We start from the raw sequence: 57,671 nt of genomic DNA, 5'->3' as shown, positions 1-57,671 counted from the left end.
CCTGTAATCACTGCTGATATTTCAGCCTTGAAAGAAACTGACTTTACCGTTCAACTGCTGAGTTCAGCTGCTGTTCTTACCCAAGAATCATATATTCTATTTTACGACGGAAACGAAATTAATTCCGAAGAAGCTATCGATAGTATTTCTCAGAAAGTCTATGCACCTAACAGCTCTATCGAACTTAATCTGACCCTTAGCGCAACAGATGATGCCTTATTTCATGTGATCGTAGATCCAGTAACAGGTGATAGACTAGACATCCGAGGGAATACCAACTTAATCGTTACCATTCCTGCATACGGAGACATAAGAATCGTCGGAGATTATATCGTTACTGAAGGAAATTATCGTGTCTCGTATGAGAATACGATTAGGAGAACATTCGCATTAGATGCAGGAAGTAAAATTGTATTTCAGGGCGACCCGTATGATGCCATCCTTGATATGCGTGCATTGTATTCTGCTGATGTTAATACGTATGCACTTCTAGAAAGTTCGGGAGGAAGTCTAGATGATGATAGTGGTTCATTAAGAACAAAAGTGAATGTCGTTTTAAATGTAGATGGAACATTGACAAAACCTGAATTATCCTTTGATATTCAGATTCCAGAATCGTCGTCTAACCCTGTTGGAAATTCAATCACTTCTGCCCTTTCTCAGCTTAGAGAAAACGAAACCCAGTTGCTGGAGCAAGTGGGAAGTATTATCCTTTTCAATAGTTTCGTAGGAGGAAGTAGTGGTGGAAACATCAGTAATGTCGGAACGTCTACCGCAGTTAGTAGTGTAGGAAACTTAATCAATGGTCAACTGAACAAGCTAGCGTCTCGTGCGCAAGGTTTCGAAATAGACTTCAACATTGACCAATATCAAGATATCACCAAAGAGGGCAATGCGAACGTTACCGAATTCGGAATTGGCTTAAAACAGAAGCTTTTTAATGATCGATTGATCATCTCTGCTGGAGGAAATGCCAACTTGGAAACGGGCAACTCAACTAGCAATAACTTTTCTAGTTTTGCAGGTGACTTTGTCATCCAGTACATTCTTACAGCTTCCGGAAAACTGAGGGTTAAAGTATTTCAGAAATCAGATTTCAATGCATTAAGCGATGATAATGTATGGAAAACGGGCGTCGGGCTTTCCTATAAAACAAAATTTGGTCAGATAAAACCTAAGAAATGAAGCGGAGTGGGATCATTATAGTGACAATCTTATTGCTGGCATCGTGCTCGATTCCTAAGTATGTACCAGACGATAAGAAGTTATATAGAGGAGCAGAAATAGAGCTTGCTAAGGATGACAAGCTTGCGGAAGAAGATAGGGTACGAGAAGCCATAGATCTTGCAATCTATCCGAAACCGAATAGAAAGCTTTTGAGTTTGGTTTATTTTAATCTATGGGTTTACTACCGCTTCGATGAAAGCAAAGACAAGTGGTGGTCTAAGTTCATTTACAATCGTTTTGCTGAAGAGCCTGTCTACCTTGATGAAGTCAATATTCCTCTAGTCGAACAGATCATCAAGAAAGAGATGCAGGATGAAGGTTACTTTAATAGCGAAGTTACTGGCGAAGTTCAAGAAAAGGATAAAACTGCCACGATAAAATATAATATTGACGCAACTCCGCCTACCATAATGGCCAAAGTGGAGCGACCGAAAGGAAATACGCCGATCGATTCTCTCATCAGGAGCTTTAGAAGAATGAGTGTCAAAGAAGGAGATCGATACCGAATCGAAGCATTTGATATCGAGCGAGCCGAAGTAACAGAATATGTAAGATCTAAAGGATATTTCGATTTTAATTCACTGGATATTTATTACTTAGTTGATACGGCAAGCATAGACAGTGTGAACGTGATTATGAAGATTAAGAAGCCTGCGAATGACAGCCTGCACAGGAAATATTTCATTAAGAATGTTAATGTTTATACCACTAGTGGAGCATTGGGTTCTGGTGCAATTGCAGATGCTAAAAACAGTTATGTCTGGAAAAATTTAAACATTTACGAGGATTTCAAATTCATCGACAAGAAAACGTTAGAGAGCAATATTCTTATTCAGCCTGACGAAGTTTTTTCAGTGAAAGATTATAGTCTTACCCTATCCCGGTTAATCAACTTGAATATTTTCAAGTATGTCAATATTCAATACGAGAAGTCTGCCGCGGATTCGCTAGATGTCAATATTTTATTAACTCCGACACTGTATCAGAGTGCAAGATATGATGGAGAGTTGTCCACTTCAGATCAAAGTTTTCTGGGTTCTTCTCTTTCCTTTTCATACACCAATGACAATACTTTTAGAAGAGCAGAGAAATTCAGCGCGACGATCAGAGGAGGTACCGAATTGCAGTATAAGGATCTAAATGTAGGATTTTCTATTCTTAATATCGCAGCAGGTGTTGGCTATGAAGTTCCGAGATTGCTCGTGCCATTTCCAACGAGGAAACTAAGGTCTTCTGTAGCACCGAAAACATTTATAAAATTAGAAAACGACTATCAACTCTGGCTAGAGTTTTTCAATGTCAATAGTGCGAATTTTACTTATGGCTATGAATGGAGGACAGAATCAAGGTTTACTTTTACGGCGCAGCCATTGTTTGTGAACTATATTAATTTACTAGGAACTACGACTTATTTTGACAGTATCGCCATTGCACAGCCTAGTCTTAAACTAAGGTATAGCGATAATCTAATTATAGGTTCCCAATTTGGTCTTACCCATACGAATAAACTAACAGAGGGACAACGAAACTCTTATTACTTAAGATGGAATCTAGAAACTTCCGGAAATACTTCGACTATTTTTGCAAATTCTATAACGGGAGTGCCGATTTCACAGTATGTCAGAACGGATATCGAATATCGATTCACACGGAAATTTTCATTTATTGAGAACTTAGTCACTCGAGTTAATTTTGGTATAGTGAAGGCCTATGGAAACTCCGAAGTAGCGCCTTTTACGAAACAATTCTACATGGGAGGTCCTACTACGTTAAGAGGTTTTGCGTTTAGGTCTGTCGGACCAGGAAGGTATCAACAAGAAGATGATTCCGGTATTATTAACCCGATTGATCAATCTGGAGATATAAGAATTTTGCTCAATACAGAGTATCGGTTTCCACTATTTTCCATTTTTCGCGGTGCCTTATTCTTTGATGCTGGAAATGTATGGCTGATCAGAGATGAGGTCTCGAAGCCAGAAGGCCAATTTAAGTTGAACAATTTCTACAAAGAGCTGGCGTGGAATACAGGGTTCGGGTTGAGAGCAGATATAGATTTCTTTGCTGTGCGATTAGATTTTGGTGTTCCACTTTATGAACCTTATGAAAATATAGGTGAGCGGTGGATTCATAAATCACCTGGAACTGGGATTTTCCCGTGGATGAGAGAAAACATTATCTTAAGTGCAGGGATCGGTTATCCTTTTTAAACTAAATTTGTTCTCTGAAAGAATTTTAAAGAATTCCGTAACTTGGTTGTAACGCAATTGGTTTTTCTTACACCAATACTATATCATAAATAATATTATTACTTTTCGGACATGATTAATAAAGAAGCGGAACTAGCGGAAGAATATGCAATTCACACAGACCAAACCTTTTTTTTAACAGGAAAAGCTGGAACGGGAAAGACTACGCTCCTTAAGAAGATCATTGAAAAAAGTTCAAAGAATATTGCTGTGGTTGCCCCTACAGGAGTTGCGGCGATAAATGCAGGTGGAAGTACGATTCATTCCATGTTTGGCTTCCCATTGAAAATATACGTGCCTACTTTTGATCGAGTAGACATCAATAATGCAACAAACAAAGCACTTCTAAAAAATCATCTCCGTTATCGTACGGATAAGCGAAAGGTTATTCAGGCACTGGAGTTATTGATCATAGATGAAATTAGTATGGTTCGTGCAGATACTTTAGACGCGATAGATTATGCTCTGAAATATACACGAAAGAACCAACTCCCTTTTGGAGGAGTGCAAGTCATCGTTATCGGTGATTTATTTCAATTAAGTCCAATTGCTAGAAATCATGATTGGGACATACTGCGCCAGTATTATCCCAGTCCCTATTTCTTTCACGCGAAAGTGTGGAATGAAACGAGACCACTTTTAATAGAATTAAAGAAGGTCTACCGTCAAGAAGAGGAGAACTTTATACATCTTTTGAACGCGATACGAAACGGTAATCCAACAAGTGATGTACTTGATCAACTTAATGAGCAATACGACCCAGACTTTACGACTAAAAATAATGAAAGTATCATCTTAACCACCCACAACAACAAGGCGAATGATATCAATTTGAAAGCTCTTAATTCCTTAGATTCTAGAGCGCATAAATTCAAAGCGGAAGTAGATGGTAATTTTGCTGATTCTGCTTTTCCAATTGATGAAATCCTTACGTTAAAAGAAGGCGCACAAGTCATGTTTATCAGGAATGATACCGAAGAAGGCGCCTACTTTAATGGAAAACTGGCCAAGGTAGAACACATCGGGAGAGAAGATATCAAGGTTCGTTTCCTAGATGACGACCGGACCTATTTTATAGATAAGGTCAAATGGGAAAACAAGGTTTATTCCATAGACAAAGAAACGAATGAAGTCACGCAAGAAGTGGTGGGCTCTTTTAAGCAATATCCTATTCGTCTAGCATGGGCGATCACCATTCACAAAAGTCAAGGTCTAACCTTTGATAAAGCAGTGATAGATATCGGTGATGCTTTTGCAATCGGACAAACTTATGTTGCACTCAGTAGATGCACCAATCTGGAAGGAATGACACTGAAGTCTAAGGTTAATCCAAAAAGTGTCAGAGTAAATGGAGAAGTACAAGCTTTCTACCAATCCGCTCCTAGTATCCAAGAAATCGAAAGTGGTTTAAAAGAAGCAAAGCACTTATATTCAAGAAGAAAATTACGCGCTACGTTTAGTTTCGGATACTTGAAAGATGATATCAATGACTGGATAAGTGTGTTAGAAAAGAAAACTATTCCTGACAAGGCCAAGGCAGTTGACCTTTCTTTACAATTAAACAAAATCCAGAAGAATTTAGATCGAATTTCCCAAAGTTTCCAGTTCCAACTGGACAAACTCTTTCAAGATTATGATGCTTCTGGGGATCCAAGTGAATTACTAGAAAGAATCACGAAAGCAATTGAATATTTCACAAATGATACCTTCGAGAAGTTGATCAAACCAACTCACGAACATTTAGCAGCCTACAGTTTAAAAAAAGGAACGAAAGCATATAATGAAGCAGTTAGTGATCTTTTGGAAATTTTCTGGGGCCGGTTGAATACGCTATATGCATTAGATTTCTTAGGTGAAAAAATATGGAAGGGCAAGCAAATATCTCAGGATGACTTACCACCTATTCCCTCAGCAAAAAAAGTTAAAGGAGAGAAAGCAGATACGTTCGCCATCACATTAGGGCTCTATGAAGATGGAAAAAGTGTAAAAGAAATTGCCAAATTAAGATCTATGGCAGCAACGACTATAGAAGGACATATGGCTCGATGGGTCGAGAAAGGAAAAATAGAAATCACGAAATTTGTCAAACCAGCAAGATTGAAGAAGATATTGCCATTTATTGATAAAAATGAAAGTAAATCACTAACGGAATTGATCAAAGAGATTCCATTTGATACTACTTTTGGTGAGTTAAAACTTGTGATAGCTTACTCTAAATCACCAAAAATGGCCAGCAAATAATATATTAAACTTTAATTTATTCTTAGTCTTGCAAACACACGAGTAGTTTTTAGTGTTAGCATGATTATATGAATATTGCGGAAAAATACATTTCGGTTCGTGGATATACGGAACAGCTCTGCGAGCCCCTTCAAGTGGAAGACTATATTCCTCAACCAGAAGCTTTTGTAAGTCCACCAAAGTGGCATTTAGCGCACACCACTTGGTTCTTCGAAGCATTTGTTTTAGAACCAAATATTCCAACTTATCAGCGTTATCACGAGGATTTCAGTTTTTTATTCAACAGCTACTACAACGCAGCTGGCGATCGAATATTTAGAGCGGATAGAGGGAACATCACTAGACCAGGAGTCCAGGAAATTTATGAATATCGCGCCTATGTTGATAAAGCGATGGAATCCTTGCTTGATAAAGAAGAGCTGAAAGATTTAATCATTATTGGATTAAATCATGAGCAGCAACATCAAGAATTGCTAATCACTGATTTGAAATTTACCTTTTCAGGAAACCCGATTCACCCAGTTTACAAGGATGGATTCTCAATTGCCAATGGTCATAATGCCCATCATAACAAAGTTTCTGTAAGTGAAGGTGTTTATGAAATAGGTCACGAAGGATCGGGATTTTTCTACGATAATGAAAAAGGAAGGCATAAAGTCTACCTTCATGATTTCACCATCGATAACTTTTTAGTCACAAATGGCGAATACTTAGCCTTCATTAATGATGGAGGATATGAAAAAGCTAATCTTTGGCTGGATGAAGGTTGGGCATGGGTTAATGATCGGAAGGCTGCAGCGCCGTTATACTGGTACAACATCGAAGGAGCATGGAAACAATATACCTTAGGCGGACTAAAGGAAATTGAAGAAGGACAGGTTTTAGCGCATGTCAATTTTTATGAGGCATATGCTTATGCAGAATGGGCAGGTCGTAGGTTGCCGACAGAGTTCGAATGGGAAATTGCGTCCGATCAATTAGACTGGGGTGCAAGATGGGAATGGACACATAGTGCTTACCTTCCTTATCCAGGATTTAAAACCGCTGAAGGTGCGCTTGGAGAATATAATGGTAAGTTTATGATCAATCAAATGGTTTTAAGAGGCGGATCTCAAGCAACATCTCCTGGCCATAGTCGAAAAACATACCGTAATTTCTTCCATGCTTCTTCTCAGTGGCAATCGTTCGGAATTAGATTAGCTGATAAATAATACAAAAATGATAGAACCAATAGAACGCAAAGAACTAAAAGGCATTAATAAAGCTACAGAGCAAATACATGTTGCCATTCAATTTCTTTCCATGGCAGGAGAATTTCTAGTCGATAAGAAAGACGATCATAGCAATGCGAATCTTGGCTGGATGCCCGTGAAAGAAAAATTTATCACTCATCCTTTTGGAGCAGATAAAAACTATGTGATGGAATTATCTCCAGGAGATATGACCGTCACCCTACTAAATGTCAGCGATGCTAGTCACGATGTTATAGGACTGAAAGGGAAGACACAAAAAGAAGTTACTAAGTGGATCAAAGACAAACTGAAAGCGCTTAAAATAGAGGGAGGAAGTAAATATAAAATTGCACCACCTTATGACCTTCCAAAGTATGCCGATGTTAAAGACAAAACATTTAAGAAGCCATCTAAAAGGGCAGTATTAGGTTTCACTAAACTGCGAACTTGGGCGGAACACTTTGTGAATAAATACAAGATGCCATATCCATCTGCCGATACAACTAGAACATGGCCTCACCACTTCGATCATGCTTCTTATATTCCTCTTGCACAGAACAAAAAGGGCGAAGATATTAAGTCCATAGGCATGGGACTTGCTATACATGATGACATGATCGCTGAACCTTACTTTTATATTTCTGTTTGGGAGAAAGACAAAGCGCACGATCTCAGTAAAATGAAGGCACTTTCTTCAGGATATTGGTTAAACGATGGCTTCAAAGGAGCAGTGCTTCCAATATTTGACTTAGAAGATGACTTAACTTTCGAAAGTCGAATAGATGCATTCTTCACTGAAAGTCTGGATCAGATTAATAAAATTTTACAACAGAAGGTTAAAAAGAAGAATGGCAAATAATACTGATTTTGAAAGAGATGTGAAGGATGGGTTGAGTTCTAATCCCAAAAAACTATCATCTAAGTACTTTTACGATGATGAAGGGAGTAGAATATTCCAAGAAATCATGGAAATGCCTGAATATTATTTGACCAATGCTGAGTTTGAGATTCTTTCTGAGCAAGCTAAAGGAATTACTGATGCACTTGACTTTGGTGAAGAATTTTCAGTGATTGAACTTGGTGCTGGTGATGGTAAAAAAACATTCGAGCTCTTGTCTTACATGGTAAATAATGGGCTTTCTATCCATTATCGGCCAGTAGATATTTCTGCAGAAGCGATTCATTTATTAGAAGCTGATCTTCAAAATCGTTTACCTAAGTTAAAATTAGAATCACTTGTTGGTGATTACTTCAAGGTTCTTGGGGCACTGCCTAAACGTAGCAAGCCGGCACTTTTCTTATTTCTTGGTTCTAACATTGGCAATTATGAAATTGATGAAGCTAAAGCGTTGATGAAGAGATTCAATCAATTCTTGCAACCTGGAGACAAGATGCTAGTGGGTTTTGACATTATTAAGAATCCAAGAGTAATTTTAAAAGCTTATGATGATCCTCAGGGTATTACCAGGAGATTTAATCTGAATTTATTAAAGAGGATGAATCGAGAACTTGGTATGGATTTCAATCTAGATCAATTTGAATTCTTTCCTTATTACAATCCTAACAATGGTGAACTGAGAAGTTGCTTAGTGAGTTTAGAAGATCAGAAGGTTGGAGAATTTACGTTTGAAAAGAATGAATTAATCCATACTGAACTTTCTAAGAAGTACAGCCTCGATGATATTAAGCAGATTGCCGAAAACAGTGGTTTTTCATTAAGAAAGAACTTTTTTGATTGCAAGAAGTTATTTGCAGATAGTTTATGGGAAAAGGGGTGAAATAACATTTAGATTTAAAGACAGAAAAGAGAGCTAACAACTCAAATATCATAGCTTTTATATTTGCATGAGATCCTATTATAATTAAAAATTAAAATCTTAAAGGACCTTGGGCTCCCACCCGAGACTTTAAAAATTCTCGTACCAAAGTAGGTTTTTGCAGTCAGTAGAACTGATGAAGACAGACCACTTAAATTCAAAAAAGTAAGAAAATGATATCGTACGCACTTAATTCACGATATATCGGATTACCCCTATACTGCCTTCAATTAGTTATCATAGAACATTATAGTAATTCAGAAAAAGCGTAACCACTAATTCTACTTACATCTTGCCAAAAATTAAAAAAGCTCCAGAGAAACTCTGAAGCTTTTATATTAAATCTTAAAACTCTTTATCTTATCCAATAAAAGGAGCAATAACCAATGCCACTACTGACATTAACTTCAACAAGATATTAAGTGATGGTCCAGATGTATCCTTGAATGGATCTCCTACTGTATCACCTACAACTGTCGCTTTGTGAGCTTCACTGCCTTTATAATGCATAACACCGTCGATCTCTACACCTTCTTCAAACATTTTCTTAGCATTATCCCAAGCACCACCAGCATTAGACTGGAAGATGGCCATTAAGACACCACAAACTGTAACTCCTGCAAGTACACCTCCTAACATTTCAGCTCCTCCTAAGAAACCAAATGCTACTGGAGTAGTTACTGCGATTAAACCTGGAAGAACCATCTCCCGAATAGAAGCTTTAGTAGAAATATCTACACACTTGCTATATTCAGCTTTTCCTTCAGCTGCTTCAAATGTTGCAACATCTGCAGCACTCCAATCTTTCTGCTCTTTTCCATCATTCTTTCTCATTACATTCAATGCCGCTTTCAACTCAGGAATATCTTTAAATTGTCTTCTTACCTCATTAATCATATCCATCGCTGCTCTACCCACCGCATTCATAGACAATGCAGAGAATAAAAATGGTAACATTCCACCAACTAATAAACCAGCCATAACCGTTGGATTCGCAACATCAATCGATGTGATTCCAGCAGTTGCCATAAATGCAGCAAACAATGCTAATGCTGTTAATGCTGCAGAACCAATTGCAAATCCTTTTCCGATTGCCGCTGTCGTATTTCCTACTGCATCTAGTTTATCCGTTCTTTGTCTAACTTCTTTTGGTAACTCAGCCATTTCAGCAATACCTCCTGCATTATCCGCAATCGGTCCATATGCATCCACTGCTAACTGAATACCAGTGTTAGATAACATACCTACTGCTGCGATTGCTATACCATAAAGCCCTGCAAAATGATGTGCTCCGATGATCGCAATTGCTAGGATAATAATAGGAAACATGGTAGACATCATCCCTACTCCTAATCCTGCAATGATGTTTGTTGCTGCTCCAGTTAAAGATTGCTTTACAATAGAGAGTACAGGTTTTGTTCCTGTTCCTGTGTAAAACTCAGTTACGATTCCGATTAACAATCCAGCTGCAAGTCCAAATAATACAGCGTAGAATACACCCATATTAGTAAACTCAGTTCCACCTATTGTCCATGTTGCTGGTAAGATCCACTTACAGATTACAAATGTACCTACTAACATTAATGCGAATGATAAATATTCTCCTATGTTTAATGCAGTCTGAGGATTTCCTCCTTCTTTTACTTTTACGAAAAATGTACCGATAATAGAAGTTACAATTCCTAGACACGCAAGTAATAAAGGCAGTAATACTGCATTCATTCCTCCAAATTCATTGCCACTATCAAATCCAGTAACTCCTATAAAAGCAGCTCCTAATACCATCGTACCGATGATCGATCCAACATATGACTCAAATAAATCTGCACCCATTCCGGCTACATCCCCTACGTTATCACCAACGTTATCCGCAATCGTTGCAGGATTCAAAGGGTGATCTTCAGGAATTCCAGCTTCAACTTTTCCTACAAGGTCAGCTCCTACATCAGCAGCTTTTGTGTAGATCCCTCCACCTACTCTTGCGAATAAAGCGATTGAACTTGCACCAAATGAAAATCCAGTTAGGATTGTAATTACTCTAGATACTTGGTCTTGAGTTTCTATACCATACATCTGAGAATATAAAGCGAATAATAGACCTAATCCTAAAACTCCTAATCCAACTACACCTAATCCCATTACTGCTCCACCACCGAAAGCTACTTCTAATGCTTTCCCTAGACCAGTTCTAGCAGCATTTGTTGTTCTTACATTAGCCTTGGTCGCTACTTTCATTCCAATAAATCCAGCCAATGCTGAAGAAACGGCACCTAATACAAATGACAATGCAACAAGTGGAGAAGATGCTTCAGATCTTCCACTCAAAAACATTAAAACTGCAACTGCCAATACAAAAATTGATAATACTTTATACTCTGCCTTTAAAAAAGACATCGCACCATCAGAAATATATTTGGCAATATTTGCCATTTTTTCTGTTCCTACTTCTTGCTTTGATACCCAAGCAGATTTCCAAGCAGTGTACAATAATGCTATAATCCCGAAAACAGGAATTATATATATTAAAGTTTGTCCCATCGTTTATATTTTGTTAATTAATGAATTTCAATTGTTTGCACAATTTCAAGCGGATGCAAAACTACATTTAATTTGGTTTTTTCCCAATAATCCGAAGTCAATTTATCACAGAAGATTCCAGAAGTAGGTTTTAACTATATAAAATATTTTTTTAGACTAATCTAAATATATTATTATCTTTATATAAAAAAAGCGTATTCATGGTTACACATACCGAGGAAAATTACCTTAAAGCTATCTATAAAATATCAGAAAAAGATAAAAAACCCGCAGGAACCAACGCTATTGCGAAAGAAATGGATACTTCCGCTGCTTCCGTCACAGATATGCTGAAACGCTTATCTGAAAAGGGTTTTATCAAATATCAAAAATACAAAGGCGTTAATTTAAGCTCTAAAGGTTCTAAAATCGCTACTAATCTTATCCGTAAGCACCGCTTATGGGAATCTTTCCTTGTGGACAAATTAGATTTTACATGGGATGCTGTTCATGATATCGCAGAGCAAATGGAACATATAAAATCTGAAGTTTTGGTCCAGAAGCTCGATGAATATTTAGGCTTCCCAAAATTTGACCCTCATGGAGACCCAATACCTAATGCAGATGGTAAATTTACACTTCGTGTACAAATCTTACTATCCCTTCTTCGGAAAAATGACAAAGCGGTAATAATAGGAGTGAAGGAACACGATGATGATTTTCTAAGATTTCTAAATTCTAAGAACCTCCAACTAGGTTCAAAAGTTATCATCATAGAAAAAAATGACTACGATAAGTCTATGACCGTTACGGTAGAAGGTGTGCAAGTAATGCTATCCGAAAAAATTACTAAACAAATTTATGTAAAAAAACACGAATGATTAAGTACCTTATTTTCATATTCAGCTTCACCAGTTTGGTTACGATCAGTGCCGACGCTCAGAAGAAAACATTGGTAGCCAGCGCCTCTATGATGGCGGATATGGCTGAAAACATTGCAGGTGATCTTGTTGATGTAAAATACATCGTTCCCAGAGGACAAGATCCTCATTTATACAAACCGACACCAAGTGATGTCATCATGGTTCAGAATGCAGATCTGATCATCATTAATGGCCTGACCTTCGAAGGATGGATCGCTAAACTTATAGCTAATTCTGGAACGAAAGCAAGCACAAAAACAATTACCGAAGGCATTACCCCGATCCAAAGCTCCAAATACAAAAACTCTTTCGATCCACACGCATGGATGGACGTCAACCTCGTTCAGACGTATATTCTTAATATTAAAAATGCGCTCATCGAGCTTCTACCAGAACACACAGAAACTTTCGAGGCTAACTTCACTACTTATTCTATGAAGTTGAAACGGTTAGATTCCTACATTAAAAATCAAATAGAATCTATTCCTGAAAGTCAGAGGATCTTGATTACTTCACATGATGCATTCGAGTATTTCGGAAGACGTTACGGACTTCAATTAGAAGCTATCGTAGGGATTTCCACTGAAGCTGAAGTGCAGTCATCTGATATCATTCGGGTTCATAAAGTGATTAAAGAAAGTAGGGTGCCTGCAATTTTTATGGAAAGTACTATCAATCCCAAAATACTCCAGCAAATAGCAAAAGACAACAACATCGTAATCGGCGGTGAATTATATGCAGATTCACTAGGTGATAAAGATTCACCAGCCAGCACCTATTTAAAAATGCTTAAGCACAATATTGACACCATCGTAAATGGGCTGACCAGGCAAGCTAAAGCAGAAGGAGAAAAAGTCGAATCTAATACCAAGTTTGCCTACTGGTCTTATGTCCTTCTAGGCCTCGGTTTTATTATCATCGCTGGATTTGTGATCAGAAAACTAAACAATTAATTATGGATAATCCAATTAGCATCAAAGGGCTCAGTGTTTCTTATGAACGAAAAAGGGTTTTATCTAATATATACCTCGAGATTGTGCAGGGGAGCATTTATGGTGTCGTCGGACCAAATGGTGCTGGAAAATCTACCCTTTTCAAATCTATCCTAGAACTTATCGATATTAATTCTGGTGTGATCAAAATACTAGGCGAGGACATCAAAGAAGTTCGGAAAAGAATTGCCTATGTTCCTCAGAAAGATGATGTCGACTGGAATTTCCCAGCATTAGTGAATGATATCGTTTTAATGGGAAGGTATCCTCACAAGAAAGTTTTCCAGATGCTCAATAAAGAAGATCAAAGAATTGCAGATGATGCCATGAAAGAACTAGGCATTCTGGATCTTAAACAAAGACAAATTGGCGAACTTTCCGGAGGTCAGCAGCAACGTGTTTTTCTTGCTAGAGCAATGGCACAAGAAGCTGAAATCTTCTTATTAGATGAACCGTTCGTAGGTGTGGATATGACTACAGAAGAAAAGATTATTAAAACATTGAAAAGACTCGCAACACAGAATAAAACCATGCTTGTCGTTCATCATGATCTTTCCACAGTCGAAGAATATTTCGATCATGTGATTCTTTTGAACCAACGTCTAATTGCCGATGGACCCACTGCGACAACATTTACACAGGCAAATATCTCTAAAGCATATGGTGCTAAATTGAACCTTCTTAACCAGATCTAAACGCTAAACGGATCGGCTATCATAGACTAGTACCTTCTCCCAAAGATGCCCGCATTTTTCGATAAATGCTTTATGCTTCGGATGTGACTGATAGATAGCTTCGTCTGCTTCATTTTCGAAAATCAACATTTCTGTAACAGAAAAGCTACCATCTACGACGCCTCTCTGCTCCGTTGCCGCTGGAAGCCCTACATGTATTCCTTTCACCTGCTCTATTGTCCCTAATTCCTTAATTCCATCTATGAGTGCCTGCTTATCCTCTTCAGAATCACTATTCTTTAGCCAGAAAAATACATGATGAACGATGTTAAAAGTTGATGATGTCATATTTTGATAAATTTCTTTTGTGTCAATACTTGATCTTGGTTATTATGCAAGGATAATAAATAAAAACCTTTCTCTAGTGAGGTAACATTAATTTTATTCGCTCCATTCTTTATCTCCTTCTCTAAAACTTTAGAACCTGTATTGCTATAGATTACCACTTTCGAGTTTCCTATTTCATCCCAATGAAGATTAAGAAAATCTTGTACAGGATTCGGATGTATACTGAGCTCCACTATATGATGCGTGGAAATGGAAGAAGGCATCTGCTCTATTTCATTTCTAAATGCTCTGAAATCTCCGTTACTCGCTATAAAGTCTACATCGCCATCTTGATCAAAATCAGCAGAAATAAGCTCATATATTGGCCTCATCCCACTTACTTCATGCTGTGTGAAAACCAAGCCCTGATTCTTATACCATCTCATATTCTCAGTATAGTCACCGATAACTACATCTAATGTTCCGTTACCATCAAAGTCTGCAATTTCGAATTGGGACAGATCTCCTTCATTATTCGGATCAACTAAATCTCGACTCACAAACCCGAATACATCGTTTTGTATAAATGCTGTAAGTCGCTTATCATTTAGACCAAGGACATCCATCTTTCCATCTTTGTTAATGTCTATCATTTTCACTTGAACAGCACTGTTTAACGCATTAATATCGAAAGAAGATAACTTGGTGAAATTATTCAAACTGTCATTAAGATAGATCGCAACCGTCTCACCAGAAAACTTGTCAATTGCTAGCGCAATATCTTGGTCACCATCATTATCTATATCTCCATAATCAACTGAAGAGATATCATTCACATGCTGCATTATAGGTCCAGCACTTAGTGTTCCACTGCCATCATTAACAAAGGTAGAAACAGCATTCGTATTATACACAAAACCTATGAGATCCATATCCCCATCTCCCTCTAAGTCTAAAAACTTCAGTTGATTAGCGCCACTTAATCCAGGTTCTTCTTGAGTGAAAGTATTATCACCATTGTTTCTGAGTATCATAATTGAATTAGAAAGATCTAATGACACTGCAATATCGAAATCACCGTCTCCATCTAAGTCTCCTATAGCAGGTGACCCTCTGAACAGTTCTGAAGAAGCAATTCTAACCACATCAAATTTTATGGTGGTATCTGAAACATTGATTAAAACCTCTAAATCTATAGGTTCTACAGCTTTGTAATGATATCCAATCAAGTCTGGTTTGCCATCTTCGTTAAAGTCCACTTCCTCAAATGTACTTAGACCTCCATCCATGTAAGAATCAACTTCGAAATCTTGTCCATTAAGAGAGAATGTAGAGATAACAGCTAGCAGAAAAATCAGGTAAGCGCTGATAATATTATTCATTGATCATTTATTTGTCACAAATAACGGAAACAAATAAGACATTGCAAGAAGAATGAAGCAATTGTATAGTGTTTTAATGCTTTTATGTCAATGTGAGGATCATACTCATATTGCATTCTTCATCTACAGATCATAAAACCAAATTAACTAGCAAGCGCTATTAGTCTAGCTAGATGATAGTCTAGGATTATTAACTTCCATTTTCAGCGATCAGATCCCGAATACCGCTTTAAATTCCGCACTTTGTCGCCTTGAAACTTCCACTTCTTCACCTGTGATCAGCGTGATTTTCAGCTTCCCATTAAAACTTGGAGCAATATTATTCACAAACTTGACATTGATGATTTCCTGTCGATTGGCTCTGAAAAATCGCTTATCCTCAAGAATTTCCTCTAGGTAACTCAGAGACTTCAGAATCATAGGCTTTTCATTTTCAAAGTAAATTCTCGTGTAATTTCCCATTGATTCAAACAAGCGAATATCCTCTATCTTGACAAACCAACATTTATCGCCATCCCTAACAAAAACTTGCTGATCTACAGAAAGCTTTTCTTGCTTCTCTTTGCTTTCCATTGGCAACTTTTCCAAAGCTTTTGCTAATCGCTCTTGACTTATAGGCTTCATCAGATAATCAATGGCATTATATTCAAAAGATTTAATGGCGTATTCGTCAAATGCGGTTGTAAAAATAACCGGCGGAACAAAGTCAAGTGCTTCTAGAACTTCAAATCCATTCTTCCCAGGCAAATGAATATCGAGAAAGATAACTTCAGGATTATGTTCTTTAATCTGTATAATGGCATCATCTCCATCTGATGCGGTATAAATGTGTTCGAATCTCCCTAATGCTTCCACCATCTTCACTAATTCGTTTCTAGCAAGTCTTGAATCTTCTACTACAATCGCTTTCATTCCTTATTCGTTTTAGGTAAGGTTAATATCGCAATGACAAATCCTGATTCCTCTTCTAATGTTAGATGTGCTTTATTTCCGTAAATCAAGTTCAGCCTTTCTCTAATGTTTTTCATCCCCACTCCTATTTTTTTCTGAATGGTTTGCTTCCCATTTAACGTCCCAGTATTTTTTACCGTAAGTATGATTTTATCTCCCTCAGATCTTGCACCTATAATTACTTCCCCTCCATTCGGAAGTTCAGAAATACCATGTTTAATAGCATTCTCTACCAAAAGTTGGATCATCATCGGTGGAATTCTTACTTCTTCCAATGAAACTTCTATTTCAAAAGTATAACTCAACTTTTCTTCGAATTGAATAGATAGCAATTCTAAATACTTCTTAACGATCTCAATCTCATCGCCCAGTTCCACTAAACTTTTATCATTATAGACCAGCGAGTATCGAAACATATCAGAAAAGTGCAACAACATCTCCTTTGCCTTGTCAGCATCTTCAGAAATAAGCGCTCGAATATTATTGATCGCATTAAACATAAAATGTGGATTAATCTGAGCCTTTAGATTGCCTAACTCCGCTTCTTTTACTGCTGCTTCTAATTTCCATCGCTCGGACTCTGCATTCTTCCAATTGTGCAAATAATGAATCATAAAGTACAAACTGTTCCAGATCAGCATTAGCGTTCCGAAAGTAAACGAATTCCCTAGAACTTCATTGATACTTAGAAATTTGCGATCATGCATAAAATACATGATGATACTTATACCTATTAAGATGACAAGAATTAACAAGAGGGTACTACCAATAATAATGATGATGGTCCGCCCTATATTCATAAGATTCAGGTCCACTTTCTTAATGATAGATCTATAAATAGTAGTGGTAATAAATCCCGCAGCAAAAGCGATTATAGAATTAATAATCGCCTGCTTAAATAAGCCCAAGGTGTAATACTGCAATAAGAAGTTCGCGATACCAAGTAGGCCCCATCCAACAGTCTGTGCAATCCAAAAATTCCTATTACTAATTGCTATCATTTCTTATCAAAACTTTCTATCCAATTTAAAACTAAATCTAATGCTTCTTGATTAAAAGTTTCTTCGATCGTTCCATATTCATTCGGCGATCCAGTTTCTGATTGTTGAAATAAATGATTGAGACCTTCTAATTTTTCTATCTGGTAATTTTTATTTCCTGCTTTCTTTAAGTTCTCTTCTATTCCTTTTAAGTTAGAATCAGCCAATACTTGTAAATCATTAGAACCATTTATCGCTAACACCGGAATCGTAACTTTACTAAGATATGGTGCAGGAGAAAACCCTAGAAAGTATCGAAACCATGGTTGTGTAACTGCATTAACTTGATTTTCCACCTCTTTCTCGATGTCACCTATTTCTTTGATTTGCTCTTCCGTAAGCTTTGCAAATTCCTTTCTCAACTGAACCTCAATTGCAGCTTTCAGTTCGTCTGTAGGCATCTCTTTATTTTCCTTAATCATTGTGAAAATCAACTTCGATGCTTGTTTGCTGAATTGAATCGTTTCTTCATCAACTTCATTAGCTCTTGAAATGGCTTCCGTCTGCTCTAATAATAACTCATCCGAATCTATTCCAGGTCCCGCAAGTAGGACGATGAAATCTAATGGCATTTTCGTCGCCACAACTGGAGCAATAAGTCCACCTTCGCTATGCCCCATTACACCTATTTTCTTTCCTTTCATATCTGAGCGCCCTCTCAAGTATGTAACTGCCGCCATTGCATCTTCAGCTAAGTCCATAGAGGTCGCCGATCCAAAATCACCTGTTGACTCCCCCACTCCTCTATCATCGTATCTTAAAACAGCAACTCCATTCTTAGTTAAGTAATCAGACAATACAAGAAATGGCTTATGTCCTAGCAGCTCTTCATTTCGGTCTTGTGGGCCGGATCCTGAAACAAGTACAACTACTTTCTCAAACTTTCCATTTTCAGGAATCGTCAGCGTTCCAGCAAGTGAATGTCCACCTTCTTTATTTTCAAATTTTACATCCTCCACCTTGTAATCAAAAGTGCTAGGTTCTTGTGGTCGCTTAACTTCCTTTTTCTCTATCTTTTCCCTTGTCAATTTTAGCGGAATAACTTGACCACCCTGATAAAACTTGCCCTCTATTACATCAGTCTCCGCATCAAACTCACCTTGAACTTTAATCCCCATAGCTTTTGCTTCTATTTCCACTTTATTATCTTCAAAAGTAGTCGCGTCTGTCGCTAAACCAAATGCTCCTTGATCCGGGCTATCCATTGTAGAGGTCAATTCATCGTTTTCCTCACTTACATGAAATACTAATCGGAGCTGTGTCCCCATGATGTCTAAGGCGCCATTCCAGTCACCCGCAATTGGATGATTACTCAGATTTTCTTTCGTGAATTTCTCTTCCATCCTTTTAAGTGTGATAGGCAGACTCATTGGCCCTTGGTTAAATTTTCCAGAGATTTCATCTTTACTTGGGTCAAATGTAGCAATGGTCTCCATGCTCATTTGGGCATTTTTTATGGTCAATGTTTGATCCTGAAATGTTGTTGCATCCATCTTAATATCGAATGCACCTTGATTCGGACTATCCATAGTACTGGCATATACTCCATCACTTTCAGAAATATGGAAAATGATAGTTAAAGAATTCCCTTGTACTTCTAATTTTCCTTCCCAGTCACCTACAACAGATTGCCCTATTAACTGCATCGTTGAGATTGCAAAAATGGCGAGTGTTAGTATTCTATTTATCATCTGTATTTATATTTATCGTTAATAATAATACAAACATAGTCTCAGAAAAGGGAGAAATCTAGTCAATTGTGATGAGTGGTAGGAAAAAATGATGAGCGGTATCTACTTGCTTAATTGCAAATTTTCTCTTGGTACAGATGAAAAATTGAAACCTGATTTTCTAGTAAACAGATTGAAAAGGATTGGTATCAATACAAAGCCAACACCTAGTCCTATTATAAGCCATGAATTAGCAAAGATTGGCCCTGATGAGCAGATTATTAAAATTAGAATCGTACTAAATGGTAGGGAAAAGGCGAGCATGTTTAATGCTAATTTAGAATCAAAAGTTTTAACACCCTTCTTTTTCTCTAAAGATTTAACAGCCGTCATATGTGCATATGGCCAAAAACTAAATGCACTTTGAGGAAAAGCTACAACTAATATTAATGACGCTAATGAAAGGTTACTTGGTAGAAAAAGCAATATAATTCCACTTATGATAAATGCAATACCTGATTTCCAAAAAAGAATCTGTAGAATAAGTTTAACTGCTTTTCTATTTACATTTACTGCTAGACCAATGAAAATTAAAACCAGAGGTGTCATGATGAGACTTAGCCTTTGTGCAACAGATTGTATAAATATTGGTAATGAATTTAAATTGAGTCCGAAAATCAGCATTCCTAAACCCACGAAAAGAACAATATTTATGGGCTCATTAACCAAAGCAAGTAAAAGTCCTTTAATTTTTCCACCTTCTTTCGTACTCTTTTCACCTTTTCGAATAGTTAATTTATAGAACCAGTGCATGGCTATCAAGTAAAGTAAAATCAAACCGAAAAACTTATTACCTACATCTGCAAAAGCTGCATATGCTAAACTTTGCTCGCCCAAGTATTCTATAATAAAAGGAAAACATGAAAGGCCTGGAGCCATGGAAGCTGAAAGTAAGAGAATTGTTCTCCCTTTAGCGCTATCATATTTAATACCCAAGCATTTGAGTAATGCGAACCCACTGCCAAAAAGTAGAATATTTATTACGAAGGCGAGCAGGGGAAGTATGAGTAAATTAAAAGCGATATCAATTTTTAATAACGCGATAAAAATAGTTGCTGGAAGCGCAAGACTTAAAATGATAGATTTGATACCTCCAAGTTGCTCTTTGGAGGATATCTTCCTCTTCATTAAAATTCCGATTCCAATAAAAAGTAGACATACCAGCGTTTTTGTCAATCCTTCTCCCATGTGCTAATCTATGCAATGACTTTTTTCAAAGCTTCCATAAACATTTTCATTTCTGTCATGGTGCCCATGCTTACACGACAATAGGATTGATCAAAAATCTGGAACGCCCGAACACCTACTTGAAGATCAAACATCTCTTTCAAAAATGGCTTCCCATCCATTGCAATGGGGAATAAGATAAAACTGGTTTGTGAAGGCACGTATTTAATATTCATCGAACTTAGCTCATCACATACATAAGAACGGCATTCTGCATTTTTCGCAATAGAGTCTGATACAAAGTTCTCGTCCTTAAGACTAGCAATTGCAGCATGCAAAGCGGTAATATTTAATCCCATATTACTTCTCACCATATGCTCTATTTTCTCAAGGGTGGAAGGCAAGGCTACTATATATCCAACTCTAATGCCTGCCATTCCGTATACCTTTGAGAACGTTCTACTTATGATTACATTTTTGCCTTTATTTACTAAACCGACCATACTCTTTTGCTCTTCTGGCTCCATGAATTCGAGGTAAGCTTCATCCACGAACACAGGTTTCTTATCGGCTACTTCTTCACAAAATTTCCAAATTTTATCCGCTGGAGTAATGGTAGCGGTGGGGTTATTAGGATTACAGATGTAAACCAATTTGGTTTTATCATCGATTGCTGCTTTCATCGCATCTAAATCGTATTCCCAGTTCTCCTTTACTTTTACTGCCTTCCATTCTGCGTTGAATGATTTTGCAGTATTGATAATCGACATATAAGTTGGGTCAGCAGCAACAATATTTCCACCTTCTAAAAAGTGAGTTATTCCTACTTTTTCAAGCAGATCAGATGATCCAGGGCCTAACATGATATGATCTGGAGTTACGCCTTCCTTAGCTGCAAGCATCTCTATAAGTTCTTGTGCTTGCTTATGTCCATATCTATTACCCATTGATACCGAATCAATGATTGCTTCCTTAGCTGCCTCAGAAGGCCCATATGGATTCTCGTTTGCTAACAATCTAGCTTTCAAAGCTGGAATTCTATCCTTATATGGACTATTTTCCCATTCTAAAAAACGGCTAGTATTAGGAGATGTACTTATTCTAGGTTGTGTGAAATCTAAGTTCCTTGCGATGACTGAGCCCGCAGATGTTAGCGCGATAGTTTTTAACCAAGTTCTTCTTTGCATTGCCATTATTATGATTTTGGATACAAATAAAATTCGCATTAAAAAATGGAATCACTTCGATAGTTTTATTAGAATTTGTTATCGCTATCGGTAGAATTAGCGTAAAAACTAGCTATACAAAAGGAGGTTTTAAATCTTTATTAACTTATAAAAATGTGATGGCTATCCAGTCAAAATTAATTTACTTTCGCTCTTCATAAGTTCAAATGTGCTGGCACTAGGGTCTAAATCTATGTGCACAATACCCGGTCTCTTTCCTTTTTCGAAGGAACCTAATGTAGACCTTAAGCCTAGAGCTTCCGCGCCATTTATCGTTGCCCACGAAAGTAATTCACTAATAGGAATGTAATCATTGTATTTCTTAACAGCCTTTATTTCCTCCCATATATTCAACTGCCAGTTCGAACTTAGGCTATCTGTCCCTAACGTCATCCGAGCATTTTCAGCCATCAATGTTTGGTAATCAGGTAATCTATTTTCTATATAAAGATTCGCATTCGGGCAGGTACACCAGTAAACATTGCTAGACCAATCATGAGCATATTGGACATCTTCTTTTATCGACATGGTGTTATGTACTAGAAGTGTTCTTTGTGAAGGATCCATTTTTTCTAATGCATATTTTATAGATCGTGTTCCAGTCGGAATGAAATGATCTAGACTAGCACCGATTCCATTAAAAAACTCACCGAATCTACTATCACCACTTAAGAACAAATCATTTTCATCTTTGACTTCTTGATTATGGATACTTATTGTCTGATTTGGTTTATTTTCTTTTTTGATATAATTAAAAAGAACTTCCGAGACCGTATATGGAGCATGAGGCACAAGGGACTTTAAGCTTTGATGCTTATTGAATACATCTATATATTTATCAATAGTCAGCTGAGTTATTGCAGGATTCAGCAAGTCAAACATCTCTACAAAAGTATAGTATTGAATATTTGAATTTTGCTTGACTGGAACAGTATCAACAGTGTTCGAAATATCACCTACGGCGACTATACCCGATTCATACATTTCTCGGTCTGCTTTCGAAATGGCTTCTTGAATCACTTCTTCCGGAAAAGCTCTAAGATTGACAACTTTCTGAAGAAAATTAATCAGCCCTGTACCACTAGGGATAACGCCTTTCATATGCGACAACTCCAGATGACAGTGTGTATTTATAAATCCGGGGCATAGCATGCCATTATAAAATAAGTCTGGATGTGGTGCTTCATTCTTATGAATCAGATCTAGTATCTCATCACCATCTACAATTAGGACATGATCAGTTAAGAACTTAGCATTAGGTGAATCATAAATAAAATCAGCCGATACAACCTTCATGATTAGTACTTCTGCGCAATGATTCCACTCTTTATTCTCGGTTCAAACCAAGTACTCTTAGGTGGTAAGTTTTTCTTTTTCGAAGAGAACTTCTTCACATCACTTAAGGTAAGTGAATTTTGCAGAATGCATATAGAATTAGGATTATCCGTGCTTCTCTTCAGAATGCTTTTCACTTTTTCATTCCCTGAAAAAAATGAAATTCGCTTATCACTTCTTACATCTGCAATTTTAAATATGGTCTTGAAAACAATTTGGTTCATGATGTAAGCATCGAGGGCATCTGGACTAACCTCAAAATCTTTAAGCACCTTCTTACGCCATTTTCCTTTATAAATCTCACCATTTAAGAGCACTGCAAATTCTCTTTTCTTATCTGGATAACTAAATTTTGTTATCAATCGAACGCTAGCATACTCAGATAATTCCGCAATAAAAACCTCTGGCTTTATGGTATCAAGGATGTCTATCATTTTCACATGATCATAGATTTCGACTTGATCTTCCGAAAAATAAGCTGTGAGCATCCTGCTGAAATCTAGGTCTCTAAATTGAGATGGTTTGTTTTTATATAACATCTTAGAAGCCTTGCAGCGATGGTGTCCATCTGCTACAAATGCTTTCGCAACCCCAAAAAGAAAAATATTTCTAATTTGCTCTAACTGATCCTCATCCGAAATTTTCCATAAGGTATGTGTACTAGCATCATCTAAGTCGAAGCTGTAAAACTTGGGCTCATTGTCGATATAAGCATTGATGATCTTATTCAACTTTTTGTTCTTCTTATGGAAGAGTAATACAGGCTTAATCATCGCCTTTCGCTCTAACGTATCTTCTACCATGTCTTGTTCCTTTTCAGGAATGGTATCTTCATGAAGTAAGATGTTTCCATCTATTAAATCTTGAATCTCAGTATTATTGATAATTCCACGATACTTGATGTCTTTCACCTTGATTTGGTAGACAAACATTGCATCTTCATCCACGTCTTCGAAAAGACCAGAAGTCTGATGCTTCGCAAAATTCACTCCCATCGTATCAAAAAAAGTACTTGGAGATATTAACAAAGATTTATTAGGATATGAAGCTTTAAAAGATTGTACTCTCATATATGTATTCGAATTTTAGACAAATGGGATTTTGCAAATAGTTGCTTTCAGATTTTTTCTTCCAGTAGAAATTAATATGCTCGTATCTGGAACTGCATATTCAGTAGGAACATATCCTAGACCTATAGGTATCGATAAATTCGGAGATTGGGTACCTGAAGTAACGACTCCGATTTCTTCTTCTTTCTCATTTAAAATTTTATAGCCATGCCTAGGAACTCTGCGATCATCCACTTTGAAACCGACTAATTTCTTAGTGATTCCTTGGGCTTTTTGTTCGATAAATAAGTCCTTAGAATTAAAATCTTCTTTAATCTTCAGTTTTGTTATCCATCCTAAGCCTGCCTCAAGTGGTGACGTTTCGTCATTTATATCATTACCATATAGACAATATCCTTTTTCAAGCCTTAAGGTATCTCTTGCTCCTAGACCGCATGGTTTAGCGTCTATCGCATTCCAAAGATCAGCAAGTCTATCATCAGGTACATAGATTTCAAATCCACCAGAACCAGTATAACCTGTTGCAGAAATAATTGCATTTTCGATTCCAGCTATTGTTCCCTTTCGAAAATGATAAAAATCAATTTCGGAGAGATCTACATCCGTAAGTTTTTGCAGCAACGCTTCTGCATTAGGACCTTGAACTGCTAGTAATCCGATGGTATCGGACTCATTGATCATTTCTGCTTTCACTTCATTATTCGAAGCGATCCAATTCCAATCTTTTTCAATGTTTGATGCATTGACCACTAAAAAATACTCTTCATCATCTATTTTATAAACGATCAAGTCATCAACGATTCCTCCTTTGTCATTAGGAAGGCATGAGTATTGAGCTTGGTTATTTTCCAATTTCGAAACATCATTACTGGTTACCTTTTGCAATAAATCCAGCGCATGAGGTCCTTTAATTCTAAATTCGCCCATATGTGAAACATCGAAAATTCCTACATCTTCACGCACGGCTTTATGTTCTTCATTAATACTTGAATAAACGATGGGCATATTGTAACCAGCGAATTCTGCCATCTTAGCACCTAAGTCAACGTGTATCTGAGTTAATGCTGTCTCTTTCATCTTATTAAGCTTTAAGTGTGGGTTATTTTATATTTAATTGGTAATCGAAATCCTACTAATTTTATCTCCTACTTCTAATTGATCTACAATATCCATGCTTCCCAGTACTTTCCCAAAAAGCGAATACTTCCCATCCAGATGTGGCGTAGGAGAATAAGTTACAAACCACTGCGTAGACTCTGTGTGCAGTCCTGCAGAAGCATAACCTACATAGCCTTCATCATTATAATGTACATTATTTAATTCTGATCGAATCGTATAATCCAATGATCCATACCCATCTCCATCTGGGCAACCTGTTTGGGCAACAAAGTTCGGTATTACTCGGTGGAAGTACTTATTATTGTAATATCCTGATTTCACAAGTTCTATAATATTCATCACACTATGCGGTGCTTCGTTCTTAAACAGTCTAATCACAATTTCACCTTTATTCGTAGAGATTCTAATTTCAGGAAAAGCTGAATATTGATCGAATAAATCCCAATTGATCGGCTTAATATTATCGGACACTTTCGGTTCTGGCTTTTCCCTTCCATTAATTTTAGCGATGGCTGCATTTAACTCATTATAGGTTTCTATCTCATTCGGTATTACCAATCGATTAAGTGTATTCGTCAGAAAGTCCAAATTTTCAAATTGATCTGCAAATTTCAATTCTTCATCATTGAATGCGGCTGTTGCCGCAGAAACCATCCCACCTGTACCCTCAGTGATCGCTTTTTCTATAAATACCGCAATTTCTTTCTTGGTAGCATTCGGAACGTATTCTTTACTTTTCAATATTTTGACTAAGCTTTCTACCGTTCTCGTTTTTAGAATCGAGGGGTTATCACTTTTGAATTGTTCGATGATAAATGGTGTGCTTCGATAATCCTCTGCTAGCCCAATTAAAGCTTCTGCACGAACATATTGGTTTAAGCTTTCGTCCAGCGCCATTTCTTTTAGTGCAGCAGTCGCTGTGTACCTAGAACCTGATCCTCTTCCCGAATTCTTCATTAAAGACTGATACACCTTGATTTTGATAAAAGGATTCAAGTCACTTTTTACATAATCCAAATAAACTGGAGCATCATAGCCATTTCCATTTTCCATAAGGTATTCTGCCGCACACAGACCGACTTTCTCATTTACATTACTGATTTCCCTAAGTACATTTTCAACAATACTGATATACGGGTATTTATGGATTTGTCTAAGAATATTACATTTAACTCGGTAATCTTTCTCTGTTGAATAGAAATCTAAAATCTCTGACTGTAAGTCTTGATAGCCTTTCCTGGTTATTGCGGTAGCTAGTGCCATTCTCACATCAGGATCCTTATGCTCCTTCATTACTTTTAGCAATTGAAACTTCGTTTCATCAATGTTTGCATTTTCAAATCGGAAGAAATACTGTGCAGCTATTTTCTGAACGGATAGCGGGTAATTTCCGGTCACAAATTTCACCATGGTTTTATCTCCTTCAGGGTCAAAAATTGACCTTAACCCATATTGATAAATGGCGTGTGCCTGTCCTAAGACTAATAACGTATCAGAGCTTCTGTAGGTATTCACAGTTGCTATAGCATTCAGATAACTTTCAGGACCGATCTTGCCCATGGCTTCTAAGACTGCATTGTTAAATGTATTATTAACATCTATCGAATCTTGCTGAGAGAAAGCCTTTAGCAATTCATCAGCTGAAGATGGAGCGCCTATCTGTCCTAATGTAAAAGCAGCTGCTGTCTTTACCTCTATGAAAGGATCGTTTAGCAATTTCACCATCGAATCTATAGCTTCTGGAGCTTGAAATGATGCGAAGGACTTAGCAGTTATTAATCGATAAGTAGGATTAGGATGGCTCACGAATAAGAGTAAAGAATCTAGCTCTTGTCTAACTTCCAGCTCTAGGATTTTCCTTAATCCAGGATCACTATAATCTACATTTATTTCAAAATACTCCTGTTCTGTTGGGGGAACGCAAGCAGCAATAATAAAAATCAATAAGAATAGTAAACTACCACTCTTCCTCACCGAATTCCTCTTCCTCGAATTCATTTTTCAATATTTTCTTTTTCAAAATTTCTTGTTGCTCGTCCTCTGGTTCGCCTTGTTTAAAACGCGTACAGTCCATATATTGATAAGCTCCACTTACTTTATTAAATTTCTTCTCACTATTATAACCTGAATTCGGATCTGCTTCTAATTTCTTTATAAATTTTATAAAAAATGGCCGTGCCATTACAAAGCCTTGACCCGCATCCAGTGTGAAAAATCGAACCCAATTCTCATCTCCTCCGACCCAAGTCCCAACCACTAAATCAGGAGTGATTCCCATGAACCAACCATCCGTATAGTCATTCGTTGTTCCTGTTTTTCCACCAACTTCAGCTTTAATACCTAGTCCATATTTTCCAGCGACATTGTTTTTCAGCATATCTACCATGACAGCATTATATACTGGGTTAAGCGTTTCTCTTTTAGTTCCTATTTGTCTGTGTATTACTTTCCCATTTTTATCTTCTATTCTAGCAATAAAAATAGGTTCCGTATAGACTCCGTTATTAGCAAATGTGGTATATGCACCCGCCATTTCTTTCACCGTCAGATCCAATGCTCCTAAGGAAATAGAAGGTAAATTAGGAACAACAAGTTCTCCATTTGGATGCTTTCGGGTTATGTCTATTCCAGCATTGCTGAGCAGGTTCCGTATGATTTCTACGGTTCCCATTTCCTTAATTAATCGCACGGTAATGGAGTTTTTAGAATAAAGCAGTCCTTGATAAAGGTTGTACTTATTTCCAGTAAAACTTTCGTTCGCATTATTAGGCGTCCAGACATCAATTAAGTCAAAATTACTTTCCCCAGGTGCTATCGTATACTGAATATCATCGAAAGTCTGACAAGGAGAAATATTCTGAAATGCAATCGCTGCGCTGTATACAAATGGCTTAACAGTGGAACCTACCTGCCTTCTTGTCGTTACATGATCATACTTAAAATATTTAAATCCTGTTCCACCTACCCAAGCTCTAATATATCCAGTTCCCGGTTCTACTGCAAGAATTCCAGTCTGCAGATGTCTAAGGTGGTATTCCACAGAATCCAAAGGACTCATCACTTTCTCTTCTTCGCCTTTCTCATTATAAGCAAAGACTTTCATTGGAATTTCGGTATTGAACTCCTCCTCAAATTTTTCGTCAAAAGCCTTATACTCTTCTTGGAGGGAAGTCCAATCCTTATTTTTCAACAATTTAGCATAATTGCTTTCATCACTTTTACCAATTTTATTATCACTTACGAGCTTTCCAGCATCTGTATAATCTATTATTAAAGGCAGCTTGTAACGACTAATATTAATTCCTTTATACTTATTGTTGATTTTCGCAATGGTTTCTCCAAGCTCTTTATTAAACAAGCTTTCGAATCTATCTGAATCATAAACCCTCCTCATTAACGCAGCTTTTCGTAAGGCTGTCTGCCGTTTATCTGCTTTAAAAATGTATGGATCCATTCCTCTCCACCTGCTCCAGTATCTATCTTGAACAACCTTCATGTGCTCTCTCATTGCAGCTTCAGCGTGCGCTTGATAGATAGGATTAATGGTCGTATAAATTTTTAGACCATCTGTGTAAATGTTATATTTCGTTCCGTCTGGCTTCAACAAGTCTTTACTCGCGAATAAATCCTTCAGCCACTTTGTTAGTTCTGCTCTAAAATAAGGCGCTAATCCATCGTTCGGGTCTTCTCTTTCAAAAGCCGTCATATCAAGTTCAATACTAATCAAACTATCTCTTTCTTCTTTGCTTAGCCTATCATACTTGTACATTTGTGATAGTACGACATCTCTTCTATCTTGTGCTTTCTCCGGAAATCTGATCGGATTGTATAGTGAAGGATTTTTTAACATTCCAACCAATACCGCAGCTTCTTCTAGTTTTAGATGTTCTTGGTTCTTACCAAAATAGGTCTGAGATGCGGCTTGGATACCATGTGCACCGTTTATAAATTCAAACTTATTCAAGTACATCGCCAGAATTTCTTCTTTTGTATAGCTCTTTTCAATTCTTACAGCCGTGATCCATTCTTTTAACTTCACTTTAAACAAAGCATAGGCTCGCCCAATTTTTCCTTTATCACCAAGGTTCGGTCGATCAAATAATAATTTCGCTAGTTGCTGTGTGATCGTACTTCCTCCACCTCCACTATCTTGACCTAGTAAAATAGACTTGAATGCAACTCTACCCAGCGCTTTGAAATCAATTCCTGTATGTTTGCTAAACCTAACATCCTCTGTTGCAAACAGCGCACTTGTAATGAAAGGAGAAATAGAATCGTAGGGTACATTTTCTCTATTTTCGATATAGTACTTCCCTATCGGCGTTTCATCTGATGCGTATACGATCGAGGCAAGATCATATTTAGGATTCTCTAAACTTTCCAGACTAGGAAGGTCATCCTTAGAAAGGTAGAGAAAAAATAGAAATATAAAAATGATTCCAGCAAAGGAGAGCACCCACAATAGCTTAATTAATAAACTAAGAAAACTGAATTTCTTAGATGAATCTGAAGTTTCCGATTTTTTTAGCCTTATTGCCAACGATCTAAATATTGATTAGACCGCCAAAATAATTGAAATTATAATGAAAATGGATTAATTTAAGGGTTAAGTTTTATTATTAAGAATAACATCACTCATGACTACACTAGACCTTGGTATTTTCAACAATGTAATCTTCATTTGTCTGTTTTCGTCGGGGATAATCATTTGGTTAATTGGAATCTACGTATTAAGAAAACCACCCGAATCAATTAACAAACTATATGGCTTCAGAACACCTAATGCGATGAAATCTCAAGAAGCTTGGGATTACGCTCAAGTACATGGAACAAAGCGGATGGTTAGAGCTGCTCAATTAATGATTCTACTCTCTTTTATCTCCTTGTATTTTAATTTTTCAGAAATGGTAGGAAGTTTAATTGCGATTGCCGTCTTGCTAATCGTACTCATAACACCTCTCGTAATAACGGAAAAGGAGCTTAAAGAAAAATTTGGCTAGTCATTAATTTGTGACATTTACTATTATAGCTTTACTAAACTTAAGAGCTAAATGCGGAAACCGTTTGCTAAAAGTAGACTAAAAACAAAAAAGTCTTGCCGAAATTCGACAAGACTTTTGCGCTCCCTCAAGGACTTGAACCTTGGACCCTCTGATTAACAGTCAGATGCTCTAACCAGCTGAGCTAAGGAAGCAGTACTGGTTGTGCTTTTTCTTTTAAAGCGATGCAAATTTATTATTTCTATTCTTTCTACACAATTAATTTGAGAAAGAAAAATAATAAATTATCAACTTTTCGACACCTTTCGCCACAATAGACTGTTATTCAACTACTTAGTCAAACCAGATTTTTAATAAACTTTTCAATTCTGCTCGGTTACTTCTAGAAATTGGTACGATTGTACCATCTATTAGGTGTAATTCACTCATAGTAGAGCAAACAGATTCCAAGTAATTCATGTTAAAAACATAAGATTGATGACACCTGAAAAAGTGAGGGGATTTCAATTTTTCCTGGACAGACTTCAACGTTTGGCTACATAATATTTTCTTACCTGACTTAAGTACAACTTTACAATAATTACTGTCTGCACTTAAATAAAGAATATCAGCCTTATGTATGATATGAATTTTGTTAGATGAAATCAATTTAATTTTTGCCTTCGAGGCAGTCATTAAATTAATTTCACCTTCTTTACGAATTAAGGGATTAATTATTTTCATGTCTTGGTTTTGAGTTATGCAGAATGCTACAAAACTATACATTACAAATTTAGCACCTAATTCTAATTAAAATATCACCTAAATGGGTGGTTTATTAGTCCATATTCGCATATTTCACCACTTCTTCTCTATTTTTCAGGCCAAATACTAAATTTAGTCCAAGTCGGAAATTAGCATTTTCAGCTCCAAAAGTATTAAACAAACCGATTACATTGTCCGTAATTGCATACAACTGAATAGGCCCCAACGTTGTGTACGCACTAATACCAAGATTTACAGGATTTCTCCCTACGACCGCATATTGAGCTGCAATCGCATGTTTATTATTAAAACTTCTTTGCACATTAAATGCAATAGCAGCGTTCGTCCTTTCATAGTTTCGATGACCATATATCAAAGCCCCTACCTGCACATTGGGAAGATATTGATAATTCAAATTTGCATAGAACTTAGTGGGAACATAATTGCTAAACTTCATTTCTTCATCTTCGAAATCAATCGATCCACCTAGTGTATCCAGAAAATTAAAATTCACATCTGCTAAGTCCTTCAGTTCGACTCCATCATATACGAACCGTCCATTTGCTCTATAATTATGCGGATTCTCATTCCAATTCAAAAATCCTAGATCAATGACACTTGCAGAAACCGTGAGAGGACCATCATTATAGCTGACTCCTAGATCTAGTGCCATCCCGAAATTCTTAGGGAGGAAGTCATATTTTAAGAGGTTAATATCACTAAAATCATTGAGGTCAATGGGAAAAGAAGAATTCAACAAAAACTCGGCATCAAGCTGTAATTGATATATTTCATCATTAACACTCAGCTCAAATTCACTTTCGGAGCTAGAAATATTCTGAATGCCGTTCAGTAATTTCAAATTGACACCAAAAGAGAAATTTCCTACAAAAGTAGCTCCTAATACGGTCTCACTATATGTAGTAGATGCGATATTAGGGGAGAAAGAAACCTTACCGCCGATGTACTGAGCATTTCCATTAACAACTAATGCTAACAGCGGATTCGAAAATTGAAAATCAGTGAAAGACTTATAATTATGAGCGAAATTATACCTTATATTTTTATGCTTATAACTAACCTTTAATAAACTGAGATTACTTCCAAATAAGATTTGGTTTTTGTTACTTGTTGCGAATTCCAGTAATCTTCCTTTAATAAATCCATTAACTGAAATCCCTCTTTGGTGGAAAGTAGCATACGCAGACGGTAGTGCGATCACTAATTTCTCTTCAGCGTCGAATGCTGGATTAAGTTCAGCACTTTGATGAAGCGAATTTAAAAAGTAGGTACCTAGCTCTTGTTGACCGATTAGCTGAAAAGCAATAATTGAAAAGCAAAAAAGTAAAAACCTTCTCATATTTTAAATTTAAGTCCTACTTTCAAATCAAGAAACTGATCAGTTGAAAATCGAACAAAGTCCTCTGAAATTGCTGAAGAATCGAAAATGGGCTCCACTACGATCTTCTTCGCATTCTTTAAATGTAAAATTTTAGAGGCTTCAAGATTAATGAATCTTGTTTTCGCTTGTGTGGGTTCGATTATTAAAGGGTTATTTCCTAATAATCGTTCCATTTCTTGATCATTCTCATCTAGAAAAATAAAATCCAAACTGATGTTGACCGGATATTCATTCTGAGTTATAATTTTAAATTCTAAAGCTGAAAACTCTTCCGGAAACAAATTTTCTATGTCAATTGTGTCTTGAATTCTCAACTCAGTTATTTTCTGAACAAATGGAACAAACAAGTCAACATTTAAGGTAAAGAAGCTTTCGTCCGTCACATAACCTTTCAATTCTGCATCATCATCAGGATTAATGATCGCATCTACATCATATTCTATAAGTCCAATCTGTTCATTGAATAGTGTCCGAATGTTAGAGTTCGAATTATCGAAAGGTATGGATGTTACAAAAGATTCACCGACTTGAGAGAAACCCGGATAATTCAATGCTATTTCTTTATCAACTTGATCACTAACGAGCGCTTTCCGCGTATTATCGATGGTGCTTAGCGTAACTTCGTTTATCCTTAGAGAAATTGGAAAGCCATACGAATGTTCTAATTCAAAAGATATAAACGGGTTTTCGAATTCTACCATTCCACTCTGCCATGCATCGAATAGAGTAAGTGCGATAGAATCTCCATTTAACTTATAAGTTGTTCGTTGTAGATTTCCTTCACCATATTCAAACTTTAGCAAGTTAAAACTCATCGCGGCAAAAGATAATTTAATCCTTTCGTTCTGCGGATTCCTCGCATCGTAAATAAAGGTCAGTTGATTCTCTTCTGAATTAAATTCGTATCCAGCTAAGTCGAATGATTCTGTAAATGCCGTAAAAGGCACAGTTCCAGTAGACAAGAGGTCATAATCAAATTCAAAGATTTTTCCATCTTTTGTCAATTCTGGAATCTTTAGATGGACAGATACATCTTCATCTTTATCATGAGTATATCTAAATCTCATTTCATCACCACTCAGCAACGCTTTAGACAGAATAAATTGCCCGTTAGTTGCAATCGGAAAATAACTTACCGTGTCTATTATTTCTACTTCACCTATACTGGGAATGGACGGCAACAATTGATTTATACTTTCTGAAATGAGTTCTTCATGATACTGAAGACTTAACGTTCCGTCTTGAAGAGCAATAATCTTCAAATCACTGCCTTCTTCAAATAAGTCTCCAATAGATACTTTAGAATTGATTAAAGGAACAGCATATTCTCCATCAAGATCTACTTCATCTAAAGTTGGTACGGTACAACTAGAGATGACTAAACTCAGAAATAATAAAGCTTTAAAATAGTGCATCGACATAATAACGGATATTTGCCTGATATGGCTTGCATCTACCCTTATTTTTTATTTATAAAGTGCAAATTCCTGACCTAATTCAGGGATTTCTACATTAGGAAAGCCATGCTCATTTAAATAAGTTTTGAACTTTGATTGGGTATCGAATTCCCCGTGTACCAGAAATATTTGTTTCAAATTAGGCTTTTGATTTTCAATAAAGCCTACCATTTCTTTCCGGTCTGCATGGGCAGAAAAGGAATCCATCACTTCGATATTCGCGCGAACTTGCTTCCATTCTCCATACAGTTTCAATTTGTCTATACCATTCTTAAGCATTCCACCTGGTGTATCTGGCGAACAATATCCAACAATTAAAAAAGTATTTTTAGGATTCTCTATACCGTGAAATAAATGGTGCTTAACCCTTCCTGCATTCATCATTCCTGAAGAACTAACAATAATACAAGGTTCATCAGACTCATTTAACCACTTGGACGTTGCGACATCCTTCACATAAGTTAAATCATTAAAGCCAAATGGGTTGTCATCAATCAGCATATATTCATGCACTTGATTATCAAAACACTCTGGATGGGAACCGAAGACAATCGTTGCATTCACAGCTAATGGACTATCCACATATACTGGTAATTTCGGAAGAATACCACTTGTATTCATCTGATCCAGCATATATACGATCTCTTGTGTTCTTCCCACTGAAAAAGCAGGTATTACTAATTTTCCTTTATTCTTAATACAGGTTTCTTTTATAATCTCTAGAAATCTGTCGGCTTGTGCTGGCTTATCCTCGTGTTCTTTGTCTCCGTAAGTAGATTCGCATATGAGGTAATCCACCTGCTTCATCGGTACCGGATCTCTTAAAATTGGCCTATCAGGTCGACCGATATCTCCAGAAAACCCAATCATTTTGGTCTCGTCTCCATCTTTGATTCTAAGGACGACACTCGCACTACCTAGTATATGACCTGCATCTGAAAAGAATACTTCCACTCCATCAGCAACATGTACCCAGCGATCATATGAACAACCTAAAAAGCGGTTCATCGCTGGCTGAACGTCTTCACTAGTATAAAGTGGAACACGTAATTGCTTTCCACCTCTATTTTTCTTCTTTAATAATTTTTTATTGTGCCATTCTACATCTCTTTCCTGAATTTTAGCACTATCAAGAAGCATAATTCCGCACAAAGATCTGGTCGCATGCGTACAGATAATATCTCCATCAAATCCATTCTTGACAAGTTGTGGAATTCTACCGCAATGATCGATGTGAGCATGTGAAAGTATCATCGTATCAACAGTCATCGGATCAAACTCGAAGCCATTATTATAATCCCAGACATACCTTCCTTTTCCTTGGTATAATCCACAATCTAATAGAATTCTATATCCATTATCCAATGTTATCAAATGAGAACTACCCGTCACATTTCTTGCTGCGCCACAAAATTTTACTTCCATTTATCTTCTTTTATGAGTTGTAAGATATAAAAACTCTAATAATTGATCTGTTTATTAACAAAAGAGACGCAACACTTGTCCATCTGTGCAATAAAAAATGGCCTTTAAACTTACGCTTAAAGACCATTTATAATGCTTATATTTTTTTATTATTAAAGAGCAACTTCTAATTCCTCATCAACTTTCTTTTTGCCTCTCATCCAGAAAAACAAGATGGTAAACAATACGATTAATATAATCGGAAAGAAATTAATTGTTGCTAGGGTTGCTTGACCTGTAGCTAATTCTAAAGCATCTCCTTCTAAACCAGCTGCTGCTGCTTCAGCTCTATTACTATCTATCCATCCACCGATAATAGGCTGCATGAAAAAAGATGATAACATTCCTAATGCTCCTACTACAGACATTCCTAATGCACCACTTTTAGGAATATAGTCTGCTACGAATCCAATCATGTTAGGCCAGAAATAAGCTACACCTAATGCGAATATGATCGCAACTCCATATACAGCTGGGCCAGTTACAGTGGTAAACAAGTACAATCCAATTGTTGCTAATATTGCAGAAATCAATAATACACCTGTAGTATTAAACTGATGTACCACATTTCCACCAAAATATCTCGCAACAGCCATTGTTCCAGTAATTAAGGCTAACACTAGCATAGGTGCTGCTCCACTACTCTTAAGAATTAATTCTACCCATTGAGTTGGACCGAATTCCGTTTGTGCTGTAAACCACATACATACTAGAATAAAAATAAATAATGGTGTGATCATTCCTTTCAGATTCCCTATCACGGTTCCAGCTTCTTCTACTTTAGCTTTAGGCCATTTCTGTCCCCAGAATAAATATGCATAAATCACTGTAGGGATTAAAATGATCCAGATCTGAGCCTGCCAAGACATTCCAGCCTTCGTCATGAAAAAAGAGATTAAACTTCCTACCACTATACCTCCGGGAAACCACATATGAAACCGATTCATCATCGTACTCATCTTGTTTCCTTTATAAGTATCAGCAATTAATGGGTTACAAGCTGCTTCAGTACAACCATTTCCTAGCCCTATTAAAAAGGTAGAAATCATTAAGGTCATATATGAACCCGCATAAATGGTTAAAATAATTCCTATTGCATGAGCAAGAAAAGCAAACTGCATTATTCTTTCTCCACCTACCGTGTGATAGATTAAACCACCGATAACCATCGCAATTGGAAATCCGAAAAACCACATGGAATTAATACTTCCTAATTGGGCTGCGCTAAGTTCTAATTGCTCTCCTAATTGAGGTAAAATTCCCGCCCTAATACTAAAGGATAATGCAGTTGTAATTAAGGCAAAACAACTTGCATAAAATAATCTCTTATCGTTAATCATAAAAAGTTAAATTTAAGTTTATACATTCATAACATATTTAAATTCAAAATATCAAAATATTCTGTAATTATAATTTGAATTTTCCCCTAAAAATGGAAAAACTATTAACTAATTAAGAATATTACAAACAAAATAATTGAAGAATTTTAAAAAAACTTAATACCAACATGAATTTTACAAAGATATTAGTAGTTGTTCTACTATTCGTGAGTTGCAAATCGCAAGAAAAAACAGATGAAACCAATTTAGAAGAAGGCCCTAAGACCTTCTTACAATATGAAGGAAAGAAAAACATGCCTAATATTGTGCTAGTCTCTGGTGATGAGGAATATAGATCTGAAGAAGCACTTCCTCAGTTAGCTAAAATACTTACTAATCAACATGGGTTTAATACAACGGTACTCTTTGCCCAAGATACTGCACAGTTAGGAAAAGTAGATCCTAATTTTGGTCGAAATATACCAGGGCTAGAACATTTAGACGATGCCGACTTGATGATTATTTTTACAAGGTTCAGAGCGCTGCCGGATAGCCAGATGAAACATATAGACAATTTCCTACTTGCTGGAAAACCTGTCATCGGATTAAGAACTTCTACACATGCATTTAATTTCAAGAAAGAAGATGAATCAAATTATAAGCGATATGGAAATTATCACGGTGAAGATGATCAATGGAAAAATGGCTTCGGTAAGTTTATTCTAGGAGAAAACTGGGTGTCTCACCACGGAAGTCATGGAAACCAGAGTACTCGAGGAATTTTCGCTGAAGGAGCTGAAGAAAATCCTATCCTTAATGGAATTGCCTCTGGCGAAATCTGGGGGCCTACTGATGTTTATGAAGTTAGATTGCCAATGTCAGGCGATTCCAAACCTCTTATTCTAGGTCAAGTAACTAATCGAGAAGGTGAAAAAGATGAGGCCGATGTATTATTAGGCATGCGTTCTACGGACAAGACATTACCTGATGATATCGAGAAAAAAGGTAAAAAAATGAATCAAAATAATCCTATGATGCCAGTGGCATGGACTAAAACATATCAATTAGAAGGTGGTCAAAAAGGAAAAGTTTTTACAACGACGATGGGCGCTGCGACAGACTTGTTAAATGAGCAAATGAGAAGAATCATTGTCAATGCGGTTTTCTGGGGAGTTGGAGAAACTGTTCCGGCAAAAGCAAGTGTTAATTTGGAAGGTGATTATAAACCTTCGCGATTTGCTTTTCACAAAGATGAACACTGGGACACACTGAACCTGATTATCGGGGAAAACGTGAAGTAATACTCAATTCAGCACTAGATAACCCACTTTAAATAAAAAAGCTTTGAAAAACATGATGTTCTTCAAAGCTTTTTTTTTATTTAAAAGATCGTTATTAAGACTTACTCACTTTAATAACTGCCATCACACCGTCATTTAATTCATCCTCTTCTCCTTCCAGACTTTCTACTAATTCAATTGCATCTGCTAACGTCTCCGCCTTGATATAAGCACCATGTCCTTCGATCACACTGCTTAACACTTCTGATCCAGCAATACCGATATTTATTCGATCGGTAACATTGAAATCAGATGATTTTCTCATATTCTGAACTCTGTTTACAATCTCTCGTGCTAATCCTTCTAATCCTAGAGCCTCTGTAATCGTTACATCTAAAGCAACGACCAAGTCTCTGTCATTAGCGACTTGCCATCCTGGAATATCTTCTGAAACAATTTCGAAATCCTCAAGCGTCAAATCATATTGATCTTCACCGATCGAAAGCAAATAAGCATTTTCCGACTCTATCTTCGCAATATCTTCTTGACCTAATGCCATGATTATAGCACCTCCAGCTTTCATATTCTTTCCCAACTTACGTCCAAGAGTCTTGAAATTAGGTTTGATTTTCTTTTTGATAACTCCGTCCGTATCTGTAATGTATTCGATTTCTTTTACATTGACCTCTGCCAATATTAAATCTTTAACCGCTTCTACTTGCGCTTTAAAACCTTCATTTAAGACAGGAAGTAAAATTTTTTGTAAAGGCTGACGAACCCTGATCTTCTCTTTCTTTCTAAGAGACAATACCAACGAAGAAATTCGTTGAGCATAATCCATTCTTTCTTCTAATTCCAGATCTATTAATTCATCAGAAGCTTGTGGGAAATCCGCTAAGTGAACAGATGGATGTGACTCCAATCCACTAACTTCATTCAAGTTCTTGTACAACCAATCCGCAAAGAATGGAGATATAGGACTCATTAATTTTGTGATCGCAATCAAACATTCATACAATGTCTGATAAGCTGCAATCTTATCTGATTCGTATTCACCTTTCCAGTAACGTCTTCTACATAATCGAACATACCAGTTACTCAGGTGGTTCTCTACAAAATCCTGAATAGCTCTACCTGCTTTAGTCGGTTCATAATCCGCAAAAGATTCGTCTACGAATTTAATCGTTGAATTCAATTTTGAAATTACCCATCGATCGATCTCCGTTCTATCTTCCATCGGAATAGAAGTCTCCGCATAAGAGAACTTATCTATATTGGCATATAAACTAAAGAATGAATACGTATTATATAATGTTCCGAAAAACTTTCTTTTTACCTCATCAATCCCTGCAATATCAAATTTCAAATTGTCCCACGGATTCGCATTGGTCATCATGTACCATCTAGGTGCATCTGCTCCATGCTGGCTTAAGGTCTCGAATGGATCAACTGAATTGCCTAATCTCTTCGACATTTTCTGTCCATTCTTATCTAAGACTAATCCTGTAGAAACTACATTCTTAAATGCATAGCTATCCTTAATCATTGTACTAATGGCGTGCAATGAATAAAACCAGCCTCTCGTCTGATCCACTCCTTCAGAAATAAAATCCGCTGGGAAATTCTTATTGAAAACTTCTTCATTTTCGAACGGATAGTGCCACTGAGCATAAGGCATCGAACCACTATCAAACCATACATCGATCAGGTCTAATTCTCTTACCATTCTTTCTCCGCTATCTGACACAAGAATCACGTCATCTATAAATGGTCTATGCAGGTCTTTAGGAGCAACTTGAGACAACCCAAGTTTTTCATTCGCTTTTTCAATTTCTGCATTAAGTTGTGCAATAGAACCTATCATTTTCTCCTGCTCTCCATCTTCCGTTCTCCAGATCGGCAATGGAATCCCCCAGAATCTAGATCTTGATAAATTCCAATCTTGAAGATTTTCCAACCATGATCCAAAACGTCCAGATCCTGTATGATCAGGCTTCCAATTAATCTGCTTATTTAGTTCAGCCATTCTTTCCTTCTTGGCTGAAGCTTTTACAAACCAAGAATCTAATGGATAATACAAAATCGGCTTATCTGTTCTCCAGCAATGAGGATAATTATGCTCATATCTAGCAACATTAAAAGCCTTATTTTCCATTTTTAGATGTATCGAAAGATCTACATCAACATTGACATAATCAGGATCATCCTTATAATTCTTCACATATCTTCCAGAAAATTCTCCGACAGAATCAATGAATTTCCCTTGCTTGTCTACTAATGTTAGAGTTCCAAGTCCATTATTAATCCCTACTCTTCTATCATCTGCACCAAAAGATGGCGCTGTATGAACAATTCCCGTTCCATCTTCAGTTGTAACAAAATCTCCAAGTATCACTTTAAACGCATCCGTTCCACCATTCAATTCTTCAATTTCATTCCCGAAATCTAAAAGCTGCTCATATCGAATTCCTTCTAACTCAACTCCTTTAAAAGAAGGCGATTGCTCGATGATCGTTGGCTGATTGTTACCGCCGAACCACTTACCTACTAGCTCTTTCGCTAAGATGACACTCACAGGAACATCAGTATAAGGACTCATACACTTCACCTTCACATAGTCTATCTTCGCTCCTACGGTTAATCCTGTATTAGAAGGCAGTGTCCATGGTGTCGTCGTCCAAGCAATAATTCTTACGTCCTCATCTTCTTCCTCGAAAAAAGTAGCCGACTTTTCATCCTTTTCAACTTTGAACATTGCTACAGCAGAAGTATCCTTGACATTCTGATAACAACCTGGCAAGTTTAATTCGTGCGTACTTAATCCCGTTCCAGCAGCTGGCGAATAAGGCTGAATAGTATACCCTTTATATATAAGGCCTTTATTATATAATTCTGAAAGAATATTCCAGACTGATTCTATGTAATTATTTTCAAAGGTGATGTATGGCTTATCTAGATCTACCCAGTAACCCATCTTCACTGTGAGGTCATCCCACTGATCTTTGAATTGCATAACGGTTTCACGGCAAAGTCGATTATACTCTTCCACTGTAATCTTAGTACCGATATCTTCTTTCGTGATCCCTAAATTACTTTCCACTTTTAATTCTACAGGCAGTCCGTGTGTATCCCATCCACCTTTTCGATCTACTCTTTTCCCTTTCATGGTCTGAAACCTACAAAATAGATCCTTCACTGTCCGAGCCATTACATGGTGAATACCAGGCTTTCCATTTGCAGAAGGAGGACCTTCATAAAAAACAAAGGTGTTATTTTCGTCTTTTTCGTCAATACTTCTCTTAAAAATTCCTTCTTTTTCCCAGAATTCAAGTATCTCTTGATCGATCGCTGGCAAGTTTAAGCCCTTATATTCCCTGTACAATGTCATATCCTATAAAAAATTTGAGGCGCAAAGATACTAAATTGATTAACGAATGAAGATTAACGAAAAGCGATTTTTTGATTTAGAATTCTAGAACTTTCAATTTTATGGAATAAGAAACCAATTATAACTTAGGAAAGCATCTAATTAGGAATTTTTCATTATTCTTGTAACACAAACATTAGCTTATGGCATATTTACTTGGAATTGATTTAGGCGGCACTAAAATAGAGGGCGTTGTTATAAAAGAGGGGAATTTTTTAGATGTCGTTGCTCGGAAAAGAGTCCCCACTGAAAAGGAAAAGGGATATGAACATATCAAGCAGAATATTAAAAATCTTGTCCGTGCACTAGAAGAAGAAGTGGATTATACTTTTGAGAAAATAGGGATAGGAACACCTGGGTCTATCGATGCGAAAACAGGTTTGCTTAAGAATTCGAACGCAACCTGTGTAAATGGCAAACCTTTCCAAAAGGAATTATCCGAAGAAATGGGTAAAGATGTACGAATGGCTAATGATGCAAATTGTTTCGCCATGGCTGAAACGATGCTTGGTTCGGTTCAAGAACATGCGCCTGATGCGAAAGTGGTTTTCGGTGTAATTATGGGAACTGGTGTAGGTGGCGGAATCGTCATCAATGGTCAGATTCTAAATGGACTCCACGGAATAGGAGGAGAATGGGGTCACATGCATCTAGATGATTCAGGTGGAATGTGTTACTGCGGAAATGTTGGGTGTGCAGAAACGGTGATATCCGGACCATTTACAGAGAAGTGGTACGAACAGATTTCTGGTAAAAAAATGGGATTGAAAGAGATTGTTCAACATTATCGAGCAGGTGATGATGTTCATGCGAAACTAACGATGGAAAGATTATTCGATCGTTTCGGAAGAGGAATTGCTAGTATTTTAAATTTTTTAGATCCAGATGTTGTCGTTCTCGGAGGCGGTGTAGGTAATGTAGATGAGTTATATACATTAGGCGTGGAAAAAGTAAAGGAGTACTTGTTTAATGATTACATGAACACCAAATTCTTAAGACCAAAGTTAGGCGACAGTGCTGGAGTCTATGGTGCAGCATTACTATAGAACGAAATCTATAATGAATTGTTAATGAGGTCATATTTCCAGAAATGAGCAGATGATAATTATAGGGTAATATTAATTTTTGCTATGTTAGACCTGCAATTGAAAAAGAAGTAAAATCATAATTTCAGTAAATATTAATATTAAATTTCGGGCAACTGATACAGACTAAAAACATAACATTTTCTTACCATTCGGATGCGAGTTTCGCTTTTCCAGATATCAGCTGTAACAATGGTGAGTCTTGTTTAATTTTAGGAAAATCAGGAGTGGGGAAGACAACACTACTTCATTTACTCGGCGGATTGATTAAACCTAAGACAGGAGAAATCATCATCGATGGTCAAGATATTACAAGTTTATCAAGTAAAAACATTGACCAATATAGAGGACAAAACATCGGCATCGTATTTCAAAAGCCTCATTTTATTGCATCTATTAACATTCTGTCTAACTTATTATTGACTCAAAAATTAGCTGGGCGAAAACAGGATAAAAATGAGATTCTAGCAATACTCGAAAACTTAGAAATCAAGCATCGGGCGTATGCTAAGCCTAATACTTTAAGTCAAGGAGAATTACAAAGAGCTTCTGTAGCACGAGCGGTATTGAATAAGCCTAAAGTGATCTTGGCGGATGAACCCACTTCTGCGCTAGACGATCAGTCATGCGAACAAGTTATTCAATTGCTTCAGAAGACTGCCGTAGATCTAGATGCAGCACTGCTTATCGTCACGCACGATGGTAGATTAAAAGATATTGTGAACCATCAAATTTTACTCGGATGAACAATTTGATGCTAACATGGAAAAATTTGCTTCACAGGCCATTAAATCTGCTCCTAAATGTGCTTTTATTCGCGCTAGGTGTAGGTTTAATTTCTTTATTAATTCAAGTTAATACGCAGCTGAAAGAACAGTTTGACCGAAATCAAGCTGAAATAGATATGGTTATCGGTGCGAAAGGGAGTCCTTTACAGATGATTCTTTGTAACATGTACCACATCGATAATCCAACTGGGAACATCGGTGTCGGCGAGGCGAAACCATTTTTAAATCCAAAGCATCCATATCTAAAAACAAATATCCCATTATCTCTAGGAGATAGTTATAGTCAATTCAGAATAGTTGGTACACTTCCTGGAATTTTGGATTTATATGCTGCATCTATCGAAACTGGAGAAATGTGGAAGGATGCATTCGATGTGGTGATCGGGAAAGCAGTAGCAGAAACTGCTGGACTTAAAGTAGGATCTGAATTTGATAGTTCACATGGCTTCAATGATGATGATGGCATGACCCATGAACACGATACAAAGTTTAAAGTCGTCGGAATATTAGAAGCAACTGGTTCGGTCATCGACCAACTTATCCTAACCAGTCCGAATACGATATGGGAAGTACACGAGCACGATCATTCTGCTGAAAAAATGGACAATATTCTAACAGCAGAACAACTGATGCAATATGAAGACAAGGAGATAACATCCATTCTTGTCCAGTTTAAAAGTCGAAAAAGTATCCCTGCATTGAATATGCCAAGAGCTATTAACAGCAATACAGATATGATGGCCGCTAGTCCAGTATATGAGATTAATCGGCTGTACTCTATGATTGGTATCGGTGTCGAAACACTAAGGTATCTTGCTCTGATATTAATTATTGTTTCTGCATTAAGCATTTTCATTTCACTATTTAATTCTTTAAAGGAAAGAAAATACGAACTCGCTGTCATGAGGGTACTTGGCTCTGGCCGTACAAGGTTATTCAGCCTTATTCTCATGGAAGGATTACTAATTGCTATTATCGGAACAATCTTAGGACTAGCCATTGCACACATCGGAATGTATTTCGTTGCGAATGGAATGGAAGGAAGTTACAAGTATAGCTTTTCAGGTCTTAGATTTTTCAAGGAGGAAGCATACTTAGCACTAGGGGCACTAGCCATAGGTATTCTAGCTGCAGTCATTCCAGCGATTAAAGCTGCCAAGACGAACATTCATGAAACCTTGAATGGCTAAAAATTCTAAATTTTATCTCAATTTAACTTTCCTACATTATACATATTGTATAATTACAAATATGTGATTATCGATTTTAGTATTTATGCCCATAGTTGAGCGGCCTACATTTGAATAAATAAAAACCTATTCAAATGAAAAATCAATTCATTCTTATTGTAATTTTAATTGCTAGTTTATCTACTATCAATTTAAAAGCACAGAATTCTACCTCTTTTCCGAAATTAGCCATCGGTTTATCACCTTCTTCTATCATCAATTTATATTCAGGCTTCCAAGCAAGTTTGGACATTAGAATAAATGATAAACTTAATTCAGCAAATGAATTCACCTATGTTCTTGGCTTATTCGACAGTCCCGGCTTCAGAGCTAAGTCTGGTCTTCAATACTACATAACTGACTTCAAGCGAGGATTCCTGACTCTAGGACCTAATCTAATGTATCAAAGAGTTACAACAGACGTTTTCTTTTATCATCCGATGACCTTTTCTGGGAGAGCCAATGATCTCAAAATTGATTTTAAACAAAATCGGATTGCGGCTGATGCGCTTGGTTCTGTAAGATTTAATCTGACTAAGAAAATATATATGGAATTCGGCCTTGGGGCTGGAATTCATTATACCACTAATAAAGTCGTTGAATCAACTGCACATAACTTAAAGAGTTTGCTAGCAGAAGCACCTGATTTGAAATTCGAAGAAGTGAGCAACAATTCCACTTTCGGTCTGTTAACCAGTTTCAATCTTAATATTTCTGTAGTTATAGAGGAGTAATTAACAAGCTAAAAAAGTTGCTTCCGAGCTAGATTTTAAGTAGTAGAAATTCATAATATAGTTACCTAATTCCTTTGGGACTTCGAGCTTTGCCGCGAAGTCCTAATTTTATTTTAACAACTGTCCTTAGATCAATTAAATCACTCCTAATTCCTTTCCAACTTTAGTAAAGGCCGCGATGGCTTTATGAATATCTTCTTCTTCATGTCCAGCTGAAATCTGAACCCTAATTCTTGCCTTGCCTTTAGGAACCACCGGAAAAAAGAACCCAATTACATAGATTCCTTCGTCTAACAACTTCGCCGCGAAATCTTGGGACAACTTGGCATCATATAACATAACTGGCACAATCGGATGAACGCCAGGAATAATATCAAATCCAGCGTCATTCATCCCCTTTCTGAATATCTGAGTATTGTGTTCTAATTTATCTCTAAGTGCTGTAGACTTAGACAAAACATCCAAAACTTTAATGGAAGCACCTACTATAGAAGGCATCAGCGTATTCGAGAACAAATATGGTCTTGATTTCTGACGTAACATCTGTACGATCTCTTTTGAAGCAGCCGTGAATCCGCCAGACGCCCCGCCCAGTGCTTTCCCAAATGTTCCTGTAATGATATCCACCCTTCCCATTGCACCGCAATATTCATGTGTTCCACGTCCAGTTTTTCCGGTAAATCCAGTTGAATGGCAATCATCAAGCATTACTAATGCTCCATATTTATCCGCAAGGTCACAAATCTTATCCACTTGAGCTATGACACCATCCATAGAAAACACGCCATCCGTTGCGATCATTATTCTTCGTGCACCTTGAGCTTCTTTCAATTTCTCCTCCAGATCCGCCATATTATTGCTATCATATCTGAATCTTTTCGCTTTACACAATCTGATCCCATCGATGATAGAAGCATGATTCAAGGAATCCGAAATGATTGCATCTTCTGCTCCTAACAATGGTTCGAACAAACCACCATTCGCATCGAATGCTGCTGCATACAAAATCGCATCTTCCATCCCTAGAAATTCAGCAATCTTAGATTCTAGTTCCTTGTGAATATCTTGAGTACCACAAATAAAACGAACCGATGACATTCCAAAACCGTGACTATCGATCGCCTCCTTAGAAGCTTGAATCACGTCCGCATTAGAGGATAAACCTAAGTAATTATTCGCACAAAAATTTAGAACTTTCCCTGCTTCATCAGTCTCAATTTTTGAGGATTGCGGCGTAGTAATGATTCTTTCCTCCTTGTACAATCCAGCTTCTCTGATTTCATTAAGTTCTTGGGCTAGCTGTTCGTTTATTTTATTCATCGTTTCTCTTTTATAAAAATTGACCTAAATCTACTTTGTTAAATTCTTAATCATATCTTCCGTCATCTTCGTTATATCAAACTCATTCTCCCAATTCCAATCTGCTCTAGCACTTGAATCATCTATACTTTCCGACCAGGAAGCAGCGATATCTTGTCTGAAATCTGGCTTATAACTTACTTCAAAATTCGGATAATGCTTTCGTATTTCCTCCACTAATTCAACAGGGCTAAATGACATCGCTGCAAGATTATAGCTCGTTCTCACTCTAATGTCTTTCGCATCCGTTTCCATCAGTTCCGTTGTTGCGCGAATGGCATCTGGCATATACATCATAGGTAATTTTGTATCTGCCTTTAGAAAACACTCATAGGGCTCACCCTTGATAGCTGCGTGAAACATTTCCACTGCATAATCTGTAGTTCCACCTTGAGGAATGCTTTGGTAACCAATGATTCCTGGATATCTCACCGATCTAGCATCCACTCCATACTTTAAGTTGTAGTAGTTACACCAAAGCTCACCCGCCACCTTACTCATTCCATAAACGGTTTCAGGTTCCAGCGAAACGTGCTGAGGTGTATTCTTCCTAAGTGTTGTCGGTCCATAGACAGCAATCGTAGAAGGAAAAAAGACCTTGTTCAATTTTAAATCGACCGCTATATCCAATATACTTAGCAAACCGTTAAGGTTCACCTCCCAAGTCTTCTGGGGATTTAATTCGCCACTTGCAGATAGGATGGCTGCCAAGTGATATATCTGTGTAATCTTATAATCTCCTATATATTCTTTTAGCCGCACCTTATTTAAGATATCGATAAAATCGAAAGGCTCATTTTTAATTTTTGGCTCTGTAATGTCTGTGGCTATTACATTTTCTTTTCCGTGAATATCGCGCAAGGCCTTCGTTAATGCCGTGCCAATCTGGCCATTCGCACCAGTAAGCAATATCTTTTTTTCTTTCATAGAATAAATCTACTATGAATAAATTTATAGCCAAGAAAATCTTAAGTATTTTTAGCAAATGAATTTGAATCAAATCACAGTCCCTTCTCTAGATCTCAATGTATCCATACCATTCTATGAGCAACTCGGGTTAAAATTAATTGTCAAAGCACTACCCCACTATGCTCGATTTGAATGCCCCGATGGCCAAGCTACTTTTTCTTTACATGAAGTAAAAGAGCTACCGAAAGGCGATGGAATATACGTTTATTTCGAATGTAAAGCATTAGATGAATACGTGAATGAGCTTTCTAATAGTGGAATCCAATTCGATGAAATGCCGAATGACAAATCGTGGCTGTGGCGAGAGGCGAGGTTAAAAGATCCAGATGGCAACCAATTAATTCTTTACTTTGCGGGTGAAAACAGATTAAATCCACCTTGGAGAATTTAGACATGATTAACAGTAGCGCGATTAAATATTATTTTAGTCTCCAGCTCAAGCGATTTTCTCGAAAAGCTGCCGATTATGAAATTCCAACAATCGTCCTTGTCGTTCTAATTCTAGCTGCCTTTATTCTGGCTTCGGTTTTCTTATTTTACAAATCACCAATGGCAAAGTGGATCTACCCTTTCGCTGGTGCGTATGCAACTCAGTATTTCTCGGACAAGCAAGTACAATCGATCTTTACTACAAAACAATCTTTTATTCTTAATCTGGTGTCCAAATTACTGATAGCTACTCCTTTCATGGGATTTCTTATCTATAAGATGGAATGGCTATCACTGGTCATTTTATTTTTATTGACCATCATAATGGCATTTGTTCCTCAGGGTAGGAATGTCAATTTTAAAGTACCCACACCATTCCGTTCTCGTCCCTTCGAATTTATAATAGGTTTTCGCCGATCTTACATATTCGTGTTACTTGCGTATTTTTTAATCTTCAAAGGAATCCAAGTTGGAAATGAAAATCTTGCTTTTGCCTCCTTTAGTTTTCTTTTTTTATTGTCTATGTCTTACTTCTTTATACCCGAAAATGAATACTTCGTATGGATCAATAGTAAAACTCCTCATCAATTTTTAATGGTAAAAATCAAGACTGCAATCATTAACGTTTCAGTTCTCACGATCCTACCTTCCCTTGTATTGCTGATCTTTTATACTACATTATGGTATGTTGTCCCGATCATATATGCCGTCGGATACCTTTATCTTATTACGATAATACTAGGAAAGTACGCTGCTTTTCCGAATGAAATAAGCATACCACAATCTATAATTATTCTCATTTCTATGATTTGCCCGCCAATAATGATCTTCACGCTACCTTCATTTTATAAACGGGCAATCCAAAAATTAAATCCGATCCTAGCATGTTAGAAATTATAGATATTAAAAAATCATTTGGGAAAAAAGAAGTATTAAAAGGTATTTCCTTGACTTTCGAAAAGGGAAATGTTTATGGAATCGTTGGTAAAAACGGTGCAGGGAAAACAACACTCTTCAGGGGAATCGCTGGGCTAGAAACGTGTCATGGAAAATTGAACTCTGAATTTGATATTTTGAAGAATCACCTTGGTTTTCTTCCCACGAATCCTATTTTCATGAGCAAAATTACGGGCTGGGAATATTTAAAACTCTTCAGCCTTGCGCGTAATGTTAAAGAAGATGATTTCGAAGAGCAGAATATATTCGAGCTTCCTTTATCCGATTATGCGGAACATTACTCCACTGGGATGAAGAAAAAGCTGGCCTTAATGGCAATCCTTCTCCAGCAAAATGATATCTACATTCTGGATGAGCCTTTTAATGGAGTGGACATTCAGAGTAATCTTATTATTAATGACATTATTCAGAAACTAAAGAATCTGGGAAAAATTGTTATTATTTCATCTCATATCTTTTCTACCTTAGCAGACAACTGTGATCAGATTCATTTGCTAAGAGAGGGCATTATTGTAAAAAGTGCTGAAAAGGCTGAATTCCAATCGGTGGAAGACGAGATGATTACAGATATCATCGGAGATAAAACTAGTAACCTAAGATTAAAATAATTGTATGAGCATATTCAAAATTCTAGTATTTGTAATGCTGGGAAATATCGTCTTCGGCCAAGATATGGGTCATAATAAAAGCAAAAATCCGATCATACTGGGTGAAGCTATTGAACTACAGTCGGATATTTTAAATGAATCTAGGACACTAAATATATACTTACCTGCTGGATATGATGAAAAGAATGCCGAAACATATCCGGTAATTTACTTATTGGATGGAGGTTTAGATGAAGATTTTATACACATCGTCGGACTAGTTCAATTTGCATCATTCTCGTGGATCAATATGATTCCACCTACTATTGTGGTGGGTATAAAAAATGTAGATAGGAAAAAAGATTTCACCTTCCCTACGACCATTGCTGCAGATCTAGTAGATTTTCCTACGACTGGCTTTTCCGAAAACTTTATCAGTTTTATAGAACAAGAAGTACAACCATACATACAGACGAACTATAACACCTCAGGATACAAAACCATTATAGGACAGTCTTTGGGCGGCCTTTTGGCGACTGAAATTCTATTTAAGAAACCCGATCTCTTCGATCGATATATCATAGTGAGTCCTAGTCTATGGTGGGATAATCAATCTTTGTTAAAAATCAAACGAAAACCGATAGCTAATAAATCCATATTCGTTGCCGTAGGGAAAGAAGGAAAGATCATGAAAAATGATGCTAAAGCATTATATAAAAGCTTAAAGCCACTTAAGAATATAGGATTTAAGTATCTCAAGGAGCAAGACCACGGAGATGCATTACACTTAGCTGTTTATGCTGCATTTGAAAAATTTAAAAAATGATGAAGTTTTTTCTAATTATATTTTTTTCGGTCATAAGTCTACATGCTAAATCTGAAAAACTAAAATTAGGCGTTGTGGGCCTTACTCACACCCATGTGCACTGGATATTAGGCTACCCAGAAAATGAGGATTTTGAAGTAGTAGGATATGTAGAACCCAATCTTGAATTAGCTACTAGATATGCAAATCAGTATAACATTTCTTTAGATCTAGTCTATTCAACATTGGAGGAAATGCTAGCAGTTCAGAAGGTCGATGCAGTTGCGGCATTTGGGACAATCTATGACCATTTAGCAGTTGTGCAAGAATGTGCACCTAGGGGCATCCATGTTATGGTCGAAAAACCATTAGCGGTTAATCTGAACCACGCTAAGAAAATGGCCGCATTGGCTAAGAAACACAATGTACATTTAATTACGAATTACGAGACAACATGGTATCCTTCTAATATTAAGGCCAATGAACTTTTAAAAGCTGGCAAGATCGGTGACCTAAGAAAAATTATTGTGAATGATGGACATCGAGGTCCCAAAAAGATTGGTGTCAATGAAGAGTTTCTAGAATGGTTAACGGATCCAATAGACAATGGAGGTGGAGCAATTACGGATTTCGGATGCTACGGTGCGAACCTTTCGACTTGGATTCACAACGGAAAGAAACCATTATCGGTTACGGCAAATACGCAGCAATTACAGAAAGAGAACAATCCTAAAGTGGACGATGAAGCAATTATTATTTTGGATTATGGAAGTTCTAATGCCATTCTTCAACCATCTTGGAACTGGCCTATCGGAAGAAAAGACATGGAGATATATGGTTTAACTGGGGCCATTTTTGCAGATAATAAAAATGATCTACGAATTAGAATAGCAGAAGGTTATGACGGCTATTCTGAGGAAAAAATAAAATTAGAGGACCGAAAGTATCCTTATGCCGATCCATTTACATTTTTTGCTGGAGTCATAAATGGGACCATTGAGGTAAAGCCATTTGATCTATCATCTATTGAAAACAACATTATCGTAATTGAGATATTGGATGCTGCCAGAAAAAGTGCAAAAACAGGTAAAAGGGTATATTTAAAATAAAAAGCAATAACGAAAAAGAGGCTATTCCATGAAATGAAATAACCTCTTATATATTTTCTTCGTTTGTTAACGATACTAGTCTACTTCTACACCTACTAATTCAGGTCCAACTAAAACTCTACCACAGTGTTCGCAAGCAATAATTTTCTTACTGTTTCCAATTTCTATGATCACCTGAGGTGGGATTCTATTAAAACAACCTCCACATGCTTCTCTAGCTACTACTGCTACAGCGATACCGTTTTTATATCTAGATCTGATCTTATCGTAAGATTTTAATAATCTCTCTTCGATCTTCTTTCTGATCTTATCTGCTTCTTTCTGAAGTTTAGCTTCTTCTTTTTCAGTCTTCGCGATAATCTTCTCAAGCTCTACTTTCTTAACTTCTAAGTCTTTATTCTTTCCTTCGAATCTCAATTTAGAAGCATCAACCGTTTCTTTCTTAGCTACAAGCTTAACAGCGATTTCTTTAATTTTCTTTTGAGAAAGCAAAATTTCAAGTTTCTGAAGCTCGATTTCTTTATTCAAAGCATCAAACTCTCGATTATTCTTAACACTTTCTAGTTGCTTCTCATATTTTTCAATAAGTACTTCACTATCTTTAATGTTTCCATTGTGTCTAGAAATCTCAGTTTCTAACTCATCTACTGCTTCTACATTTCTAGCGATTCTCTTTTCAAGACCAACTATATCATCTTCTAAATCTCCAACTTCCATAGGAAGTGCTCCTTTCAAAATCCCAATTTCATCGATTTTACTATCAATCGTCTGAAGCTTATATAAGTCCTGTAATTTCTCTGCTACAGTTAGTTCTTTTGTACTTGCCATTTCTTATTTTTAATAATAATTAACTGGATTGGTGTTCACTTTTGTGCAACGGGCTGCAAAGTTACTAAATTTATTTGTAATTAGATCATATAAAAGATTGATTGTGAACTGCTCGCTCTCAAAATGTCCAATGTCTATGATAACAATCTTACTATCTGCATCGAAAAACTCATGATACTTAAAGTCAGATGTTATAAACGCATCAGCTCCACAACGAATTGCAGCACTTAAAAGAAACGACCCCGAACCGCCGCATATTGCAACTTTCTTAATGGTTTGATCTAATAAAGCGGTATGTTTCACCACTTTTAACTCCATGCTTTTCTTCAAATGATCCAGAAAATCAATTTCACTCATCTCATTTTGCAAAATTCCAGTAACACCTGATCCTACTTTTCCATTTTCATCTAATTCGGGCTTAATCGAGAGGATTCCTGTATCTTTCAGGCCTATTTTCTCTGCAATTTTTCCATTTACTCCATTTTCTAATACATTATCTAAATTAGTATGAATGGCATAGATGGCGATATCATTTTTAATCGCCTTTGCTACAGTTCGATCTACATAATGACCATGAAACTTCTTTATCCCTCTGAAAATAATCGGATGATGACTAACGATCACATTGCATCCATTCGCTATGGCGTCATCAATTACGGCCTCCGTAAGATCTAGACTGATCAAAACACCCTCTACACTTGCGTCAGGGTCGCCGTATATCAATCCTGCATTATCATAACTCTCTTGAAAATGCAATGGCGCAATTTCTTCCAGATAGGTTGTTAATTCAAGAATAGTAGTCATGAATATTTCTTTATAATTTCTTCGATGATATTGGTTGTAGAAGCTCCATCCCTAAAACTGAGCATTTCTACGCTTCCTCCTATAGACTGGACAAATTCTGCACCAACAATTTCATGGAGCTGGTAATCCCCTCCTTTTACAAGAATATCTGGCTTGATGCTTTGAATCAAGTTCATAGGTGTGTCTTCTGAAAAAGGAATCACCATGTCTACCATCTGCAGGCCACTTAGCATTTCCATTCTTTCTATGAGTGGCACGATCGGCCTTTTTGTGCCTTTTAATCTTTTGACTGAATCATCATCATTCACGCCTACTATCAGGAAGTCTCCTAAATTCCTTGCTTCATTAAGATATTGTAAATGTCCTGAATGGAGGATATCGAAACAACCATTGGTAAAAACAATTTTAGCTGGCTCAGAAAAACATTGACCTAAAAAAGTCAAAGCCTCATCTAGATCAGTTTGTATTTTGTGTAGATAATTCCCCTTCATAATTCTTATTCAATAAAGGTAACAATATGTAAGCAAGAAGCCCAAAGAATACATTACAGAACAACTGAATGGTGAAAAATATAATATTGGCATATGAAAAACTATCTGCTTGTTCCACACCGTAAATTGCTAGCCCAGCCATAATTAATGCGTGATAAGAACCCATTCCTCCTGGAGATGGAAAAACAATCCCCAAGGTCCCAAAGACAAATACCATTAGACCAGCTACTAAACTTAATCCAGCTGTAGGTTCAAATGCGTAAAAGCACAATCTCGTCATCAAAAAATACATCACCCATATGAATACCGTGTGCAGGATAAAGAGTGATGGTCTTTCTAAATTGAAAATCGACTTTATACCCTCCATCAGCCCATGAACTAAACCAAATACTTTAACTCCTAATTTAGATTTCTTAAACCAAGCACTTCTAATTAAGAGAATTCCTGATACCGCAAAAATGAGGATCAAAATATAAAAAAGAGGACTAGTCAATATAGGCATCACTTTATCAAGGATCGCTTGATTTTCTAAGATATAACTCCACAATCTATCGTATTCTAGTAGTAAAGCTAAACCTATAAAGAGTAATAACATGATGACATCCAGTGCTCTCTCAGCTACAATAGTCCCGACAACCTTCTCAACACTTATTTTCTCATATCTTGATAAGGCAACTGGCCTTAACACTTCTCCAAGTCTAGGTAATCCTAAGTTGGCAAAGTAGCCGATCATCAAGGTTCCTAGGGCGTTTTTAAATTTTACGGTATGTCCCAGTGGCTTGAACATCATCATCCACCTAGCGGCGCGACTAATATTAGAAGCCATGTACATTAGGATTACTAAAAGTAACCATGCAATTTTCACGGATCGAAAATCGGTCATGATTTTCTGAAAATAATTACAATCATCAGAAGGAATACCATCTATCAAGCATTGCTCTGCAAATGCATTCGCTTGACTTCGATATAATAAATAGAGAATGATCCCACCTGAGGCGAAGAACACTAAAAACTTTAAAAAAGCCTTTACTTTATCGCCCAAATCGGTTTAGTTTACAGAATTATTTTCATCAGGGAAAACAGTGACAGGACTATAATTCTTAGCCTCTTCAGGTGTCATAAGTGCATAAGAAATGATGATGACCACATCTCCTACTTCAGCCTTTCTTGCTGCAGCACCATTAAGACAAAGAACACCGCTCCCTCTTTCTCCTTTAATCACATAGGTTTCTATTCGTTCACCATTATTGTTGTTAACGATTTGAACCTTCTCTCCTTCATAGAAGTTAGCAGCTTCCATTAATGCTTCATCAATGGTGATGCTCCCTACATAATTCAGGTTAGCCTCAGTTATCCGAGCTCTGTGTATTTTAGACTTGTGTATTGTTAATAGCATATTGCGTGCAAAATTATAAAATTAGAATCACTTTAATGAATAATTTTTTAGGGTTAAAAGTTCAAATCCTAAAACAAAGTCTCGTATTATCTTTTGGTTACCTCTAATTTAATAGCTCTAAAACCAGAAACTTTACTTTTCATGTTTTAAAATTATGTTATCTATCAAGCGAATTTCACCTGCCCACACCGCTGTACAAGCCACTATATAATCCGAGTCTTCATAGGAAGTTACCCGCTGTAAGTTATTGCCATCGACGATCGAAAAATACTCTGGCTTGAAATCCGGGATGGTCATCCGATGAGTAGCATATTCTTTTATTTCTGAAAATGGCTTCTTTTTTATTTTTCTCTTTACCGCAATCATGGTTTTGCGAATAATACTTGCCCTTTCTCGGATGCTTGGAACAAGTCGTTCATTTCTCGAACTCATCGCAAGCCCATGATCTTCTCTTTTTATTTTGCAAACCACCAGTTCTACAGGCATTTTCAATTCATTTATCATATGCTGAATGATCGTGAATTGCTGAAAGTCCTTCTGCCCCATATATAATTGATCTGGCTTCACAATATCTAAAAGTCGCTTTACAACTTGCACAACGCCATCGAAATGTCCTGGTCTGTGAGCGCCTTCCATTACGGTAAATAAGTTTCCAAAATCGACATGAACTGCTGTGTCTAAATCGCTAGGGTATACTTCTTTCACACTCGGCATATATAAAATATCCGTTTCTAAAGACGTCAGTAACTTACTATCGGCCTCATATGTTCTGGGATACTTCTTGAGATCGCTGGGGTCATTAAACTGTGTAGGATTCACAAATATCGAACAGACAGTGATGTCAGATTTCCTTTTTGACTTTCTAATTAAGGAGGCGTGACCATCATGAAGTGCTCCTAAAGTTGGTACAAATCCTATTGTTTTTCCTGCTGCTCTTAAGGCTTCGATGCGCTGATTAAGCGCTAAGTTCGTTTCTATTAATTCCAATTTCTATCTTTTTCCATACCATTCAGCGATGGTCTTTTCTGCTAATTTACCCTGTGGAGAGTAATCTTTATTGTAAAAATCTTTTCTATTCGGTCTCATTTCAGGATACCACTTCCAGAAAAAACCGCCAGCCCACCAATCTTCATCCCAAAAAGTAGAAAAAAGGCAATGGAAAGCGTCAGCTTGAGCTTTTTGATTCTGATTGTGTTTATCTCGTTCTTTCTCTAAAATCCACGTTTTCCCTGCGCAGCCATCTACACTAAGGTATCCAAATTCTGTAAAGATGATTTTTTTCTTATGTTTATTGGCAAATCGCTCAAGTTCTTTCACGACTGGTTTCCATTCTTTTTTCAAGGTAGCATGAGAAGGTTCTTTTTCGTCTGTCAATGGGAAATATGCACTAATTCCTATATAATCTAGCTTATCCCAAATCGGCACATCTTTATATTCGTCCCAGTTACTCGAGTAAGTTAACGGCCCATCATAAACGGCTCTAATCTGATCAATTAGATGGTACCAATAATCAGAATTATCTTGCATTGCCTTTTTGAATTCTGTGCCAATGCAAAGCATATCGACTCCTTGCTCTTGGGCAATCCTAGCATATTGAAGGATATATTTCGAATAGGTTTCTTCCCATTCTTGCCAGTGTTTATCATTATCGAGCGTAAAATCTCCGATCCAGGATCCATGCATCCATATTTGTGGTTTGATCATCACCCGCAGACCACTTTCATGAGCTTTAGTAATGGTTTCCACTACGCCTTCTTCTCTTTCACCCCACCATTGTCTTTCCGAACCATGCGCTACTTTATGATCGTCTTTCGGTATGAAACCATAAGGAATAACTGCTATCCATTCTGCATTTACTGATTGAATATAAGGCATAGGGTTCTCACTAAACGGTCGAGGAGGTGCAACAAAAGTTAATCCTTTAATTTTGGGTTCTTTCTTAAAATCGTATTTCGCAACTGGACCTTCTACATCTTTTTCTTCTAGGTCAATGTTTATAAACGACGCCGCGAGAATACCTATTCCAAGCAATACAACTACAATTATATATATGAATAATCTTTTCAGGATTTCAATTTTAGGTAAAGGTATTTATTATAAAAATAACAAAACGTGTAGATATTCTAAATTATATTTTAAATCCTCTAAAAATCCAGCGCAAATACATATTCATATTATTATATTTTCATCATATTAAGGTGTTTATTGATATTATTATAAATATTTTATCTTTTTATTAAAATAATTTGCACAAAAGGTTTGTTTGGTTGTATATTTGTCATATCGAAAGCGATAACAATACAATGTGAGGTGATGAAATTGGCAGACATGCCCTCCTGTCTCGGGGGTGAAGACCAAGCGACAAACTGGTTTTAAAGTTTAGATTTTCTAAACTTTAGAGCTAAGCTAAGCTCTTCGTGGAGGTTCGAATCCTTCTCTCACAGCAAATTCATAAATAAAAGCGATATCTATTCATTTAGGTATCGCTTTTTTTTGTGGCAAGGTATAGATCGTCGAGCTGCAACGAAGTCTAGGGGTCGGCAAGCTTTTATCGAGCATGAATTATTCATTGAGAATAATAATTCACCTAAGCGATCTGACCATTGGAAAGCAAAATGACAAAAATCAGATTAGTGATTAGTGAATGAAAAGCTAATTTATTTTGCTAATGGATGGATATCCAGAAGCAACCTTTAGAGCTTAGATCAGCTCTTCGTGGAGGTTCGACCAACCCATCCAAAATCCGTTGGTTTTGGTCCCTTAACTAATGAGTGACTGCTGTCACTCATTTG

Annotated in this window: 48 protein-coding genes and 1 tRNA gene (1 of these 49 running past the window's edge); 20 read left to right on the top strand and 29 right to left on the bottom strand. The window is 36.8% G+C overall.

Annotated features, from left to right (window positions below):
• The 6 genes from L2586_RS22530 to L2586_RS22505 all read left to right on the top strand — a co-directional run.
• A protein-coding gene (locus L2586_RS22530; RefSeq protein WP_235295227.1) for a translocation/assembly module TamB domain-containing protein crosses the window boundary here: on the top strand, positions 1–1,185 show its 3' end. 3,723 nt of this gene lie to the left of the window's left edge; the window shows 1,185 of its 4,908 coding nt (coding positions 3,724–4,908); its start codon lies off the left edge, out of view; the stop codon is at positions 1,183–1,185.
• Positions 1,182–3,434 (top strand): translocation and assembly module lipoprotein TamL, encoded by a 2,253-nt coding sequence (gene tamL, locus L2586_RS22525; protein ID WP_235295226.1) that lies wholly within the window; start codon positions 1,182–1,184, stop codon positions 3,432–3,434. Before L2586_RS22530 ends, tamL begins: the two co-directional genes overlap by 4 nt.
• 111 nt (positions 3,435–3,545) lie before the next feature.
• Positions 3,546–5,714 carry a helix-turn-helix domain-containing protein gene (locus L2586_RS22520; protein ID WP_235295225.1) on the top strand — a complete coding sequence of 723 codons (2,169 nt, stop codon included), beginning with the start codon at positions 3,546–3,548 and terminating at the stop codon, positions 5,712–5,714.
• A gap of 68 nt (positions 5,715–5,782) precedes the next feature.
• Positions 5,783–6,925: an ergothioneine biosynthesis protein EgtB gene (egtB, locus tag L2586_RS22515; RefSeq protein ID WP_235295224.1), complete on the top strand. Its 1,143-nt coding sequence runs from the start codon at positions 5,783–5,785 to the stop codon at positions 6,923–6,925.
• A 7-nt stretch (positions 6,926–6,932) separates the two neighbouring features.
• Complete coding sequence (locus L2586_RS22510; protein WP_235295223.1) at positions 6,933–7,805, top strand: hypothetical protein; 873 nt, start codon at positions 6,933–6,935, stop codon at positions 7,803–7,805.
• Complete coding sequence (locus L2586_RS22505; protein WP_235295222.1) at positions 7,795–8,724, top strand: L-histidine N(alpha)-methyltransferase; 930 nt, start codon at positions 7,795–7,797, stop codon at positions 8,722–8,724. The genes L2586_RS22510 and L2586_RS22505 overlap by 11 nt, the downstream gene beginning before the upstream one ends.
• 399 nt (positions 8,725–9,123) lie before the next feature.
• Here the strand turns inward: L2586_RS22505 and L2586_RS22500 are convergent, their stop codons facing one another.
• Positions 9,124–11,301 (bottom strand): sodium-translocating pyrophosphatase, encoded by a 2,178-nt coding sequence (locus tag L2586_RS22500; RefSeq protein WP_235295221.1) that lies wholly within the window; start codon positions 11,299–11,301, stop codon positions 9,124–9,126.
• A 200-nt stretch (positions 11,302–11,501) separates the two neighbouring features.
• Between L2586_RS22500 and L2586_RS22495 the strand changes: the two genes are divergently transcribed.
• From L2586_RS22495 to L2586_RS22485, 3 genes are read left to right on the top strand one after another with little or no spacing between them, the layout of a single operon-like run.
• Positions 11,502–12,161, top strand: a complete 660-nt coding sequence (locus L2586_RS22495; protein WP_235295220.1) for a metal-dependent transcriptional regulator — start codon at positions 11,502–11,504, stop codon at positions 12,159–12,161.
• Positions 12,158–13,156: a metal ABC transporter solute-binding protein, Zn/Mn family gene (locus tag L2586_RS22490; RefSeq protein ID WP_235295219.1), complete on the top strand. Its 999-nt coding sequence runs from the start codon at positions 12,158–12,160 to the stop codon at positions 13,154–13,156. The genes L2586_RS22495 and L2586_RS22490 overlap by 4 nt, the downstream gene beginning before the upstream one ends.
• A gap of 2 nt (positions 13,157–13,158) precedes the next feature.
• On the top strand, positions 13,159–13,890 hold the full coding sequence (locus L2586_RS22485; RefSeq protein ID WP_235295218.1) for a metal ABC transporter ATP-binding protein: 732 nt from the start codon (positions 13,159–13,161) through the stop codon (positions 13,888–13,890).
• A gap of 3 nt (positions 13,891–13,893) precedes the next feature.
• Here L2586_RS22485 and L2586_RS22480 read toward each other — a convergent pair whose 3' ends face one another.
• The 12 genes from L2586_RS22480 to L2586_RS22425 form a co-directional block, all read right to left on the bottom strand.
• Complete coding sequence (locus L2586_RS22480) at positions 13,894–14,217, bottom strand: Dabb family protein (protein WP_235295217.1); 324 nt, start codon at positions 14,215–14,217, stop codon at positions 13,894–13,896.
• Positions 14,214–15,578, bottom strand: coding sequence for an FG-GAP-like repeat-containing protein (locus L2586_RS22475; RefSeq protein WP_235295216.1), 1,365 nt, complete (start codon positions 15,576–15,578; stop codon positions 14,214–14,216). Before L2586_RS22475 ends, L2586_RS22480 begins: the two co-directional genes overlap by 4 nt.
• A gap of 210 nt (positions 15,579–15,788) precedes the next feature.
• Entirely contained in the window at positions 15,789–16,490 is a 702-nt protein-coding gene (locus L2586_RS22470) for a LytR/AlgR family response regulator transcription factor (protein WP_235295215.1), read from the bottom strand.
• Positions 16,487–17,530: a sensor histidine kinase gene (locus L2586_RS22465; RefSeq protein ID WP_235295214.1), complete on the bottom strand. Its 1,044-nt coding sequence runs from the start codon at positions 17,528–17,530 to the stop codon at positions 16,487–16,489. Before L2586_RS22465 ends, L2586_RS22470 begins: the two co-directional genes overlap by 4 nt.
• Positions 17,527–19,260, bottom strand: a complete 1,734-nt coding sequence (locus tag L2586_RS22460) for an alpha/beta hydrolase family protein (protein WP_235295213.1) — start codon at positions 19,258–19,260, stop codon at positions 17,527–17,529. The genes L2586_RS22465 and L2586_RS22460 overlap by 4 nt, the downstream gene beginning before the upstream one ends.
• A 102-nt stretch (positions 19,261–19,362) precedes the next feature.
• Positions 19,363–20,427, bottom strand: coding sequence for an AEC family transporter (locus tag L2586_RS22455; protein WP_235295212.1), 1,065 nt, complete (start codon positions 20,425–20,427; stop codon positions 19,363–19,365).
• Positions 20,428–20,495: 68 nt separating this feature from the next.
• Positions 20,496–21,659, bottom strand: a complete 1,164-nt coding sequence (locus L2586_RS22450) for a pyridoxal phosphate-dependent aminotransferase (RefSeq protein WP_235295211.1) — start codon at positions 21,657–21,659, stop codon at positions 20,496–20,498.
• A 156-nt stretch (positions 21,660–21,815) separates the two neighbouring features.
• On the bottom strand, positions 21,816–22,988 hold the full coding sequence (locus tag L2586_RS22445) for an amidohydrolase family protein (RefSeq protein ID WP_235295210.1): 1,173 nt from the start codon (positions 22,986–22,988) through the stop codon (positions 21,816–21,818).
• A gap of 2 nt (positions 22,989–22,990) precedes the next feature.
• A complete protein-coding gene (locus tag L2586_RS22440) occupies positions 22,991–24,097 on the bottom strand; it encodes a DUF1015 family protein (protein WP_235295209.1) in 1,107 nt (368 codons plus the stop codon).
• A 15-nt stretch (positions 24,098–24,112) separates the two neighbouring features.
• Positions 24,113–25,174 carry a glycine cleavage system aminomethyltransferase GcvT gene (gene gcvT / locus L2586_RS22435; protein WP_235295208.1) on the bottom strand — a complete coding sequence of 354 codons (1,062 nt, stop codon included), beginning with the start codon at positions 25,172–25,174 and terminating at the stop codon, positions 24,113–24,115.
• A gap of 33 nt (positions 25,175–25,207) precedes the next feature.
• Positions 25,208–27,214: a peptidylprolyl isomerase gene (locus tag L2586_RS22430; RefSeq protein WP_235295207.1), complete on the bottom strand. Its 2,007-nt coding sequence runs from the start codon at positions 27,212–27,214 to the stop codon at positions 25,208–25,210.
• Positions 27,174–29,756, bottom strand: coding sequence for a transglycosylase domain-containing protein (locus tag L2586_RS22425; RefSeq protein ID WP_235295206.1), 2,583 nt, complete (start codon positions 29,754–29,756; stop codon positions 27,174–27,176). The genes L2586_RS22430 and L2586_RS22425 overlap by 41 nt, the downstream gene beginning before the upstream one ends.
• Before the next feature lie 97 nt (positions 29,757–29,853).
• Between L2586_RS22425 and L2586_RS22420 the strand changes: the two genes are divergently transcribed.
• A complete protein-coding gene (locus L2586_RS22420; protein WP_235295205.1) occupies positions 29,854–30,216 on the top strand; it encodes an SdpI family protein in 363 nt (120 codons plus the stop codon).
• A gap of 120 nt (positions 30,217–30,336) precedes the next feature.
• Here the strand turns inward: L2586_RS22420 and L2586_RS22415 are convergent.
• The 6 genes from L2586_RS22415 to L2586_RS22395 form a co-directional block, all read right to left on the bottom strand.
• A tRNA-Asn gene (locus L2586_RS22415) sits at positions 30,337–30,410 on the bottom strand.
• 139 nt (positions 30,411–30,549) lie between these two features.
• Positions 30,550–30,891, bottom strand: a complete 342-nt coding sequence (locus L2586_RS24895) for a LytR/AlgR family response regulator transcription factor (RefSeq protein WP_394804430.1) — start codon at positions 30,889–30,891, stop codon at positions 30,550–30,552.
• 142 nt (positions 30,892–31,033) lie between these two features.
• Positions 31,034–32,320, bottom strand: coding sequence for a DUF5723 family protein (locus tag L2586_RS22410; RefSeq protein WP_235295204.1), 1,287 nt, complete (start codon positions 32,318–32,320; stop codon positions 31,034–31,036).
• Positions 32,317–33,783: a hypothetical protein gene (locus L2586_RS22405; protein ID WP_235295203.1), complete on the bottom strand. Its 1,467-nt coding sequence runs from the start codon at positions 33,781–33,783 to the stop codon at positions 32,317–32,319. Before L2586_RS22405 ends, L2586_RS22410 begins: the two co-directional genes overlap by 4 nt.
• Positions 33,784–33,828: 45 nt before the next feature.
• Entirely contained in the window at positions 33,829–35,244 is a 1,416-nt protein-coding gene (locus tag L2586_RS22400) for an MBL fold metallo-hydrolase RNA specificity domain-containing protein (protein ID WP_235295202.1), read from the bottom strand.
• 152 nt (positions 35,245–35,396) lie between these two features.
• On the bottom strand, positions 35,397–36,623 hold the full coding sequence (locus L2586_RS22395; protein WP_235295201.1) for an MFS transporter: 1,227 nt from the start codon (positions 36,621–36,623) through the stop codon (positions 35,397–35,399).
• Positions 36,624–36,790: 167 nt separating this feature from the next.
• Between L2586_RS22395 and L2586_RS22390 the strand changes: the two genes are divergently transcribed.
• The gene (locus tag L2586_RS22390) at positions 36,791–37,903 is read left to right on the top strand and encodes a ThuA domain-containing protein (RefSeq protein ID WP_235295200.1); all 1,113 of its coding nucleotides are present in this window, start codon (positions 36,791–36,793) and stop codon (positions 37,901–37,903) included.
• Positions 37,904–37,997: 94 nt separating this feature from the next.
• Here the strand turns inward: L2586_RS22390 and ileS are convergent, their stop codons facing one another.
• Positions 37,998–41,270 (bottom strand): isoleucine--tRNA ligase, encoded by a 3,273-nt coding sequence (ileS, locus tag L2586_RS22385; RefSeq protein ID WP_235295199.1) that lies wholly within the window; start codon positions 41,268–41,270, stop codon positions 37,998–38,000.
• 182 nt (positions 41,271–41,452) lie between these two features.
• Between ileS and L2586_RS22380 the strand changes: the two genes are divergently transcribed.
• The 4 genes from L2586_RS22380 (at position 41,453) to L2586_RS22365 (ending at position 45,145) form a co-directional block, all read left to right on the top strand.
• Positions 41,453–42,355 (top strand): ROK family protein, encoded by a 903-nt coding sequence (locus L2586_RS22380; protein ID WP_235295198.1) that lies wholly within the window; start codon positions 41,453–41,455, stop codon positions 42,353–42,355.
• 131 nt (positions 42,356–42,486) lie between these two features.
• Positions 42,487–43,140 (top strand): ABC transporter ATP-binding protein, encoded by a 654-nt coding sequence (locus tag L2586_RS22375; RefSeq protein ID WP_317218964.1) that lies wholly within the window; start codon positions 42,487–42,489, stop codon positions 43,138–43,140.
• On the top strand, positions 43,137–44,372 hold the full coding sequence (locus L2586_RS22370; protein WP_235295196.1) for an ABC transporter permease: 1,236 nt from the start codon (positions 43,137–43,139) through the stop codon (positions 44,370–44,372). Before L2586_RS22375 ends, L2586_RS22370 begins: the two co-directional genes overlap by 4 nt.
• A 134-nt stretch (positions 44,373–44,506) precedes the next feature.
• The gene (locus tag L2586_RS22365) at positions 44,507–45,145 is read left to right on the top strand and encodes a hypothetical protein (protein WP_235295195.1); all 639 of its coding nucleotides are present in this window, start codon (positions 44,507–44,509) and stop codon (positions 45,143–45,145) included.
• Positions 45,146–45,280: 135 nt separating this feature from the next.
• Here the strand turns inward: L2586_RS22365 and kbl are convergent, their stop codons facing one another.
• Complete coding sequence (gene kbl, locus L2586_RS22360) at positions 45,281–46,465, bottom strand: glycine C-acetyltransferase (protein ID WP_235295194.1); 1,185 nt, start codon at positions 46,463–46,465, stop codon at positions 45,281–45,283.
• A 30-nt stretch (positions 46,466–46,495) separates the two neighbouring features.
• Positions 46,496–47,431, bottom strand: a complete 936-nt coding sequence (locus L2586_RS22355; RefSeq protein ID WP_235295193.1) for an NAD-dependent epimerase/dehydratase family protein — start codon at positions 47,429–47,431, stop codon at positions 46,496–46,498.
• Between the two features lie 58 nt (positions 47,432–47,489).
• Between L2586_RS22355 and L2586_RS22350 the strand changes: the two genes are divergently transcribed.
• Genes L2586_RS22350 through L2586_RS22330 form a run of 5 tightly spaced genes read left to right on the top strand, consistent with a single transcriptional unit; the run spans position 47,490 to position 51,360 of the window.
• Positions 47,490–47,864 (top strand): VOC family protein, encoded by a 375-nt coding sequence (locus tag L2586_RS22350; protein ID WP_235295192.1) that lies wholly within the window; start codon positions 47,490–47,492, stop codon positions 47,862–47,864.
• A 2-nt stretch (positions 47,865–47,866) separates the two neighbouring features.
• Entirely contained in the window at positions 47,867–48,793 is a 927-nt protein-coding gene (locus L2586_RS22345; protein WP_235295191.1) for a hypothetical protein, read from the top strand.
• A complete protein-coding gene (locus tag L2586_RS22340) occupies positions 48,787–49,467 on the top strand; it encodes an ABC transporter ATP-binding protein (RefSeq protein WP_235295190.1) in 681 nt (226 codons plus the stop codon). The genes L2586_RS22345 and L2586_RS22340 overlap by 7 nt, the downstream gene beginning before the upstream one ends.
• Positions 49,468–49,471: 4 nt before the next feature.
• Positions 49,472–50,272, top strand: coding sequence for an alpha/beta hydrolase (locus L2586_RS22335; protein ID WP_235295189.1), 801 nt, complete (start codon positions 49,472–49,474; stop codon positions 50,270–50,272).
• Complete coding sequence (locus L2586_RS22330) at positions 50,272–51,360, top strand: Gfo/Idh/MocA family protein (RefSeq protein WP_394804429.1); 1,089 nt, start codon at positions 50,272–50,274, stop codon at positions 51,358–51,360. Before L2586_RS22335 ends, L2586_RS22330 begins: the two co-directional genes overlap by 1 nt.
• A 75-nt stretch (positions 51,361–51,435) precedes the next feature.
• On the opposite strand, the gene L2586_RS22325 is transcribed toward L2586_RS22330, so the two are convergent.
• From L2586_RS22325 to L2586_RS22295, 7 genes are all read right to left on the bottom strand, one after another.
• Positions 51,436–52,188 carry a zinc ribbon domain-containing protein gene (locus L2586_RS22325; protein WP_235295187.1) on the bottom strand — a complete coding sequence of 251 codons (753 nt, stop codon included), beginning with the start codon at positions 52,186–52,188 and terminating at the stop codon, positions 51,436–51,438.
• Positions 52,189–52,197: 9 nt separating this feature from the next.
• Entirely contained in the window at positions 52,198–52,992 is a 795-nt protein-coding gene (locus tag L2586_RS22320) for a Nif3-like dinuclear metal center hexameric protein (RefSeq protein WP_235295186.1), read from the bottom strand.
• The gene (gene rfaE2, locus L2586_RS22315) at positions 52,989–53,483 is read right to left on the bottom strand and encodes a D-glycero-beta-D-manno-heptose 1-phosphate adenylyltransferase (RefSeq protein ID WP_235295185.1); all 495 of its coding nucleotides are present in this window, start codon (positions 53,481–53,483) and stop codon (positions 52,989–52,991) included. Before rfaE2 ends, L2586_RS22320 begins: the two co-directional genes overlap by 4 nt.
• Positions 53,449–54,525 (bottom strand): lysylphosphatidylglycerol synthase transmembrane domain-containing protein, encoded by a 1,077-nt coding sequence (locus L2586_RS22310; protein ID WP_235295184.1) that lies wholly within the window; start codon positions 54,523–54,525, stop codon positions 53,449–53,451. Before L2586_RS22310 ends, rfaE2 begins: the two co-directional genes overlap by 35 nt.
• A 6-nt stretch (positions 54,526–54,531) precedes the next feature.
• The gene (gene panD, locus L2586_RS22305) at positions 54,532–54,879 is read right to left on the bottom strand and encodes an aspartate 1-decarboxylase (protein ID WP_235295183.1); all 348 of its coding nucleotides are present in this window, start codon (positions 54,877–54,879) and stop codon (positions 54,532–54,534) included.
• A gap of 132 nt (positions 54,880–55,011) precedes the next feature.
• Positions 55,012–55,866 (bottom strand): pantoate--beta-alanine ligase, encoded by an 855-nt coding sequence (gene panC / locus L2586_RS22300; protein WP_235295182.1) that lies wholly within the window; start codon positions 55,864–55,866, stop codon positions 55,012–55,014.
• A gap of 3 nt (positions 55,867–55,869) precedes the next feature.
• Positions 55,870–56,910, bottom strand: a complete 1,041-nt coding sequence (locus L2586_RS22295; RefSeq protein ID WP_235295181.1) for a glycoside hydrolase family 113 — start codon at positions 56,908–56,910, stop codon at positions 55,870–55,872.
• Between the last annotated feature and the right edge of the window lie 761 nt (positions 56,911–57,671).

This window comes from Portibacter lacus, from assembly GCF_021533215.1.
GTDB lineage: Bacteria > Bacteroidota > Bacteroidia > Chitinophagales > Saprospiraceae > Portibacter > Portibacter lacus.
This window is presented reverse-complemented; position numbering and strand designations above follow the sequence as displayed.

What these genes read in the sequence shown, in the direction of transcription:
- egtB (WP_235295224.1), top strand. Translation starts at nt 5,783, where the DNA reads ATGAATATTGCGGAAAAATACATTTCGGTTCGTGGATATACGGAACAG.
- L2586_RS22335 (WP_235295189.1), top strand. Translation starts at nt 49,472, where the DNA reads ATGAGCATATTCAAAATTCTAGTATTTGTAATGCTGGGAAATATCGTC.
- L2586_RS22395 (WP_235295201.1), bottom strand. Translation starts at nt 36,623, where the DNA reads ATGATTAACGATAAGAGATTATTTTATGCAAGTTGTTTTGCCTTAATT.
- L2586_RS22410 (WP_235295204.1), bottom strand. Translation starts at nt 32,320, where the DNA reads ATGAGAAGGTTTTTACTTTTTTGCTTTTCAATTATTGCTTTTCAGCTA.
- L2586_RS22405 (WP_235295203.1), bottom strand. Translation starts at nt 33,783, where the DNA reads ATGTCGATGCACTATTTTAAAGCTTTATTATTTCTGAGTTTAGTCATC.
- L2586_RS22470 (WP_235295215.1), bottom strand. Translation starts at nt 16,490, where the DNA reads ATGAAAGCGATTGTAGTAGAAGATTCAAGACTTGCTAGAAACGAATTA.
- L2586_RS22510 (WP_235295223.1), top strand. Translation starts at nt 6,933, where the DNA reads ATGATAGAACCAATAGAACGCAAAGAACTAAAAGGCATTAATAAAGCT.
- L2586_RS22450 (WP_235295211.1), bottom strand. Translation starts at nt 21,659, where the DNA reads ATGGCAATGCAAAGAAGAACTTGGTTAAAAACTATCGCGCTAACATCT.
- gcvT (WP_235295208.1), bottom strand. Translation starts at nt 25,174, where the DNA reads ATGAAAGAGACAGCATTAACTCAGATACACGTTGACTTAGGTGCTAAG.
- L2586_RS22475 (WP_235295216.1), bottom strand. Translation starts at nt 15,578, where the DNA reads ATGAATAATATTATCAGCGCTTACCTGATTTTTCTGCTAGCTGTTATC.
- L2586_RS22400 (WP_235295202.1), bottom strand. Translation starts at nt 35,244, where the DNA reads ATGGAAGTAAAATTTTGTGGCGCAGCAAGAAATGTGACGGGTAGTTCT.
- L2586_RS22365 (WP_235295195.1), top strand. Translation starts at nt 44,507, where the DNA reads ATGAAAAATCAATTCATTCTTATTGTAATTTTAATTGCTAGTTTATCT.
- L2586_RS22320 (WP_235295186.1), bottom strand. Translation starts at nt 52,992, where the DNA reads ATGACTACTATTCTTGAATTAACAACCTATCTGGAAGAAATTGCGCCA.
- L2586_RS22345 (WP_235295191.1), top strand. Translation starts at nt 47,867, where the DNA reads ATGATTAACAGTAGCGCGATTAAATATTATTTTAGTCTCCAGCTCAAG.
- L2586_RS22440 (WP_235295209.1), bottom strand. Translation starts at nt 24,097, where the DNA reads ATGAGAGTACAATCTTTTAAAGCTTCATATCCTAATAAATCTTTGTTA.
- L2586_RS22495 (WP_235295220.1), top strand. Translation starts at nt 11,502, where the DNA reads ATGGTTACACATACCGAGGAAAATTACCTTAAAGCTATCTATAAAATA.
- panD (WP_235295183.1), bottom strand. Translation starts at nt 54,879, where the DNA reads ATGCTATTAACAATACACAAGTCTAAAATACACAGAGCTCGGATAACT.
- L2586_RS22465 (WP_235295214.1), bottom strand. Translation starts at nt 17,530, where the DNA reads ATGATAGCAATTAGTAATAGGAATTTTTGGATTGCACAGACTGTTGGA.
- L2586_RS22430 (WP_235295207.1), bottom strand. Translation starts at nt 27,214, where the DNA reads ATGAATTCGAGGAAGAGGAATTCGGTGAGGAAGAGTGGTAGTTTACTA.
- L2586_RS22350 (WP_235295192.1), top strand. Translation starts at nt 47,490, where the DNA reads ATGAATTTGAATCAAATCACAGTCCCTTCTCTAGATCTCAATGTATCC.
- L2586_RS22445 (WP_235295210.1), bottom strand. Translation starts at nt 22,988, where the DNA reads ATGAAGGTTGTATCGGCTGATTTTATTTATGATTCACCTAATGCTAAG.
- L2586_RS22480 (WP_235295217.1), bottom strand. Translation starts at nt 14,217, where the DNA reads ATGACATCATCAACTTTTAACATCGTTCATCATGTATTTTTCTGGCTA.
- L2586_RS24895 (WP_394804430.1), bottom strand. Translation starts at nt 30,891, where the DNA reads ATGACTGCCTCGAAGGCAAAAATTAAATTGATTTCATCTAACAAAATT.
- L2586_RS22370 (WP_235295196.1), top strand. Translation starts at nt 43,137, where the DNA reads ATGAACAATTTGATGCTAACATGGAAAAATTTGCTTCACAGGCCATTA.
- tamL (WP_235295226.1), top strand. Translation starts at nt 1,182, where the DNA reads ATGAAGCGGAGTGGGATCATTATAGTGACAATCTTATTGCTGGCATCG.
- L2586_RS22460 (WP_235295213.1), bottom strand. Translation starts at nt 19,260, where the DNA reads ATGATAAATAGAATACTAACACTCGCCATTTTTGCAATCTCAACGATG.
- L2586_RS22420 (WP_235295205.1), top strand. Translation starts at nt 29,854, where the DNA reads ATGACTACACTAGACCTTGGTATTTTCAACAATGTAATCTTCATTTGT.
- L2586_RS22330 (WP_394804429.1), top strand. Translation starts at nt 50,272, where the DNA reads ATGAAGTTTTTTCTAATTATATTTTTTTCGGTCATAAGTCTACATGCT.
- L2586_RS22380 (WP_235295198.1), top strand. Translation starts at nt 41,453, where the DNA reads ATGGCATATTTACTTGGAATTGATTTAGGCGGCACTAAAATAGAGGGC.
- kbl (WP_235295194.1), bottom strand. Translation starts at nt 46,465, where the DNA reads ATGAATAAAATAAACGAACAGCTAGCCCAAGAACTTAATGAAATCAGA.
- L2586_RS22485 (WP_235295218.1), top strand. Translation starts at nt 13,159, where the DNA reads ATGGATAATCCAATTAGCATCAAAGGGCTCAGTGTTTCTTATGAACGA.
- L2586_RS22505 (WP_235295222.1), top strand. Translation starts at nt 7,795, where the DNA reads ATGGCAAATAATACTGATTTTGAAAGAGATGTGAAGGATGGGTTGAGT.
- L2586_RS22455 (WP_235295212.1), bottom strand. Translation starts at nt 20,427, where the DNA reads ATGAAGAGGAAGATATCCTCCAAAGAGCAACTTGGAGGTATCAAATCT.
- ileS (WP_235295199.1), bottom strand. Translation starts at nt 41,270, where the DNA reads ATGACATTGTACAGGGAATATAAGGGCTTAAACTTGCCAGCGATCGAT.
- L2586_RS22390 (WP_235295200.1), top strand. Translation starts at nt 36,791, where the DNA reads ATGAATTTTACAAAGATATTAGTAGTTGTTCTACTATTCGTGAGTTGC.
- L2586_RS22340 (WP_235295190.1), top strand. Translation starts at nt 48,787, where the DNA reads ATGTTAGAAATTATAGATATTAAAAAATCATTTGGGAAAAAAGAAGTA.
- L2586_RS22520 (WP_235295225.1), top strand. Translation starts at nt 3,546, where the DNA reads ATGATTAATAAAGAAGCGGAACTAGCGGAAGAATATGCAATTCACACA.
- L2586_RS22355 (WP_235295193.1), bottom strand. Translation starts at nt 47,431, where the DNA reads ATGAAAGAAAAAAAGATATTGCTTACTGGTGCGAATGGCCAGATTGGC.
- rfaE2 (WP_235295185.1), bottom strand. Translation starts at nt 53,483, where the DNA reads ATGAAGGGGAATTATCTACACAAAATACAAACTGATCTAGATGAGGCT.
- L2586_RS22490 (WP_235295219.1), top strand. Translation starts at nt 12,158, where the DNA reads ATGATTAAGTACCTTATTTTCATATTCAGCTTCACCAGTTTGGTTACG.
- L2586_RS22325 (WP_235295187.1), bottom strand. Translation starts at nt 52,188, where the DNA reads ATGGCAAGTACAAAAGAACTAACTGTAGCAGAGAAATTACAGGACTTA.
- L2586_RS22500 (WP_235295221.1), bottom strand. Translation starts at nt 11,301, where the DNA reads ATGGGACAAACTTTAATATATATAATTCCTGTTTTCGGGATTATAGCA.